Origin of the sequence: Rhizobium sp. TBD182 (assembly GCF_001950375.1) — a bacterium.
Taxonomy (GTDB): Bacteria; Pseudomonadota; Alphaproteobacteria; order Rhizobiales; family Rhizobiaceae; genus Agrobacterium; species Agrobacterium tumefaciens.
Window position 1 is genome coordinate 114,553 of the sequence record NZ_BDLN01000010.1, and the last position, 45,538, is coordinate 160,090.

36 protein-coding genes and 5 pseudogenes are annotated in these 45,538 nt (G+C 58.6%); 26 read left to right on the forward strand and 15 right to left on the reverse strand.

Annotation, left to right across the window (positions count from 1 at the left end):
* Positions 1–390 precede the first annotated feature (390 nt).
* Positions 391–621 (reverse strand): hypothetical protein, encoded by a 231-nt coding sequence (locus tag T18_RS27280; protein WP_205756768.1) that lies wholly within the window; start codon positions 619–621, stop codon positions 391–393.
* Between the two features lie 65 nt (positions 622–686).
* Here T18_RS27280 and T18_RS22980 point away from each other — a divergent pair.
* A pseudogene (locus tag T18_RS22980) lies at positions 687–824 on the forward strand (IS66 family transposase); the annotation flags it as partial.
* Between the two features lie 211 nt (positions 825–1,035).
* Here the strand turns inward: T18_RS22980 and T18_RS22985 are convergent.
* Entirely contained in the window at positions 1,036–1,686 is a 651-nt protein-coding gene (locus T18_RS22985) for a hypothetical protein (protein ID WP_139322522.1), read from the reverse strand.
* 183 nt (positions 1,687–1,869) lie between these two features.
* On the opposite strand from T18_RS22985, the gene T18_RS22990 reads away from it, so the two are divergent.
* The 5 genes and pseudogenes from T18_RS22990 to T18_RS23010 all read left to right on the forward strand — a co-directional run bounded on the left by T18_RS22990 (position 1,870) and on the right by T18_RS23010 (position 8,094).
* Positions 1,870–2,463 carry a TetR family transcriptional regulator gene (locus T18_RS22990; protein ID WP_038497045.1) on the forward strand — a complete coding sequence of 198 codons (594 nt, stop codon included), beginning with the start codon at positions 1,870–1,872 and terminating at the stop codon, positions 2,461–2,463.
* A gap of 446 nt (positions 2,464–2,909) precedes the next feature.
* Positions 2,910–4,058 (forward strand): efflux RND transporter periplasmic adaptor subunit, encoded by a 1,149-nt coding sequence (locus tag T18_RS22995; RefSeq protein WP_075807846.1) that lies wholly within the window; start codon positions 2,910–2,912, stop codon positions 4,056–4,058.
* Between the two features lie 2 nt (positions 4,059–4,060).
* Entirely contained in the window at positions 4,061–7,189 is a 3,129-nt protein-coding gene (locus tag T18_RS23000) for an efflux RND transporter permease subunit (protein WP_038497049.1), read from the forward strand.
* 252 nt (positions 7,190–7,441) lie between these two features.
* A pseudogene (locus T18_RS23005) lies at positions 7,442–7,647 on the forward strand (NADP oxidoreductase coenzyme); the annotation flags it as partial.
* A gap of 32 nt (positions 7,648–7,679) precedes the next feature.
* Positions 7,680–8,094 (forward strand): annotated as a pseudogene (locus tag T18_RS23010) (nuclear transport factor 2 family protein).
* Between the two features lie 652 nt (positions 8,095–8,746).
* Here the strand turns inward: T18_RS23010 and T18_RS23015 are convergent.
* On the reverse strand, positions 8,747–9,670 hold the full coding sequence (locus T18_RS23015; RefSeq protein ID WP_038497052.1) for a LysR family transcriptional regulator: 924 nt from the start codon (positions 9,668–9,670) through the stop codon (positions 8,747–8,749).
* A gap of 141 nt (positions 9,671–9,811) precedes the next feature.
* Here T18_RS23015 and T18_RS23020 point away from each other — a divergent pair, with 141 nt between their 5' ends.
* From T18_RS23020 to T18_RS27885, 3 genes and pseudogenes are all read left to right on the forward strand, one after another.
* A complete protein-coding gene (locus tag T18_RS23020) occupies positions 9,812–11,359 on the forward strand; it encodes an MFS transporter (RefSeq protein ID WP_038497055.1) in 1,548 nt (515 codons plus the stop codon).
* A gap of 1 nt (position 11,360) precedes the next feature.
* Positions 11,361–11,912 carry a LysR family transcriptional regulator gene (locus T18_RS23025; protein ID WP_051489764.1) on the forward strand — a complete coding sequence of 184 codons (552 nt, stop codon included), beginning with the start codon at positions 11,361–11,363 and terminating at the stop codon, positions 11,910–11,912.
* A pseudogene (locus T18_RS27885) lies at positions 11,879–12,179 on the forward strand (IS110 family transposase); the annotation flags it as partial. The gene T18_RS23025 and the pseudogene T18_RS27885, both read left to right, overlap by 34 nt.
* Positions 12,180–12,402: 223 nt before the next feature.
* Here the strand turns inward: T18_RS27885 and T18_RS23035 are convergent.
* From T18_RS23035 to T18_RS23045, 3 genes are read right to left on the reverse strand one after another with little or no spacing between them, the layout of a single operon-like run.
* Positions 12,403–13,293 carry an MBL fold metallo-hydrolase gene (locus tag T18_RS23035; RefSeq protein ID WP_046205666.1) on the reverse strand — a complete coding sequence of 297 codons (891 nt, stop codon included), beginning with the start codon at positions 13,291–13,293 and terminating at the stop codon, positions 12,403–12,405.
* A gap of 21 nt (positions 13,294–13,314) precedes the next feature.
* The gene (locus T18_RS23040; RefSeq protein ID WP_236760447.1) at positions 13,315–13,605 is read right to left on the reverse strand and encodes a hypothetical protein; all 291 of its coding nucleotides are present in this window, start codon (positions 13,603–13,605) and stop codon (positions 13,315–13,317) included.
* Between the two features lie 42 nt (positions 13,606–13,647).
* A complete protein-coding gene (locus T18_RS23045) occupies positions 13,648–14,193 on the reverse strand; it encodes a hypothetical protein (RefSeq protein ID WP_038497061.1) in 546 nt (181 codons plus the stop codon).
* A 168-nt stretch (positions 14,194–14,361) separates the two neighbouring features.
* Here T18_RS23045 and T18_RS23050 point away from each other — a divergent pair, with 168 nt between their 5' ends.
* Both T18_RS23050 and T18_RS23055 read left to right on the forward strand, forming a co-directional pair.
* A complete protein-coding gene (locus T18_RS23050) occupies positions 14,362–15,261 on the forward strand; it encodes a LysR substrate-binding domain-containing protein (protein WP_038497064.1) in 900 nt (299 codons plus the stop codon).
* A 178-nt stretch (positions 15,262–15,439) separates the two neighbouring features.
* Positions 15,440–15,925, forward strand: coding sequence for a transposase (locus T18_RS23055; protein ID WP_139322523.1), 486 nt, complete (start codon positions 15,440–15,442; stop codon positions 15,923–15,925).
* Positions 15,926–16,003: 78 nt separating this feature from the next.
* Here T18_RS23055 and T18_RS23060 read toward each other — a convergent pair whose 3' ends face one another.
* On the reverse strand, positions 16,004–16,612 hold the full coding sequence (locus T18_RS23060; protein ID WP_046205667.1) for a TetR/AcrR family transcriptional regulator: 609 nt from the start codon (positions 16,610–16,612) through the stop codon (positions 16,004–16,006).
* 198 nt (positions 16,613–16,810) lie between these two features.
* Here T18_RS23060 and T18_RS23065 point away from each other — a divergent pair, with 198 nt between their 5' ends.
* The 6 genes and pseudogenes from T18_RS23065 (at position 16,811) to T18_RS23090 (ending at position 28,410) form a co-directional block, all read left to right on the forward strand.
* Positions 16,811–17,881: an HlyD family secretion protein gene (locus tag T18_RS23065; protein ID WP_038497066.1), complete on the forward strand. Its 1,071-nt coding sequence runs from the start codon at positions 16,811–16,813 to the stop codon at positions 17,879–17,881.
* Entirely contained in the window at positions 17,878–20,655 is a 2,778-nt protein-coding gene (gene rbbA, locus T18_RS23070; RefSeq protein WP_038497069.1) for a ribosome-associated ATPase/putative transporter RbbA, read from the forward strand. Before T18_RS23065 ends, rbbA begins: the two co-directional genes overlap by 4 nt.
* A gap of 3 nt (positions 20,656–20,658) precedes the next feature.
* A complete protein-coding gene (locus tag T18_RS23075; protein WP_038497072.1) occupies positions 20,659–21,771 on the forward strand; it encodes an ABC transporter permease in 1,113 nt (370 codons plus the stop codon).
* 80 nt (positions 21,772–21,851) lie between these two features.
* Positions 21,852–23,042, forward strand: a complete 1,191-nt coding sequence (locus tag T18_RS23080; RefSeq protein ID WP_038497075.1) for an acetate/propionate family kinase — start codon at positions 21,852–21,854, stop codon at positions 23,040–23,042.
* A gap of 153 nt (positions 23,043–23,195) precedes the next feature.
* Positions 23,196–25,565 carry a phosphoketolase gene (locus tag T18_RS23085; RefSeq protein WP_038497079.1) on the forward strand — a complete coding sequence of 790 codons (2,370 nt, stop codon included), beginning with the start codon at positions 23,196–23,198 and terminating at the stop codon, positions 25,563–25,565.
* Positions 25,566–26,019: 454 nt separating this feature from the next.
* Positions 26,020–28,410, forward strand: a pseudogene (locus T18_RS23090) (heavy metal translocating P-type ATPase).
* Positions 28,411–28,594: 184 nt separating this feature from the next.
* Here T18_RS23090 and T18_RS26810 read toward each other — a convergent pair.
* The 6 genes from T18_RS26810 to T18_RS23115 form a co-directional block, all read right to left on the reverse strand.
* Positions 28,595–28,816, reverse strand: coding sequence for a hypothetical protein (locus T18_RS26810; protein ID WP_139322524.1), 222 nt, complete (start codon positions 28,814–28,816; stop codon positions 28,595–28,597).
* An 81-nt stretch (positions 28,817–28,897) separates the two neighbouring features.
* On the reverse strand, positions 28,898–30,112 hold the full coding sequence (locus T18_RS23095) for a low temperature requirement protein A (RefSeq protein ID WP_038497082.1): 1,215 nt from the start codon (positions 30,110–30,112) through the stop codon (positions 28,898–28,900).
* A gap of 14 nt (positions 30,113–30,126) precedes the next feature.
* Positions 30,127–30,396: a hypothetical protein gene (locus T18_RS23100; protein ID WP_038497085.1), complete on the reverse strand. Its 270-nt coding sequence runs from the start codon at positions 30,394–30,396 to the stop codon at positions 30,127–30,129.
* Between the two features lie 52 nt (positions 30,397–30,448).
* Positions 30,449–32,593, reverse strand: coding sequence for a mechanosensitive ion channel family protein (locus tag T18_RS23105; RefSeq protein WP_051489767.1), 2,145 nt, complete (start codon positions 32,591–32,593; stop codon positions 30,449–30,451).
* A gap of 119 nt (positions 32,594–32,712) precedes the next feature.
* The gene (locus T18_RS23110; protein WP_038497088.1) at positions 32,713–34,089 is read right to left on the reverse strand and encodes an aldehyde dehydrogenase family protein; all 1,377 of its coding nucleotides are present in this window, start codon (positions 34,087–34,089) and stop codon (positions 32,713–32,715) included.
* A 63-nt stretch (positions 34,090–34,152) separates the two neighbouring features.
* A complete protein-coding gene (locus T18_RS23115; RefSeq protein ID WP_038497091.1) occupies positions 34,153–34,926 on the reverse strand; it encodes an SDR family oxidoreductase in 774 nt (257 codons plus the stop codon).
* 143 nt (positions 34,927–35,069) lie between these two features.
* On the opposite strand from T18_RS23115, the gene T18_RS23120 reads away from it, so the two are divergent.
* Positions 35,070–35,969 carry a LysR family transcriptional regulator gene (locus T18_RS23120; protein ID WP_038497094.1) on the forward strand — a complete coding sequence of 300 codons (900 nt, stop codon included), beginning with the start codon at positions 35,070–35,072 and terminating at the stop codon, positions 35,967–35,969.
* A 448-nt stretch (positions 35,970–36,417) separates the two neighbouring features.
* Here T18_RS23120 and T18_RS23125 read toward each other — a convergent pair whose 3' ends face one another.
* Complete coding sequence (locus T18_RS23125; RefSeq protein ID WP_051489768.1) at positions 36,418–37,146, reverse strand: GntR family transcriptional regulator; 729 nt, start codon at positions 37,144–37,146, stop codon at positions 36,418–36,420.
* A 134-nt stretch (positions 37,147–37,280) separates the two neighbouring features.
* On the opposite strand from T18_RS23125, the gene T18_RS23130 reads away from it, so the two are divergent.
* The 8 genes from T18_RS23130 (at position 37,281) to T18_RS23165 (ending at position 44,584) form a co-directional block, all read left to right on the forward strand.
* Positions 37,281–38,315, forward strand: a complete 1,035-nt coding sequence (locus tag T18_RS23130) for an ABC transporter substrate-binding protein (RefSeq protein WP_051489770.1) — start codon at positions 37,281–37,283, stop codon at positions 38,313–38,315.
* Entirely contained in the window at positions 38,312–39,751 is a 1,440-nt protein-coding gene (hydA, locus tag T18_RS23135; protein ID WP_046205669.1) for a dihydropyrimidinase, read from the forward strand. Before T18_RS23130 ends, hydA begins: the two co-directional genes overlap by 4 nt.
* Positions 39,742–40,503: an SDR family oxidoreductase gene (locus tag T18_RS23140; protein WP_038497097.1), complete on the forward strand. Its 762-nt coding sequence runs from the start codon at positions 39,742–39,744 to the stop codon at positions 40,501–40,503. The genes hydA and T18_RS23140 overlap by 10 nt, the downstream gene beginning before the upstream one ends.
* Positions 40,487–41,275 carry a D-glutamate cyclase family protein gene (locus tag T18_RS23145; protein ID WP_210187542.1) on the forward strand — a complete coding sequence of 263 codons (789 nt, stop codon included), beginning with the start codon at positions 40,487–40,489 and terminating at the stop codon, positions 41,273–41,275. Before T18_RS23140 ends, T18_RS23145 begins: the two co-directional genes overlap by 17 nt.
* Complete coding sequence (locus T18_RS23150) at positions 41,272–41,706, forward strand: GlcG/HbpS family heme-binding protein (RefSeq protein WP_038497103.1); 435 nt, start codon at positions 41,272–41,274, stop codon at positions 41,704–41,706. The genes T18_RS23145 and T18_RS23150 overlap by 4 nt, the downstream gene beginning before the upstream one ends.
* On the forward strand, positions 41,703–42,539 hold the full coding sequence (locus T18_RS23155; RefSeq protein WP_080863780.1) for an ABC transporter ATP-binding protein: 837 nt from the start codon (positions 41,703–41,705) through the stop codon (positions 42,537–42,539). The genes T18_RS23150 and T18_RS23155 overlap by 4 nt, the downstream gene beginning before the upstream one ends.
* Positions 42,536–43,315, forward strand: a complete 780-nt coding sequence (locus T18_RS23160) for an ABC transporter permease (RefSeq protein WP_038497106.1) — start codon at positions 42,536–42,538, stop codon at positions 43,313–43,315. The genes T18_RS23155 and T18_RS23160 overlap by 4 nt, the downstream gene beginning before the upstream one ends.
* Positions 43,316–43,597: 282 nt before the next feature.
* Positions 43,598–44,584, forward strand: coding sequence for a hypothetical protein (locus T18_RS23165; RefSeq protein ID WP_038497109.1), 987 nt, complete (start codon positions 43,598–43,600; stop codon positions 44,582–44,584).
* Positions 44,585–44,911: 327 nt separating this feature from the next.
* On the opposite strand, the gene T18_RS27890 is transcribed toward T18_RS23165, so the two are convergent.
* Positions 44,912–45,538: aromatic amino acid lyase (locus tag T18_RS27890; RefSeq protein ID WP_323455255.1), on the reverse strand; the 627-nt coding region annotated here is incomplete at its 5' end.

Sequence of the window (45,538 nt, forward strand, 5' to 3'; positions counted from 1 at the left end):
GCCAGGTCGATAAGGACGCGATTGTAGACGATGCCGTCCGGCTGGCCTTCACCGATAACGGCGGTCGTCCTCCGGTCGTAGAGCACTTCTCTTGGAGTGCCGCCAAGAACCTCGAAAGCTGCGATATGGCACCACAGGACTGTTGGCATGTTCTGATGCATAACGAAATGCGCTCAGATAATTCGACTGTGCCCCAGCACCATCGAGAACAGCCAGACGATCCTCGGCGTTGTTGGCTCCTCGGTGAAAACAACGTGGAACTGGGCAAAATCGACCTGAGCTTGCTCGCTAGGCGGCGTCTAGAAACGAACTTCGAAACCCTGGTTGGCCGGAGGCCGCACATCTCGGAGAAAATCCGTAACGGCAGTGTGGCCCGCCGGCATAACCTCGTTACCTGAGCTCCCGGAGCAACCGACTGCCAGTGAGGCCAGGATAGCTCTTCACCCGCTCGCGCAGGTACGAGGCGAATGGATCGATAACAATTGCCCGTGGCTTTCTTGGACCATCGGCGGGAACCGCCAGGCCCCGCTCGATATATTTGCGCTCCGTCTTGCGATCGATACCCGTTTCTCTGGAAATGGCTGAAACCGTCAGCCCCTGCTGATGCGGATCCAGGATCATGATCGTCTCCCTCAGCTGGATCACCAAAATCCCCCTTCCGACCATCGGAAGGAGTATCGGTGATGATACTGCTGGCGATGATCCTGTTCGAGAAGTTTGCCTAGCACCAGCCGCTCAATCGTTAGAGCGAACGCTACGCCCGCGAGGGCGTCGACCTCAGCTTGTCGACGATGGCCGATCAGGTCGTAGCATGTGCCATTGCCAGTATCGAATGCTGGACGTCCGCGCTATCGGTTCTAGCAAACAGCGGGTGAAACCAATGCGGCCATGTCCAAACCGTTGACCACATCGCCCACCCAACCGCCAGGGCTGCCTTGTCAGTCATGATACCTTGCGGATGGCGAGCGAAGCGCGCTCGCATGGACGAAAAGGATTACTTTTCCGCAGAATGGCGATGCAGAACATTCTGTGATCTTACGAGGTTTTCTTTCTTAGAGATACTCCCATCCCCACCACAGACAGACCGGCGATCATCAATGTGATAAGAAGAGTGTTATCAGGTCCCAAGTGCCCGCTAGTGGCGGCCTCTGCGATACTCGCAACCGAAATAATCATTGAACAAATTCCCCCAGCCAAAAGCCACGCCCTACCCTCTGGAAAATGGGTTTGAATGCCGATCACAATCAGTAGCACCGCAGATGCAACGAGACCGAGATAGAACAATGCCGTTCCGACAGGCACGTCGCTGGATAAACCCGTCTGTACCTGTATGCCTAGAAGAACCTGGACGATGCCGAAGAAGGTCCAGTCCAAGAATATGGCCGGCCGGCTCAATCTCAGCATAATGATGCAAATGATAAGCCCGCCAAACATCGAAGCCGTTCCCGGCATGTAGCCAGACAGTTTTGATGCCGACGAGAAAAAACCAAGAATCGCGAAGTCGACCGTGACAACTCCGAGCGCCATGATTCTCCTCCAGTCCCCATTGCCGTCAAAACGGTTCTGCCGCGCTCGGCGCACTCTTAATAGAAGTCGCCCCATTGGTCCAAAGCCCGGCGCCGTCGAGCGCGATGAAGAAGTTTTCGGGGAGGAACTCTTGGGCTCGTGGTCCTTGGATTTTGCCATTTTTATTCTTCCCGTTTTTTTCCAAAAAATAAAAATTCCATAAACTAACTTTTACATACCAACCGTCCGTATGTCAAAGGTAATGCTCCTTCGGAGAGTGGAGACTATTGTCAGGTGTTCTTGGCGATTTGACACCGGGCCTGATATTCTAATAGGTAAGAGAACGCACCAGAAGGGAATGGCATGAAGCGGACAAAAGAAGAGGCGGCTGAAACAAAACGGCAAATACTTCATGCAGCCGAAACGCTTTTTCTTGAGCGCGGATTTGAAAACGTCACTCTGGATGAAATCGCAACCGCCGTTGGCACGAGCCGGGGTGCAGTTCATTGGCATTTTTGCAACAAGCAGGGCCTGCTTTTCGCCCTTCGGGCAGAGTCACAACTTCCGTTGCGGGATCTTGCCGACGCCCTCGAAAACGAGGTTGAGGGCCAGCCGCTCGACATGCTCGGTGACGTGATCTCGGCGATCCTGCTCGACATGCACTCTGATGAGCGGCGACGCGGATTAACACGTTTGATGCTACATCTGGACATTTCTGTCGACTGTCCGGTAGCGAAAGAAGATCGAGATTCCTACAAGGCCATCGAAAGAATCTTCATCAAAGCCAATAAGATAAAGCGACTGACCCCGCCTTGGACTCCAAAAACTGCGGCGTCTGCGGTTACAGCTGTCGTCCTGGGGGTAGTCGAAGAATGGGCCCTGGAGCGAAGTGAATTTCCCCTAGTTCCTTATGGCCAGGATCTCGTCAAAATCGCTATAAAAGGCTTCCAGGCCTAGCCAGACGTGGTCCATTTTTATCGTGATACACAAGCTGCGATCGAGGACCCGGTTGTAGGAGCGCTCCAGGTTTTCGCGCACGCGACGTCCTGAAACGGCCAGTTTCATATCCAACCCGGCACTCAAGCTGAGTGTCCATTCCAAGGTGTTGGACGATCAGCCGCGTCGGACCAACCCAACCTCATGGCGCTCCAGCGTCAGTGGAAGCCGGACGAGGCGTTCTAAACGTCCCCCATGTTGCCTCGAGAAAAAACACTTGCAACAGACTCAAATCCGCTGTTTACATTTATACGGTATGTTTATTTAATTCGAGTTTTCATGCAAAATTGGTGAGTGAGTTGGGCCTTTACGCGTTCAACATCCGACCAAAATCATTGCGGAGCTTTGCCAGCTACCATACTGGCTCTGCGCTTGAATGCGTGTAACTCGAGCGAAAAAGGTTCCAAATGAAGTTCAGACACGCGAAAAACTTTGGACAGCGGCTGGTTTTTGCCGCTCCTCTTGCCCTGGTTCCCTTGCTTGCGATGGCACAGCAATCTCCGCTCCCGGCGGTGACAGTGACCGTTGTCAAAGCAACCGATTATACGCTCACAACCCGTCTTCCCGGCCGGATCAAGGCTTCGACCGAAGCTGAAGTGCGCCCGCAGGTATCCGGCATCATTCGCGAACGCCTTTTTGAGGAAGGCATTTCGGTGAAAAAGGGCCAGGCCCTCTACAAGATCGATGACGATAACTATGTCAGCGCGACAGAATCGGCCAGAGCGGCGCTGGCCGAAGCGCAAGCAAACTTCGATCTGGCCGTCATCGACGCGAGGCGCGCTGCCGAACTTTTGGCAAACCGGAGTGGCACGGCTTCCAATCGAGACAGCACCGCAGCTCAGCAAAGTAGAGCAGACGCTGCGCTTCAGCGTGCCCGCGCGCAACTAACGACCGCTGAACTGGATCTGAGCAGAACGACGATCAGGGCGCCGATCGACGGGATCATCGGCTTTTCGGAGACTACCCCTGGCGCATTGGTCGCGGCACAACAAGCAACGGCTCTGGCAACGATCAGGACCATTGACCCCGTCAACGTCGACGTCACGCAATCTGCAACGGATTTGCTCAGGTGGAAATCGAAAGGTGGAGCCAACGGACTTGAGAAGTCCGCCACGGCCTCTTTGATCCTGCCCGACGGCTCACGCTATCCGCTGAAGGGAAATCTCACTGCAGCCGAACCGAGGGTGGAGCCCACCACAGGCATGGTAACGCTCCGTATCAGTTTCGAAAACCCGGAGCGCCTTTTGCTGCCAGGTCTTTATGTCGAGGTCGAGCTGCCTCAGGCGAAAGCTGACGCTGCGATCCTCGTCCCGCAAAGCTCGGTTATGAGAAACACCAAGGGAGAACCTTATGCGTGGGTGGTGAAAGACTCGAAAGTCGAACAGAGAGTGCTTTCAATCTTCACTGCTGACGGCAATCAGCTCGTCATAACGGATGGTCTGGCAGCAGGTGACGCAGTGGTTACGTCTGGCTTCCAGAAGGCAACCCCGGGCGCAGAAGTCACAGTTGTTGACGACAGCGCCAAAACAGCCGCGCAAGCCAACGAAAGCAAGTAGTCATGGCACATTTCTTCATCGACCGCCCGGTCTTTGCGTGGGTGATCGCTATCATCATCATGGGTCTTGGTACGCTTTCCGTTCTGGGCCTGCCTGTCTCGCAATACCCGACCATTGCCGGACCATCGATTGTCATCGGCGCCACCTATCCAGGCGCCTCTGCTGAGACAGTAGCTGATACGGTCGTCCAGATCATTGAAAAGGAAATGACAGGACTCGACGGGCTGCGATACATCGATTCTTCGACAACTTCGACAGGCCGTGCCGAAATCACTTTAACATTCCATCTCGGCACAGATCCGGACATTGCCCAGGTGCAGGTCCAGAACAAACTCAGCCAGGCAGAGGCAAACTTGCCGGATGATGTCACGCGACAAGGCGTGACCGTAGAGAAATCTGCTACAGGCTTTCTGTTGGTGGTGGGACTGGTATCCAGTGACAACACGCGCAGTGCAATTGATCTGGCAGACTATCTGAACTCCTACATGGTCGAGCCGATATCGCGGCTGACAGGTGTGGGGCGCGTACAGGTGTTTGGCTCCGAATATGCGATGCGTATTTGGCTGGATCCTCAAAAGCTCAAATATTACGACCTTTCACCATCGACCGTCGTCTCGGCGATAACGGCGCAAAATGCGCAGATCTCTGCCGGATCCTTCGGTGCTATGCCGTCGCCTGCAGGACAGCAACTCAATGCGACTGTGACCGCACAGTCGCTGCTGAAAACACCCGAGGATTTTGAAAGGGTTGTGTTACGCGCCGACACCGATGGTGGGCTTGTCCTTCTGCGTGACGTCGCACGGGCAGAGCTGGGTTCAGAAAACTACGAGATTGCCAGCACCTACAACGGCAAGCCTGCGTCCGGGATGGCGGTCCAGCTGGCATCTGGTGCGAACGCGCTGGAGACGGCAGAACTGGTCAAGGCGCGTGTTGAGCAACTGGCTCAATCGATGCCTGAGGGTGTGGAGTATGTCATTCCTTATGACACGACACCCTTTGTGAAATTGTCGATCGAGGCGGTCATTGATACCTTGCTCGAGGCTATCGTGCTCGTCGTGCTTGTGATCTTGCTCTTCCTGCATAACTTTCGTGCCACCTTGATACCTGCTCTAGCCGTTCCGGTGGTGCTGCTGGGCACATTTGGAATCATGGCTGCATTCGGCTTTTCCATCAACACATTGACGATGCTGGCGATGGTTCTGGCAATCGGCCTTTTGGTTGATGATGCGATCGTCGTTGTCGAGAATGTCGAGCGCCTCATGCAGGAAGAGCATCTCAGTCCAAAAGAGGCGACGAAAAAGTCGATGAGCGAAATCACGGGCGCGCTCGTTGGTATTGCGTTGGTTGTGTCTGCGGTCTTCGTCCCGATGGCCTTCTTCGGCGGATCGACGGGAGAAATGTACAAGCAGTTTTCCGTGACAATCGTTTCCGCGATGACCCTGTCGGTGATCGTGGCTCTTGTCTTCACGCCCGCCCTTTGTGCTACCCTCCTGAAGCCGCATAGCACCAAGAAGAGCACGGGAATCCCTGCTCGGTTTACGGATGGTTTCGAACGCAACTTCACGCGGCTGACAAATGGCTATGGCGGTATTGTGAAAATCGCAACCAAGCGCCCCATCAGAATGCTGCTCATCTACGGGCTTATTGTCACAGGTATGGTCGTCCTGTATCAGCGGACCCCCACGTCCTTCTTGCCAAGCGAAGACCAAGGCACGCTCTTTACTATCGTTCAGACTCCACCCGGCACCACAAGCGAAAATACTGAAAAAGTTCTGGCCAAAGTGTCGGACTACTACAGGACCGTCGAGGGCAAGAATGTCGAGTCTGTCTTCTCGGTTCAGGGCTTTTCATTTGCTGGTCAAGGTCAGAACATGGGCATGATGTTTGTCAGCCTGAAGGACTGGAAAGAGCGCGCTGGGGTTGAGAACTCCGCCCAGGCCATTGCCGCACGCGCTTTTGGCCCTCTGATGGGCGGCATAAACGAGGCGATCGTGGTTCCGATCGTGCCGCCGCCCGTGATGGAGCTTGGTAACTCCAACGGTTTCACCGCGTTCCTTCAGGCCGAATCGGGCCAGTCACACGAAGATCTCTTGACCGCTCGTAACCAGTTGCTTGGGCTGGCCGCTCAAAGCAGCAAACTCACAGCCGTCCGTCCAAACGGCGTTGAAGACGCGTCCCAGTTTGAACTGAACATCGACTGGAGCAAAGCCGGGGCTGTCGGCGTCACGGCAGCCGACGTGGGTTCATTTCTGGCGACCGTGTGGTCCGGCACCTATGTGAACGATTTCCTTTACGCCGGGCGCGTGAAGCGCGTCTACGTCCAGGGAGAACCCCATGCCAGAACCGGGCCGGACGATCTCGCACTTTGGCGCGTGCAGAATGCGAACGGCAATTTTGTCGATTTCTCAACTTTCGCGTCTCAGAACTGGGTGTTTGGACCTCAGCAGGTCAGTCGCTACAATGCTTTGCCGGCAATGGAAATCGAAGGCTCGGCGGCTGACGGTTTTTCATCGGGCGACGCAATGGCTGAGATGGAACGGCTGGCGGCCGAACTTCCGCCAGGCTTCACCTTGCAATGGACAGGGCAATCACTGGAAGAAAAAGAGGCTGGCGCGGGGGCCTTACCCTTATATGGGTTGGCGCTTGCGACGATGTTCTTGTGCCTTGCCGCTCTTTACGAAAGCTGGACAATCCCTATTGCGGTCTTGCTTGCGATGCCCGTTGGCGTTCTTGGAGCACTCCTGGGCGCTGTGATTGGCGATCAGACAAACGGCGTTTACTTCCAGGTCGGACTTTTGACCGTCGTCGGCCTGACAGGCAAGAACGGCATCATGATTGTAGAATTTGCGCGGGAGCGAATGGCGCACACCGGGGGAAATGCTGTCGACGCCGTTCTTGAAGCCGCAAAGCTTCGTTTCCGCCCAATTCTGATGACGTCTCTGGCGTTCGGTCTTGGGGTTGTACCGCTTATCATCTCAAGTGGAGCGGGGGCTGGTGCCAGGCATGCGATCGGCTATGCAACATTCTTTGGAACAGTGACAGGTACAATACTAGCCGTAATTTTTGTTCCGGTGTTTTTCGTGGTCGTGAACAAGATTTTCAACCGCGCAAGCAAGACGGCCACTGCATAGCCAGCCCTGTGGAACCTGTCTGTGGATCGCCCAGAAAGCGCAACTTCCGCTTTCTGGGCGATCGCTTTAGCTAGTCAATTTTTCTAGTAAGTCACCGATACTGATGCTGACTACTGATGTCTCCGTTGATTGCCGAATCCGAGCCTCGTCCAGAAACAACTGGGCGCAAGTGATATTATCTCGACACCACCCGGAACGTCATCGTCGCTTGGAGCAAACGGCTTCCGCAAGCAAGCTATCAAGCCGGATGCCCAAGATCCAGCCGTGCAGGGTGGCAGGAGAGTCGTGTTCCTGGTGAGCGACGACGAGGCCGCCTCGGACGAGATCGGCGCGTTCGCGGAAAATCTCGGTTTCGCGCCGATCAAGCTTGGCGGGCTGTCGGAAGGAGGAACGCTGGTCCAGGCGCGCGGAAACAGCTGTGACACCTGATCTTCAAGGACCTGGTGAAGTTCGATTGACGGATACCACAGCCGAGAAATGGAGACATTCAATGAGTATCGAGAGGAACATTCAAACCGTGAAGGACTTTTTTTGCCGCCATCAGCCGCTGCGACAGGGAAGCTCTGCTGGCGCTGGTCACTGAGGACATCGAGAGGATCATTCCGGGCGAGGACTGGCCGCTGGCTGGCACCCACCGCGGGCATGCAGGACTGTCGGCTTTACTGGAGACGGCATCCGGGTCGATAGAAACCTCCACGGAACTCCGGGAGTTTGTCGCACAGGGAGACAGGGTTCTTGTCGTCGGCTTCGCCAGCGGAAAGGTCAAAGCCACGAACAAGCCGTTTGAGGACGACTGGATCTTTGCCATCACGGTCCGGGATGGCAACCTAACCAGCATCCGCGAATATGTCGATACTCAAGCGTTAGCGAAGGCCGCACAGATGAACGGCTCTGGGCCGGCGTAGCGTTGGCCAGGGGGTCGGCACCGGCTCAGGTTGGCCGGTGGATCATTCAATAAGTCACCCCCTCGTACGCCGTGCTCATCGAATACTTACATAAAGGAGACATCTATGTACGACCAGTCCAAACTATCCGAGTTGATCCTCTTCGCCCGCGTCGATGTGGGCTCCACAGTCATCGACGTCTAGATGCGGCGCTTCGTCGGGAATTTGATCCCGGAGACTTCCGCATAGTCCTCGATGATATGCGCGCCAGGCGTGTTGCCGGCAATCTCGACATCGTAGTCGTGGCGCTTCACTAGTCCCTCAGCGCCCGGGGGCCTGCCGTCGCTCGCGCCGGTAGGAGCCGCAATCACCGTGGTCGCAGTTATCGCGCTTCTCTGGCAGATCGCCTTGCCTTCGATGAAAGCGACCGGGCGCGGTGCTACGCCGGCCGAAGCTCAAGGAGAGCATTGACATGGCCCTCCATCTGCAGACCGCTACGTTCTTGGGCGCCTACCTCGACAAGCGTGAGCGTATCACAACCGCGGTGAGGTTAAGCCGGCGACAAGCGAGGCTTAACCCGATGCCTTGCTGCCGGGCTCCCGCTCAGATTGATAAGGAAAGGCCTCGATGCGACGCGGCGTGTCATTCAGCGCGGTTCGCGACCGCAACCGCGTCACTGCGCCGAAAACGGAAGCCTCTTGATGCTGGGCGGCATGATCTCGCTCAGCCAATCGACAAAGGCACGGGTTTTGGCGGGGACCAGGTGCGCGGACGGGTGAACGACATAGATCGCCTCGGGCGCAGCCACCGGATAGCCCGGAAGAACCGGCGTCAGCCCGCCGCTCTCCAGTTCCGGTCCCGCCAGCCAGTCGGACACCATCGCGATGCCGATTCCGGCGACGGCGGACTCGACCAGACTCGACGCATCGTCTGTGACGAGTGGCCCGGATATACGGACGGCAACCGGGCCATCGCCTCCTTGCAGATGCCAGACAGGGTGCGAGGCCAAGCGCGAGAAGCCGATGCAGGAATGCGCGGTGAGGTCGGTAGGGTGTATGGGCATACCACGCGCCTTCAGATAGTCCGGAGAGGCGCAGAGCAGGCGACGCGCAGGCGCGAGTTTGCGAGCGATCAGACGGCTGTCGGCAAGTTCGCCGATCCGTACCGCAACGTCGAAACCTTCAGCGACGAGATCGACATAGCGGTCTTCATATCTCGCCTCGATCGTGAGGCCGGGATGCTCGGACAAGAACCGGTCGAGCACGGGCGCGATCCACATTCGCCCGAAGGTCGCAGGAAGCGACAATCGCAGCGTGCCGCGCACTGTGCCCGACGCCTCGGCCGATTCCGCGTCGATCTCAGACATAACCTGCACCGCCGCGCGCATTCGCTGATAGTAAATCTCGCCAGCTTCGGTTAGCGCGATACGGCGCGTTGTGCGCTCCAGAAGCCGAACGCCCAAGCGCTTTTCCAGCGCCGTCACGCGACGCGATACCAGAGACCCGTCGCGGTTCAGCACCGCACCGGCCGCCGTGAAGCCGGCATGCTCGACCGTGGCGAGAAAAGCCGCGACCTGATCGAAGTGGGAACCATCCATTGCTGCACCATATACAGAAGTAATCTGCAAACACGCCATATTATCGTATTCAGTAGCAGAAATTATGGTGGCGGAAAACAGTCCGCGTTTCTGGAACCGCCGTTTTGCCGGGCGCTCCCGCGCGGCGCAACGGAGTTCCCGATGGACGCTACACAAGGGCCGGCCACCACCGACGGCCGAAACAAGATCCTCGCCGCCATCTGCTTATCGGCGGTCATCATCCCGTTGGTCTTCGCCGGGCCGGCGATCTCCACACCTGCTGTCGGTCGCGATCTCGGTGGCGATCAGGCAAGCTTGAGCTGGATCGTCAACGCGTACGCAATGGCCTTCGGCGGCTGCGTCATGGCAGCCGGGGCGCTCGGAGACCAGATCGGCCGCAAGCGGTGTTTCGTCTCCGGTCTGCTGATCTTCACCATTACCTCCATCCTGATCGGCCTCAGCCCAAGCCTCCTGCTGCTCAACCTGCTGCGTGCCGTGGAGGGCATCGGTGGCGCTCTGGTTCTCACCTCGGCCACGTCTTTGCTGGCGCAGGAGTTCGAGGAAACGGAACGGCCCCGCGCCTTCAGCTTCCTTGGCACGGCCTTTGGAGTCGGTCTCGCCTTTGGACCGATGGCAGCGGGCTTCGTCATCGAGCATTGGGGCTGGCGCGCGCTCTACTTCGGCATTGCCGCCTTCTCTCTGCTCATACTGCTCCTCGGAACGCCGAGGATCAGGGAGTCGCGTGACCCGGAGGCGAAGGGCATCGACTGGCCGGGAACGATCCTGTTCACGGCGGCGCTGGTTAACTTCACCTTTACGGTTGTGCAGGGACCACAGCATGGTTGGGCGAGCTTGCGCGTGATCGGCCTGTTCACAGGGTCGGTAGCTTTGCTCGCCGCATTCGTGGCGGTCGAACTTCGACAGGCGCGGCCCATGCTGGAACTTTCGCTTTTCAGATACCCGCGCTTCATCGGCGTGCAACTCCTGCCGGTGGCGACAGGGTTCAGCTTCGTAGCGCTGATCGTCCATTTGCCGATCTGGTTCATCACCATTCAAGGCCGAGACGAGTTTGCCGCCGGCCTCGCAATTCTTCCGCTGACGGCACCGATGCTTATTGTGCCACTTTTGGCAGGTACGCTCGCGAAGCGGATCGCGCCGGGTATTCTCTCAGGCATCGGCTTCCTGATTTCCGCCATCGGCGCGTTACTCCTCATGCGGCTTTCGCCCGACGGAGGTGTTTGGCCGATGATCCTGCCGATGTTGCTGATCGGCATCGGCAATGGCCTACCTTGGGGATTGATGGACGCGCTTTCGGTCAGCGTGGTCCCAAAGGAACGCGCAGGCATGGCCTCCGGCATCTTCACGACCAGTCGCGTCGCCGGTGAGGCCATTGCCATCGCCGCCATCGGGGCTGCGCTGATGGGACAGACAGCTCATAACCTAGGAGCGGCCGCATCCGAAAAAGGCGTCACGCTGCCACTCGGAGCCGCAGAGATCGCGGCGGGCATCGGCTCAGGCGCACACGGCGCTGCGACCCCGGCCAGTCCCACGAGCGATTTGTCGCTCACCGCCGTGATCCATAGCGCCTACACGGACGCCTTTGTGACCATCCTTATCATTCTCGCATTTCTTACCACGATGACGGCTGCGGTATGCCTGCTTACGCTTCGCCGTGAAGCCGCGCCTTCAGAAGCGGAAGAGACGACGTAAATTGTGGCGAAGCGCACGGACCTGGAACAAGTCAAACGGATTTGCCCAAGCTCAGCTTGGGCAAATCCCACTCGTTGCGCTTCGTCATACGGTTGTCGTCGGCGACGTCCTAAACTTCCGTCATGCTGCGAGTGTATTAGAGGTTACGCAGTCGAGCGTCAGCGCCCGGATCAAGGCGCGGGAAGAGGCGCTTGGTATCATTCTGTTCGAGCGACGGCATCGCGGCGTGCGGCTGACCGAGGCCGAACGACGTTTCATCGCCGAGGTGTCGGTGGGTATCGAACATCTCGACTGTGCGGCGCGGACCGCGGGCGCTATTTCCCATGGTGGAGAGGGGCGGCTTGCCATCGGGCTGCACGCCTCCATCGCCTTCGGCTTTCTTGCCGATCTGCCTTGCCGGTTCCGTGCAGCCTATCCCGGGTCAGAACAAGAGGAGTGCGAAATCGATGGGATGGAAGGCTCCCGCTCCCCCGGTGCTAGAATGGCATCGGTTAGGATGGACAAAGCGGGAGCGTTCGAATGGAAGAGATCTCTACTGTTGGCATCGATATAGCGAAATCGGTGTTTCAAGTTCATGCAATTGATGTCGGTGGCAACATGGTTGTGCCGCGACAGCTGCGTCGTCAGGAGATGCTTCGCACAGGTGCCGCCTTGCCTCATCGGTATCGAGGCTTGCGGAGCGGCTCGTTATTGGGCTCGCGAGCTTTCGGCTCTCGGGCATGACGTGCGACTGATGCCCCCAGTTTATTTGAAGCCCTATGTGAAAAGGCAGGAAAATGATGCTGCGGACGCTCAGGCGATCTGTGAAGCAGTGACGCGGGCGTCGGGAGCGGAGAAGGAATCCTTGGGAAGAAATTTAGACGGGTTATCCTATGTCAGCAGCAAGATCGAGGCAGCCTTCCGACGCATCGTCACCATTGGGTAGCCAATCCCAGGACAAGAGTTTGGCCAACCGTCGAGTATCCCCAGCGCTCTGACCCATCCCGACTCGTGACGCAACGCCATACGCTGCGTGCTTGGCAGGCGGTGTTTTAAAGTGCACCTCAAATCCGGACCGGCAAGCAACGCCTACCGCCCGTAGTATGACCGCTGGTGTCACTCTCATATGCGACAGCATAGATATTGCCCGCTCGTTTGATGCGCGCGAATCCGGATTCCCCGAGGTGCATGCCCGCGATCAGCAGTTGCTCGGCGGCCACACAGTCCAGAAGCCTCGTTCGTGTGGCGGAGGCGAGTTGCGCATCCTGATCGAACGCGATCGACACGTCGGGGCGCGGGACCTGAATTTGTGGGAAATGAACGATGTCGCCCCAGACTAGCAGGCTCTTGCTACCGGAATCGAGCCGATAGCCGGTGTGTCCGGCGGTGTGACCCGGAAGCGGAACTGTCGTGATGCCGGGCAGCACCTCGCCGCCCTCAAAAGTGCGCAGCCTGTCGCGATAGCCGTCAAAGGCCTGACGCGCCACGAGGAAGTTGCCCCGCGCGCGCTCGGGCGCGCGGCTCAGATTGCCGTCATCCTGCCAGAACGCGACTTCCCGATGGTGGGCGACAAGCTCGGCGTTCGGGAAGACGGCTTCGCCTGAAGCGTCCATCAGCCCCCCGACATGATCGGGATGGGCATGCGTCAACAGGATCGCATCGATCTCGGAAGGCTGGGTCCCCGCGAGCAGCAGATTGGTTTTTAATCGACCGCCCCACTGCTTGAAACCGCCTGCGCCTGCGTCGATCAGGACCGTGCGACCGCCGCTACGCACCAGGTAGCAGTTGATATGAATCGAGGTATGATCCGTTATCCCCGCATTTTCCTGTATTCGGGAAGCATCAGCCGGGTCGATATTCGCGAGGAAATCGAAACTGGCGTGGAGATAGCCATCGCTGACGGCGGTGATTGTTAGATCACCGATCTGCTGGCTGGGTAATGCGAAACTAGACATTGGTTTTCTCCTGGCATCCGTTCAATTTCGTGCGTGAATGCTCGACGCTTCATAGGCAAAGCAACGAATGCGCGCGGTGAGGCCCGTGTTGCCCTTTATGGCCTCGTCGAGCCCTTCCATGAACTCCGCCATGACAGGTGGCGTCCGAAATGGCTCAAGGCGATATTGAATTTCTGCAAAAGCGGGGTGCCCACGGCCATGCCGGACAGCGACATAGACGATATGCACGTTCGCCAATGCGGCCCGGAGAATGCCGGTGCAAAGTTCCGTGCATTGCTCCGTGAGGTCTGCGAGGGCTTCGTCCGGCGGCATCCTGTCTGCGGGAACATAGATCGTAACATTCGGCATCGGGATCTACCGGGCCTTCCCAGCAGCAGCGTCACCGTCGCTCGTCAACTGCACCGTCATCGGCACATAGACATGGACGCCTTCGGATAGATGCCCGATGTCAGGCGTCTTGCAGCGCTCCACCTTGGCGAGCCAACGATGTTCCGGGACCTTCTCCATAGCGACCGCCTGCATCGCACAGGGGGTGAGGCCAAGCCGGATCAGAGGTTCGGGGCCTGTGGCACTCAACGCCAGATATTCGCCCTCACCAATGGCCGGCGCGCGGTCGATGCCGCCATAGAGGTTCCGGTGCCAGTCGGTGATATGCTGTTGCCAGCGTGCGAAATTGCCGCCGCCCTCCTGGCGGTATTCCTCGCCGGTCAGAATGTCGAGGCCGTCGATCGAGTGTAGGGCGAGATAGACGGGGCAGCCACGCCTCAATGCCTTGAAACGCTGCGAGGTGTGGAAGCCGCTCACCGAAATGAGGGCTGGCAGCTTGTCCAGGCTGTAAAAGTTGTTCCATTCCGCTTCGCTGCCGGGATCGGCAAAGCTGCATTCCACCGTGTAGATCATTATTCCACCTTCGACGGGAAGATTGTCCTTCCGGCCTTGTCTATCATTGATATTTTCTCATGATAGACTGCCAATCCATGCCTAGATATCGACAATGGATCATGCTTCAGTGATCTAATATCAAGGTGACGGCGGACCGAATGCCGAACGATCCTGTCAGGAGCCATCATGCGCCGCAAGATTCCCAGCAATTCCGCACTCATGGCGTTCGAGGCGTCGGCTCGTCATGGGAGCTTCGCTCGCGCGGCCGACGAACTGGCTCTGACCGAGGGGGCGATCAGCCGCCAGATCGGCCGGCTGGAAGCCTTCCTCGGCGTCACGCTGTTCGAGCGGGTCGGCAATCGCGTCAGGCTTTTGCCGAATGGAGAGCGTTATGCGGCTCAGGTTCGCGAGACACTCGACCGGCTGGAGCGTGACAGTCAATATCTGATGGGGCAGCCCAGCGACGGTGCGAGCCTCGACATCGCAATCCTGCCGACGTTCGCCACGCGTTGGCTCATCCCGCGTCTGAAGCCGTTCCAGGAGCGGCATCCGAATATCACCCTGCATCTTGCGGAACGGATGGAGCCATTCGTTCTCACCGGCAGCGGTTTCGACGCCGCCATCCATTTCGAGCATCCAGCCTGGACGGGAATGCGCACGCACCGCTTGCTGCATGAGGTGCTGGTTCCGGTTTGCCATCCGGCGCTGATCAGGGGCCGAGACCCTGCGACAGCCCTCGATGCGCTGCCGCGGCTCCATCGCCGCCAGAACCCGGAGGCCTGGCAACGCTATGCGCAGGAAACGGGGATCGCACTGACCAATCCCGCAGTCGGCGCTCGTTACGATCTTCACTCCATGCAGATCGAAGCCGCGTTGGCCGGCCTCGGCGTTGCACTGGTGCCGCACCTCTATGTCGAAACCGAACTGGCGGAGGGGCGACTAATTACACCTTGGCCCGTCGGTCAGTCGATCTCCAAGACCTTTTGCCTCGTTCTGCCGGAGCCGATCCGGTTGAGTGACGGTCCGATACAGGTGTTCGCAAACTGGCTTCTCAAGGAGGTGCAACCGTCAAATCCTATCCCCTGATATCAATCTTCGTGCCCTTGGCCTGCAACTCAGCCCTGACAAACTGAGGCTTGGTATCAGCCCATTTCGTGCGGCATTAGAGATGGGATAGTTGCCGCCCTCCCCAAACGGCACCGCAATGTGCCAGAAAGAGCGGCGTAGAGCCACGACACGAAGAGAGCGGCTGATGAAGGATACAATGATCGGCGTAGACTTGGCAAAGAATGTCATCGTGCTTCATGGAACGTCGATGATGAGTGAACTGAAGTTTCGCAAGAAGCTGTCGCGCAGCCAATTCATTCATTTCATGCAACGTCAGCCAGCCGCCGTTGTTGTTTTGGAAGCGTGCGGCAGCGCTCACTACCAGGCGCACGAGTTCAAGGCATATGACGCCGCCGATGCGGAGGCGATCGCCATTGCGGCGCGTCAGCCGGAAATGCGGTTCGTAGAGTCCAGGACGCCGGATCAGCAAGCGAGAGCCGTTCTCTTACGGGCGCGCATCGTTCGTCAGGGCACTGATCTGGTGAATGCTCTGCGAGCCGTGCTTTACGAATTTGGGCAGACTGTTCCGCAGGATATCGCCCATATCAAGCGGCTCGCAGCGATCGTTTCGGACATCATCGGAGACGACGCCAAAGAGTTCAATATCTCTGGCGAGGCTCGGTTTCAAGGCGCGCTCAGGTGATTGAAATCAATCTACGCAACTCTTGGTGAAACTGACCTCCCGCCGCTGTCACAGCCTAAAGACTATCTTCTGATGTCGCTACGCAGGTTCAACGATCCCGCCGTTACCGCACGCGCGCTCGGCCAGAATAGTGGCAATGACAGATCTTGAAGACGCTTCCAGCCAACCGCCGGCTTCGTCCCGCAAGGGTTCGATGTCGATCACATTCCGGAGCATTCCCAAACCCGCGAGATAAGCAACTATCAGCGAGGCTGCCCGGATGGGACAGCTAACGTGAATCCTTTCGGCAAAGAGCGGAATGACTTCGACTGTGATGAACTCTCTCAAAATGTCCCTCGCGTCAGCGCTCGAAAGCGAATGATTCATGATGTCAAAGGGGCCGATTTCGCCGCGATCTCTGGCGCCGTCATGCGCAAAAACCAGGGCCGTAAGGCTGGCGGCGATGTCCTCCCCGGTCGATGATTGTAATAATTCCTCAGGTTTGATCTGGGCACGCACGGCTTCGGCGAACAGTTGCTTCTTGGAGCCGAAACAACGATGCACATAAGCCACATCGACTTCCGCAAGCGCGGCAATGTCACGCAAACCTGTCGCTTCGTAGGAATGACTGGAAAACCAGGAAATAGCTGCATCGAGAATACGTTCTCTTGTCGAGGTACTCGATTTGACGGCGGCGCGGCGGGGCATGAACGAACCTTGAATCCTTGTTGATAATTGCAGTGAGTACCCTGTCATTGCCTCTAGTCAACAACGGTTGATTTTTGCTATCACCTTGGCAACATACTCACCTGCGCACTCTACCAGCGAGCGATTTTCAATGCTTAAATTATTTTTCGAAATGCCACTCTTTTACGAAAAGATACCATCTTCGCGAGGCGCGTCTAGATGAACACGCGCTGGCAAAGAGGAGGTGTTGCAGCACTGCTGGTCGTAATGGTTGCTGGCGGATATTATCTCTGGACGGTCCGCGCAGGCAGCGGGCTGCTCGCGGGAATCGTCAGTGGAAACGGACGCGTCGAAGCGGTTGAGATCGACGTTTCGGCAAAGACATCGGGGCGGATCAAGGAAATCCTTGTCAACGAAGGTGATTTCATCGACGCCGGTCAAATACTGGCAGTGATGGACACACAGCAATTGCAAGCGCAACGGCGTCAGGCCGATGCCACGATGCGGCGATCGAAGGTGTCCGTCGAAACAGCTCATAGTCTGGTCATCCAGCGCGAGGCGGAAAAGACCGCTGCCGAAGCTGTCGTCATGCAACGGGAAGCCGAGCAGGATGCTGCCGATCGCAGGTTTGCAAGATCCGAGCAACTGGGACGTGCAAACACAGTAACACTGCAGACCCTCGACGACGACAGAGCCAGTGCCCAGGGCGCAAAAGCTGCCGTCGGAGCTGCGAGAGCGCAACTCGCGGCGACGGAAGCAGCGATCGGCGCGGCAAAAGCCCAGATCATCGACGCGGAGGCATCCGTAGACGCAGCCAGTGCGGCAATCGAAAGCATTGATGCCGATATCGATGACAGCACTCTTCGCTCGCCCCGTTCCGGTCGCGTCCAGTATCGAGTGGCCCAGCCGGGCGAAGTCCTGTCAGCCGGCGGAAACGTCCTCAACCTGGTGGATCTCGGCGACGTGCACATGATGTTCTTCCTGCCGACCGCCGAGGCCGGCCGCGTCGCAATCGGCACGGAAGTTCGCCTGGTCCTCGATGCGGCTCCCCAGTACGTGATTCCGGCAAAAGTGTCCTTCGTTGCGGATGTCGCGCAGTTCACGCCCAAAACCGTCGAGACTGAGGAAGAGCGGCAGAAACTGATGTTCCGGGTGAAGGCGCAGATTTCCCCCGAACTGCTGAAGAAATATATTCAGCAGGTCAAGACCGGTCTTCCTGGCGTGGCCTATGTCCGGCTCGACCCCGGTGTCGAATGGCCGGCCAATCTTCAGGGAACGCTTGCGCAATGAGCGTGCAAGCGGGAGAGGATGCTACGGGCAAACCTGAAGGGCCGGTTGTCACTCTCGACAAGGTTAGCCTGTCCTATGGCAAGACCCTGGCATTGAACGAGGTCGGGCTTGAGATTCCTGCCGGTTGCATGGTGGGATTGATTGGACCTGACGGCGTTGGCAAATCGAGCCTGCTGTCTCTCGTCGCCGGTGCCCGTGTTGTTCAAAAGGGTCGCGTGGAGGTCCTGGGTGGCGACATCGCCGATCGCAGGCATCGTCAATCGACCTATCCTCGAATTGCCTATATGCCGCAAGGCCTTGGCAAAAACCTTTATCCAACCCTGTCTGTGTTCGAGAATATCGATTTCTTCGGGCGTCTGTTCGGTCATGGCAGCCAGGAACGCAAGCGGCGTATCGACGATCTGCTGGCGCGAACCGGCATGTCCGCCTTTTCCGATCGACCGGCCGGTAAATTGTCAGGGGGAATGAAGCAGAAAACCAGCCTGTGCTGCTCGCTAATCCACGACCCGGATCTGCTGATCCTCGATGAACCGACGACCGGTGTCGATCCGCTGTCGCGGCGGCAGTTCTGGGAACTGATCGACGACATCAGGCAGGACCGGCCAGGCATGAGCGTCATCGTCGCCACCGCCTATATGGAAGAGGCGGCCCGTTTTGACTGGCTGGTGGCCATGGATGCTGGCAAGGTATTGGCAACCGGTTCGCCGAAGGCCCTGATGGAGAAAACCGCCAGCAAAAATCTCGATGCCGCTTTCATTGCGCTGCTGCCGGAAGAGCGGCGCAGCGGCCATCATATGGTCGTCATTCCGCCGCGCGCCGCAGATGCTGTCGACGATATCGCCATCGAGGCGGAAAACGTCACCGTTCAGTTTGGTGATTTCACAGCCGTCGATAATGTCAGCTTCAGGATCCCGCGCGGGGAGATTTTCGGTTTCCTCGGCTCGAACGGCTGCGGCAAGACCACTACGATGAAGGTGCTGACCGGGCTGTTGCCGGCAAGCGAGGGCAAGGCAAGCCTGTTCGGAAACGAAGTCGATCCAGACGATATCGGGGTCCGCCAGCGCGTTGGCTATATGAGCCAGGCGTTCTCACTGTATACCGAGCTTTCCGTGCACCAGAACCTGGTGCTTCACGCCCGATTGTTTGCGATGGAAGCGGCGAAAATAGCTCCCCGCATAGAACAGATGGTCGACCGTTTCGACCTTGCGGACGTCATCGACAGCCTCCCGGACGCGTTACCGCTCGGGATACGCCAACGCTTGTCACTTGCGGTGGCGATGATCCACGCGCCCGACATCCTCATTCTCGACGAGCCGACTTCCGGCGTTGATCCCGTCGCCCGCGACGGTTTCTGGCAGATCCTGTCCGATCTGTCGCGCAACGATGGCGTCACCATATTCGTTTCGACGCATTTCATGAACGAGGCAGAACTCTGCGACCGCATTTCCCTGATGCACGCAGGCAAGGTGCTGGTCAGCGACACGCCTGCCGCGATTGTGCAGAAGCGGTCGGCAGCCACTCTCGAAGAAGCGTTTGTCGCCTACCTCGAAGATGCAATCGGCGACCCGAAAGGCTTACCCTCGCCCGCCCCAGCTGGGGGTAAGGCGGCGGATGAAGTCAATCCCACGACTTCATCCGCCAGACGTCTATTCGATATCAGGCGTATGTTCGCATACACGAGGCGCGAGACGCTTGAGCTCCAGCGCGATCCGATCAGAGCCACGCTGGCGATCCTCGGAACGCTTCTGTTGATGTTCGTCATTGGTTACGGCATCAACATGGATGTCGAGAATCTGACATTCGCCGTCCTTGACCGCGACGACACGACGGTCAGCCGGGACTATGTCCAGCAGATCTCCGGATCGAGGTATTTTAGCGAAAAGGCGCCAATCGCCGATTATGCCGATCTCGACCGCCGAATGGGAAATGGCGAGATCAGCATGGCGCTCGAAATTCCCCCTGGTTTCGGTCGCGACGTTGCGCATGGCCGCAGTGTCGAGATAGGGGCGTGGATTGACGGCGCCATGCCGGTCCGTGCTGAAACCGTCCAGGGATATGTACAGGGCATGCACCAGGCCTGGCTGACCCAAAAGGCCCGCGAGCGTTACGGTGACGCCGCCACCCTCGGCAGTTTCCAGATCGCACTCCGGTACCGCTACAATCCCGACGTCCAAAGCCTTGTCGCGATCGCGCCGGCAGTCATTCCAATCCTTCTGTTGATGATCCCGGCCATGCTGGCGGTGCTGAGTGTCGTCCGCGAGAAGGAACTCGGCTCGATCATCAATTTCTACGTGACCCCCGTGACGCGAATGGAATTTCTTCTGGGCAAGCAAATTCCCTATATCGCACTGGCCATGCTGAATTTCTTCATGTTGTCGGCGCTGGCGGTGTTCGGCTTCGATGTTCCGTTCACCGGCAGTTTCCTGACCTTCACAGCCGCCGCGTTTCTCTACGTGATCTTCACGACAGGCATGGGGCTATTGATTTCCTCCTTCATCAACAGCCAGATTGCCGCCATCTTCGCGACCGCCCTCATTACGCTTATTCCGGCCGTGCAGTATTCCGGCCTGATCGACCCGGTGTCTTCCCTGGAAGGGTTTGGCGCGTTCATCGGCCGCATCTATCCCACCACCTATTTCGTCAATATCTCACGCGGAACGTTCTCCAAGGCTCTCGATTTTGGTGACCTTGCCGGTTCCTTTATTCCCCTTGCTATCGCTGTGCCTGTGTTGTTCGGCCTTGGTGCCGCTTTTCTCAAAAAACAGGCGAGTTGAACCATGCGTCTTGCCAATGTGACCAATCTCGGGATCAAGGAGCTGCGCGGGCTCTGGCGCGATCCCATGCTTCTTGTTCTGATCGCCTACGCCTTTACGCTCGCGATCTATACGGCTGCGACGGCAATGCCCGACACATTGAACCGCGCCGCCATTGCCATTGTCGACGAGGATCAGTCTCCGGTATCCTCGCGCATCCTGACGGCATTTTATCCCCCCTATTTCAGCCCGCCAAAAATCATCGATCAATCCGAAATGGACACGAGGATGGACTCGGGCCTCGATACATTCGCGCTCGATATTCCTCCGAACTTCCAGCGCGACCTTCTCGGCGGCAAATCGCCAACCATCCAGTTGAATGTCGACGCGACCCGTATGTCGCAAGCATTCAGCGGTGGCGGCTACATACAGTCGATCGTTTCAAGCGAGGTCGGCGAGTACCTCAACCGGTATCGCGGAAATGCCAGCGTGCCAGTCGACCTCGCGCTACGCGCCCGGTTCAATCCCGAACTGAACAAGGGATGGTTCGGCGCGATCACCAACGTCATTTCCTCGATCACGATGCTGTCGATCATTTTAACGGGAGCGGCTCTTATCCGGGAGCGGGAACACGGCACGATCGAACACCTGCTCGTCATGCCGATCACGCCGACCGAGATCATGCTCGGCAAAATCTGGTCTATGGGACTGATCGTTCTGGTTGCATCGATATTCTCTTTGGTCGTCGTCGTTCAGGGCGTACTGGGTGTCTCCATCAACGGCTCTCTTGCCCTGTTTATCGCAGGCGCAGCATTGCACCTGTTTGCAACGACATGCCTTGGTATATTCCTGGCAACGATTGCCGGTTCCATGGCCCAGTTCGGCCTGTTGCTGATGATGGTGCTTTTGCCGCTCCAGGTTTTGTCCGGCGGATTGACGCCGCGCGAAAGCATGCCGGATATCATCCAGATATTGATGCTGGCAGCGCCCAACACCCATTTCGTTATTCTGGCCCAGGCGATCCTGTTTCGGGGGGTCGGACTCGATGTCGTCTGGCCGCAATTCGTCGCACTTTTTGCAATTGGCGCCGCCCTTTTTACACTCGCGTTGCAACGTTTCCGGGCATCGCTGAAATAGTCCGATGTGAACCCATCCGACACCCGACGAACGGGCAAGGATCATCGATCCTCAACGATATGTGAAGGTGAATTCAATCGATGAGCGAACAGACTCTTTTGACTTTCAACGCCGGTTCCTCAACGGTGAAGTTCGGTGTGTTCAGCCTTGAACCGTCAGGTCCAGCCCGTATAGGCAAAGGCGTCATCGATTTCCACCAGCATCCTCTGACGTTTCATCTCACGGAAGGGCTTGGCGTATTCGATGTTACTCTTGATGCACATCCCACCGAAGACCTGCGTGAGGTGATGGATGAGATCTTCGGGTGGCTCTCCAACCATTTCGATTTGTCTGTTGTAGCGGCCATCGGACATCGTGTCGTCCATGGAGGGGATGTCTTTGACGGGCCGGTGCTGATCGATGAAACCGTGACGACCGCGATCGAGAAACTCATTCCACTGGCACCGCTCCATCAGCCCCAAAGCCTCCGCCTTATCCGTGCAGTTGAGCACCTTCGGCCCAATCTCGTCCAGACGGCGTCCTTCGATACGTCCTTCCATGCTACGAACAGCAATATCGTCAGACGTTTCGCCCTCCCCCGCACGCTCCATGATCAAGGCATCAAGCGCTATGGGTTTCATGGACTGTCCTATTCTTTCATAGCCCGCGAACTGAAACGGCTTGCTCCGGACATCGCTGGCAAAAAAATTATTGTGGCCCACCTGGGGAGCGGTTGCAGTCTCTGCGGCCTGGACAAGGGGCTAAGCCGCGATATTAGCATGGGGTTTTCGACGCTCGACGGCATTCCGATGGCAACGCGCTGCGGCGCGCTGGACCCGGGCGTTGTGCTGCACCTGCTCGCAGAACGGGACCGAACGTCGAAGGATCTCGAAGACCTGCTGTACCACCGAAGCGGTCTGCTCGGCGTATCGGACATCAGCGGCGATAGCCGCGAGCTTCTGGTCAGTGACCAGCCGGAAGCAAGGGAGGCGCTTGATCTGTTCGCGTTTCGCATTGCTGGCGAGACGGCACGCATCGCCAATACGCTCGGCGGTCTGGACGCGTTCGTCTTCACCGCCGGGATCGGCGAGCATCAGCCGGAGCTTCGTGCAGCGATAGCTGCGCATCTGGGCTGGCTCGGCCTGACGATCGATCCCGCTGCCAATGTTGCCGGCAACCAGATTATCAGTGCGCCTTCCAGCCGGGTGTCGGCGCTTGTGATCCCCACGGATGAGGAGCAGGTGATTGCCGACGATACATTCTCGCTGCTTCACGCGGCCCGCAGCGCCTGATTGTACCAGATCAGCCATGGTTTACGCACCGCGACCATGCAAGAGACAGAAATGATCGAAATCAAGGCGCCGGACTAAACGACAGCCTAAATTCCTGCACAAGCCTGGCGAGAACCACACTTTTTTGATTTCTAACGCCGCAAAGGAGCGACCATGAACGAGATCGCAAGAGCATCAAATCCTCTCACTGGTGAGGAACTGCGTAAGATCGATGCCTGGTGGCGCGCTGCGAACTATCTGAATGTCGGGCAGATCTATCTCTCGGCAAATCCGCTGTTGCGCGACAAGCTAACAGTCGAACACATCAAGCCACGTCTGCTCGGGCACTGGGGCACATCGCCCGGCCTGAACCTCATCTACGCTCACATGAACCGGCTGATCAGGAAATACGACCTCGATACGATCTATATGGCCGGTCCCGGCCATGGCGGCCCGGCCCTAGTAGCCAATGTCTACCTCGAAGGCAGTTATACCGAATTCTACCCCGAGGTGACACAGGACGAGGCCGGCCTTCTCAGGCTCTTCCGTCAATTCTCCACCCCCGGCGGCATTCCGAGCCATGTGAGCGTGCCAACACCCGGCTCGATCCATGAGGGTGGCGAACTTGGCTACGTGCTGGTGCACGCCTTCGGCGCCGTCATGGACAATCCCGACCTGATCGTCACGGCGGTTGTCGGCGACGGAGAAGCAGAGACAGGACCACTGGCTGGAAGCTGGAAAAGCATCGATTTCATCAATCCCGCCCGCGACGGGGCGGTGCTGCCGATCCTTCACCTCAACGGTTACAAGATTGCCGGTCCGACGGTGCTTGCGCGACATAGCGATGCGGATCTCGCGAAGTTTTTCGAAGGGCAAGGTTACGAACCTCACTTTGTCGAAGGCGATGTGCCCGAGATCGTTCATCAGCAATTCGCGGCCGTCCTGGAAAGCGCGATTATCAAGATCCGTGCTATTCAGTCGGATGCGCGCGAGAATGGCATGAGCAAGAGGCCGCTGTGGCCGATGATCGTGCTGCGCACGCCGAAAGGTTGGACCGGGCCAAAAATTGTCGATGGTTTGCCGGTCGAAGGGACATTCCGCGCGCACCAGGTGCCCGTGTCAGAAGTGCTGACCAGGCCCGGACATCTCCAGATCCTGGAAGACTGGATGCGCAGTTACAAGCCTGAAGAGCTGTTTGATGAGCACGGGGCCTTCCAGCCGGAATATGCCGCGCTGGCCCCGGCCGGCGACCGGCGTATGGGGTCGAACCCGCATGCCAACGGCGGCAAGCTGATCGTGCCGTTGAACCTGCCCGACTTCAATACATATGCCGTGACGCTTGAGCAGCGGGCGCGAGAGCGGATGGGCTCGACCGCTGTGCTCGGAGAATATCTCCGCGACATCTACACACGCAATCCCGACAACTTCCGGCTGTTCTGCCCCGACGAAACCAACTCCAACCGTCTCGGCGCGATTTTTGAAGTTTCCGATCGCTGCCTGGTCAGCCATATTCTGCCCGGTGACGACCATATCTCGCATGAAGGCCGGGTCATGGAGGTTCTGAGCGAGCATTGCTGCCACGGGTGGCTGGAAGGCTATACGCTGACCGGACGCCACGGTCTTTTTGCCACCTACGAGGCGTTCGCCATGATCGTCGATTCCATGTCGATGCAGCATGGCAAGTGGATGGAACATGCCAGACATGTTCCCTGGCGGGCCGATATTCCATCGCTCAACTATCTGCTCACGTCGACATGCTGGAGGAACGATCACAATGGTTTCAGTCACCAGGGGCCGGGCTTCATCGACACGATCATCCACCGCAAGCCGGCCGTCGCGCGTGTCTACCTTCCGCCGGACGCGAACTGCCTTCTCTCCGTTGCAGACCATTGCTTCCAAAGCCGGAATTACCTCAATCTGATTGTCATCGACAAACAGCCCCAGTTGCAGTGGCTGACGATGGAAGAGGCCAAAGCCCATTGCGCCAAGGGCGCCGGAATATGGGATATGTACAGCAACGAACCAGGTGAACCGGATGTCGTTCTGGCCTGCGCTGGCGACATACCAACGCAAGAGACCATTGCCGCAGCGTGGTTGCTGCGCCAGCATGCTCCCGATCTGAAAGTCCGCGTCGTGAACGTCGTCGACCTGATGCGGCTATGCCCGGCTGACCGCCATCCGCACGGCATGAGCGATACCGATTTCACCGCGATCTTTACCACGACCGCTCCGGTGATATTCACGTTTCACGGATATCCGGGCGTGATCCATGACCTGTTGCATGGGCGCGAAGCGCATGATCGTTTCCACGTCCGCGGCTATCTCGAGGAGGGCACGACGACGACGCCCTTCGACATGGTTGTGCTTAACAGGATCAGTCGTCTTCATCTGTGCCTGGATGTGCTGCGTTATGTTCCCGGCCTGCTGGTCAGCAATGCTGGCCTGGTTACCTTCTGCACGGACATGCTTTCGGAACATGAGCGTTATATCCGGGAGCATTTTGACGATCTGCCGGTGATCAAGGAATGGGTATGGTCGGAATAATCCAGGGTATCCCGACGCCCGCGAGTACTCACCCGGTGATCGGACTGCGGGCTGACATCACATCGTTCATGAAGGCAAGCGGTGTCAAAATGGAATAAAGTGACCTGATTGACCGGTTATATCTTCATACCTCTCAATCTGAGTGCATTGCCGATGACACTGACGGATGACAGCGCCATGGCGGCGGCCGGGGACTCTTCGGCATTCCGGTCTCTATCATAGCCCCAAGCCAGGCTTCGAACGGCTTGGCCGCTCTTGTGAAGCGGACCGTTACGGCAACTGCTGAACGATGATCGAGCTGGACCCAGCCGCCAACGACAGCAACGCTTTGAACATAAGCACGCCTGCAAGCCGGATCGCCGAAGAATGCCTTGCTGTCCTTGAAGGCACTTGACCTTACCCCCGCTGGAGGCCCTACCTGAATGATGACATATGATCATCGAGGGATTGCAGAATGAACGACGATGCAAAATCCAGCCATCATGGCCATTCCGGACACGTTCATCGGGCGCATGACGGCCACGACCCGCAGCATGGTGAGCGTGTGACTGACCCCGTCTGCGGCATGTCGATCGATCCGAATACTGCGAAGCACAGCCTCATCGAGGACGGTCGCACGTATTATTTCTGCTCTGCAGGATGTATGGCCAAGTTCGAAGGCGACCCGGCGCCTTATTTGGCCAAGAACGCGACGGCTGCTCCACCGGAGGTCGCAGAAGGCACGATCTGGACGTGCCCGATGCATCCCGAGATCCGGAGTGACAAACCGGGAAGCTGCCCGATCTGCGGCATGGCGCTGGAGCCGCTCGTGGTCACGGCGGACAGCGGCCCGAGTCGTGAACTGGTCGACATGATGCGCCGCTTCTGGATCGGGCTGGTCCTGGCTTTGCCGGTGTTCGTGCTGGAAATGGGAAGCCATCTTTTTTCGGCACTGCATGAACTGGTGCCAACGCGGACATCGATCTGGATACAGCTGGTACTGGCAACCCCTGTTGTGCTGTGGTGCGGCTGGCCGTTCTTCGAGCGTGCCTGGGCCTCGCTGGTAAACCACAGCCTCAATATGTTCACCCTGATCGCCATGGGCACTGGTGTCGCCTGGGTCTACAGCATGGTGGCGGCGCTGGCTCCGGGCATCTTTCCCGCCGCGTTTCAGGGGATGGACGGAGCCGTCGATGTCTATTTCGAGGCGGCCGCCGTGATCACCGTACTGGTGCTTCTCGGCCAGGTTCTGGAACTACGCGCGCGCGAGCAGACCTCTGGAGCGATCAAAGCCCTGCTTAATCTGGCTCCAAAGGTGGCGCGTCGCATAGGAAAGGACGGGGCCGAAGAGGATGTTCCGGTTGAGGCTGTCGTGCTCGGTGACCGGTTGCGCGTTCGTCCGGGCGAGATCGTCCCGGTAGACGGCGTCGTGGAAGACGGTCGATCCTCGATAGATGAAGCGATGGTCACGGGCGAATCCATGCCCGTCACTCGGGAATCCGGCGATCACGTCATTGGCGGCACCCTCAACCAGACCGGAGCGCTGGTGATCCGCGCCGAGAAGGTCGGCCGGGATACCATGCTGTCGCGCATCGTGCAGATGGTCGCCGACGCGCAGCGTTCTCGCGCACCTATACAACGCATGGCCGACCAGGTTTCCGGGTGGTTCGTGCCTCTGGTGATCGGCGTGGCGGGTCTGGCCTTTGTCGCCTGGGGCCTGTGGGGGCCGGATCCACGCTTTGCCCATGGACTGATCGCCGCCGTTTCCGTTCTGATCATCGCTTGCCCGTGCGCCCTTGGGCTCGCCACACCGATGTCGATCATGGTCGGGGTGGGCAAAGGCGCCGGCGCCGGCGTGCTGATCAAGAACGCCGAGGCGCTGGAACGCATGGAGAAGGTCGACACGCTTGTCGTTGACAAGACCGGCACGCTGACCGAAGGCAAGCCATCGGTGATCGAGGTGGTCGCGGTGAGGGGCTTCGACGAGGTTGGGATCCTGCGCCTCGCGGCCGGTGTCGAAACGGCGTCCGAGCATCCGCTGGCGCGCGCCATCGTTGCGGCGGCAGAGAAGAAGGGAATTCTCGTTCCGCCTGTGACTGGCTTCGACTCGCCAACGGGCAAGGGTGCGCTCGGCGTCGTCGAGGGAAAGCGGATTGTGCTCGGCAATGCGCTCTTCCTGAAGGAGAACGGCGTCGATGCGTCCTCTCTTTCCGAGACGGCAGACGCGCTGCGTCATGACGGAGCGACGGCGATCTACATTGCTATTGACGGCTAGGTCGGCGGTATCTTCGCGATCGCCGATCCGGCCAAGGCGACCACGACCGAGGCGCTGAAGGCGCTGCATGAAGACGGCATCCGCATCGTCATGCTGACCGGCGACAACAGGACGACGGCCGAGGCGGTCGCACGAAAGCTTGGTATCGACGAGATCGAGGCGGACGTGTTGCCGGACCAGAAGAGCGCCGTGGTCAATCGTCTTAAAGCGGAGGGCCGCGTGGTGGCAATGGCAGGCGACGGCGTCAACGACGCCCCGGCGCTTGCCGCCGCCGATGTCGGGATCGCTATGGGGTCGGGTACGGACGTTGCGATCGAAAGCGCAGGTATCACCCTGCTCAAGGGCGATCTGATGGGGATCGTGAAGGCGCGACGACTTTCGGAAGCGACAATGGCCAATATTCGCCAGAACCTCGTCTTCGCCTTCATCTACAATGCGGCCGGCATTCCGATCGCCGCCGGTGTACTGTATCCGACGTTCGGGTTGCTGCTGTCGCCGATCATCGCGGCCGCAGCCATGGCTCTATCATCGGTGAGCGTCATCGCTAACGCATTGCGGTTACGGCGATTGAAGCTCGATCACCCGCGCTGAACAGGCCTTGTACTATGCGCTTCGTAAGCTGGTCGTACTGGCATATCCTCCGCTCTCCTCCGCCGATCCCGATGAAAAACGGAGCACGATCTGCAGCTCGACGGACGAAGGACTGGAAAGGTTGCGGGCGTCGAATAGGTTCAAATCAGACGCTTTTTACGGGCGCGGATGGAGCGATGCCGATCTAGTGCAATTCACGAGCTTGCTCAGAAAGTTTAATCGCGGGTAAGGATAAACCGCTTCGTCGCTCGAGCGCTGGCTTCGATCGGGTTTCAATCGTCTGTAGAGCGCCCAGCATAGAGCCGGTGAGCGGATCGGTGGCGAACATGTTTGCCGTTCCGCGAAAGACGCCGAAGGCGGCATCCTTCTCGAACCAGCGGTCCCAGGACACGCGCCAGAATGCCACGACATTGTCGAATACGCTGTGTCGACCTGCAGTGGGCTGTTTTGAGCAAAACTCACTAAAACGCAGGCACCGTCCCGGTCCTCACTGCGTTACCCGCGGCTTGCCAGCCTCGCGCCGCTTGCGGATCAGCCGGCCCTCCCAGAATCCTGCTGCGAGCATCACGATCGTCGTCAGCCAGCCCATGGTCAGCAGATCGACGAACGGCGCGACGGGAAGAAGCGCCAGAAGTGCGACGACGCCTGCAATGTGCGAGGCCGGCAGCACGCCATAGACCACCTTCTTGTAGACGGCGCTGCCAAGGAGATAGATCGCCGGCCCGCAGGACAAGATCAGCGCATAAGCCGTATTGAGCCCGCCGTGAGGATGAGCGAGCACGAGATCGTTGCCGACGGCGGTCGCGATGATACCCGCGACCAGGATGGCGTGGATGTAGTGGAAATATGCCCCGATCCGGCCGGGATCGTCGGAATGGGTGATGGCGTCGGTTGCGTCCTTGCTCGACGTGCCGAAGTAAAGCCACCACATGGCGAGCGTGCCGAGGAAGGTGGCGAGCAGCGCCGAGAGGATCGTCATATCCCAACTCTCGGCGCGCGCCATGGTGGCGCCGGTCGCCAGCAGCGTCTCGCCGAGTGCCACGATGCAGAAAAGCTGGCAGCGTTCGGCGAGATGTGCGCCCTCGATCGTCCAGTCGCTCGTCTTCGAGCGTCCAAGGCCCGGTATGGGGAAGCCGAACATCGGCGAACCATATTCGCAAAGCACGGCGACCGCCCAGAGCGCCATACGTGCCTCATGCGAGACGAAGGCGCCGGCGATCCAGAAGACGGCGGCGACCGACACCCAGCCCAGCATGCGCCGGTAGTTGGCCGCAAGCGGATGATCCGGACCGAGCTCCCAGACGATATAGGCCGTGCGCCCGACCTGGATCGCGACGTAGGCAAGTGCAAAAATCAGCCCGCGCTCGCCGAAGGCGCCGGGAATCACCGAGGCCATGAGGAGGCCAGCCAGCATGACGGCGAAAATCAGGCCGCGGATGCGTGGCGTTTCCGGGTCGAACCAGTTGGTGACCCAGCAGGTATATTGCCAGCCGAGCCAGACCGCGAACCAGAGGATCAGAGTCTCGATGACGCCCGTGGGGTTCAGATTGGTCAGCAGCTCGTGACTGAGCTGCGTCACCGCAAAGACATAGACGAGGTCGAAGAACAGCTCCTCGAACGTCACCCTCGCATGGTGGCCGTCGCGGCGCCTCAGAAGCGGATGACTGTGCGGAGCATTGCTGTTGCCGGACGTGTTGATCATGCGTCTATCCATCCTCAGGAGCGTGCAATCTGCCAGATCACCAGGACCGCCAGAATCGCGGGCACAGTGAACACGGCAAGGAGGATCGGCAACTCGTCCCGCACCGAGTAGCCCGCATAACTGACCCCAACCCAGAGATTGGCGCTCGATACAACAAGCCAGGCGGGAATGAAGAGCTTGGCCGCCGTTGCGAGGCCGGTGGCATCACTACCCCACAGTTTTCCAAACAGCAGGAACACGCCGAGCTGAACGACACCTCCCGCAATAACCGTCAGCATGTGCATTTCGTTTCCCCTATCCGTTGGTCTTCATCAGATGCGCACTGTATCTTCGTCGTCAGGCAGTTGCATTTGCCGCCGTTGTCTCCGGTGGACGTAACGGCATCGCGGCCGCTGCAGCGTCGGCCGCTGTGCCAACTCCGGAACGAACGGTGACGGCGTTGGAAGCAAGCGAAAGACCCGCAGCCCTGAAGGCCGAAAGCAGCCGCTTCATGCCCTCGCGCTTCAGGATACTCGGATTGCCGGGACGCGACGTGAACTTGAAACGAACGACCATCGATGTTTCCGTGACAGTCTGGATTCCCTGCATTTTGAGAGGCACCAGGAACTCAGATCCAAACTCCGGATCTTCCAGCATGGCAAGCCCGACCTTCTTGGCAGTCTTGCGGATCAGCTCGGCGTCCGCGTCCCGCTCGAAGCGCAGTTCGAATTTGATCGTGCCCCAGTCACGGCTGTAGTTCGTCACGGAGTCAATCTGGCCGAACGGGATGGTGTGGATTGGACCGTTGTGATGGCGCAGTCGAATGGAGCGGAGCGAAATGTGCTCCACGGTGCCCATGAGCCCTCCAGTATCGATGTACTCGCCAATTCGAAACGCATCGTCGGCAATGAAAAAGATGCCGGACACCACGTCCTTGACCAGCGTCTGCGAACCGAAGGAGAGGGCCAGGCCGAGAACACCGAAACCGGCAAGCAACGGGGCGACGTTGATGCCGGTTGACGACAGCACCAGAAGGGCGGCTATGGCAAGGACCGCCCCCAAAGTCAGATTACGGATAACGGGCATGACCGTGGACATGCGGCTGGCCGGTTGCTTGTGCGCTTCGTCTTCGTCCTGTCCCGGAAGGGCGATGGCAGATGTCGGCGCGATCGTATCAAAATACCGCCAGAGACCGCTGCACAGCGTCCAGCTTGCAACGACTGCGAAACCGAGGTGTTCAAGCCAGACAAACCAGCCGGTTACAACCGCCGTTTCGCCGGACATGAGCGGCTGCCAGAGGGTGACGATCAGATGCAACCCGATCAGCCAGACTGCGCCCGAGACAGCGGTGCGAAGTGCCCACAGAAGAGTGGAATGTAATCCGGACTCACGGTTACGGGCAAGGTGCCCGAGAAGCGACCATGAACCCAGTGCGATGATCGGAACCGCGATCAGTACAATTTGCGTTGTTCCCGCCGCGAAGCTCCACGCGGCGCTGTTGGGAGTGCCGGCAACCAGAAAGCCCGCTAGCCAGATTGTCAGCGCTGAAATCGCGTAGAAATCGGGCAGGATATATCCGGCCATCCGCCGGACAGCACCCGCATCGGCCCCAATAAACGCATTTTTGATATCGCCCCGCCCGGCGATAAACCACCAGAGTTTTAGCAGGGTCAGAACGGTCGTCCCGATCAGAAACCAGCCTTCGATGGCACCCTTGTCCAGGGCGCGTGCATCGGCAAGCCTGACAGTTTCGCCAACGAACGAGCCGATGGCGCCATAGGCGATCAGCATGGCAAGATGCCACCGCGGACGTGCAATTCCAATAAGCGGCTCCCCATCCGGAAGTGGTGCAAGAAAAATTCTTCCAAACGCGGCGTACAGCGCCGTCACGATGGCGATTGTCACCAGACCCGCCGCGATCTGAAAGGACAATGTTCCCCCTTCCAACAAAAGGCGGAGACCAACATTGGCAACTGCGACCAGGATCCCTACAGACACCAGGTCCAATGCAAAACGGCTGATGGTGACCTTCATTCGGCCGGGAAGCGCCAGCCGGTCATCGCGCGGATGGAATTTGCCCGGAAAGATGCGCCGGAACGAAAAGGCACCGAGTGCGCCTGCCGCTATGGCGAGAATAGCAATCCCCACGACGGTAAAGCCACCTCGGCCTTCGCCGGAGAGCGCCTTTTCCGTATCTGAAAAAACACCTGCGATCCCTGACACCCCATTGAGAGCCAGCTTCGCTCCCCGTACAAAAGCGCGCGAAACCCCGCCCAGCGGCCCGGACTCCTGTCCTTCATCGACCGTCGCAAACGGGACGGCAGCCTCGGAAGCTAGAGCTTCCTTTGCATCTTGCCATTCGACAGCGACGGGTCGCCCGGTCTGCGTGGCAGCGCCGAGCAAACGACCGATCTCTGCATCGCTCTGGCCCTGCCGGAGAATAACCGTGATCGGCTGTTCCTGCGCGGACGCGCCCACAACAGCAAAAAGAAGCGCGATCATGCCGGCGCAGGCTGCAGATACAACCTTCCAGCGCGGATCTCGCCGTTGCGGGTGAAACATCCGTTGACGTTCACCGGATAGATATCCGCCTGGTGCAACAGTACGTACGCTTCCTTCCTTCATGAAAACACACTCAGATTTTTGGCGATGTCCTTGCCGGCATAAGGCGGAAAGACATCGAGTTCGAGATCGGGATTGCCGATCAGCATGGCCTTTGTGTTGCTGAGCGCGTCGAAGCCCGCCTTGCCGTAATATTTGCCCATGCCGCTGTTACCGACGCCGCCGAACGGCAGGCTGTCGATCCAGCAATGCAAATTCGTCTGGTTGATACAGCCGCCGCCGAAGGAGAGCGATCCGAGCACGAAATCTATGGTCGACTTGTCCTTGCTGAAGATGTAGGCGGCAAGCGGCTTCGGCTTGCGCTTCATGACCGCGACGATCTGCTTGAGATCGCTGTAGGGCATGACCGGCAGCACCGGCCCGAACACCTCCTGCTGCAGCGCCGGGTCGTCCCAGGTCGACGGATAAAGGATGGTCGGTTCGACATAGCGCGCCTTGACATCGAAGCGCCCGCCATGAACAACTTTCTCGGGCTGGATGTAGGAGGCGACGCGCTCGGCATCGTGTTCGCTGATCATGCGGGCAAAATCCGGGCTTTGGATCGGATCCTCACCGTACATCTTGACGATCGACGCCTTGAGCTTGGCGATGAAGGCGTCAGCAATGCTCTCATGGACATAGACATAGCCGGGCGCAATGCACCATTGCCCGGAGATCGCATTGTGACCCCAGGCGATGCGGTCTGCGGCGATGTCGAGATTGGCGGTGGCGTCGACGATGGTCGGGTTCTGTCCGCCGAGTTCAAGGATCACCGGCGTCAGGTTTTCCGCTGCTGCGCGCATCACCACCTTTCCGACCGCCGAAGAGCCGGTAAAGAAGATGAAGTCAAAGGGTAGTTGTAGCAACTCGCCGATCTCCTCGCGCCCGCCGGTGACGACAGTGACGTTCTCAGGCGCGAAGTATTGCGGGATCAGCCTTGCGAACAGCGCCGCCGTCGCCGGCGTCGTATTGGCGGGCTTGAGGATCACCGGGTTGCCGGCAGCAAGCGCCGCGAGCGCGGGATCGAGCAGCAGCAGGATCGGCGCATTGAACGGGCCGATCACCAATGTCACGCCATAAGGCTCCTTGTAGATGACGCCGCTGTTACCAGTTGCTTCCAGCCCTGCCGGGATCGGCTGCGGCTGCGGCGCCATCAACTCGCGCAGGTTCTCGCGATAATACTTGATCACCCCGCTTGGCACGGTGATCTCGAACAGTTGCTCGAACGGCGGCTTGCCGAAATCCTGATAAAGAGCGGCGCACCAGGCATCCTTGTTGTCGGTCAGCATGCGCTCCATGCGATCGAGCTGGTCGATGCGCCAGGCATGGCTCCTGGTCGCGTCACTGAGGAAATGCTCACGCTGGGCGTCGAACAGTGGCTGGAATCGGTTGGTCATGGCAAGGCTCCCGGAGCGACGAGATAGCCAGGCGGCCCGGGCTGACCCCGGACGCCCTGCAGATTACTTGGTGGTGTAGCCGCCGTTGACCAGGATGGTCTGGCCGGTCATCCACCAGCCGTCCGAGACGAGGAAGCGGATGAATGGCACGATGTCCTCAATGTCGGTCAAGCCGGTCTTCGAGAAATTCGACAGCGCCGCCGCCGTCTTGTGATAGGCGACCGCATCGGCGCCCTCGGCCGGATAGAAGAACGGCGTATCCATCGGGCCGGGGCCGATCGCAGTTACAGAGATGCCACGCTCTCCGAACTCCTTCGACGCCGCCCGCGTAAAATGCTCCACCGGCGCCTTGGTGCCGGCATAGGCCGCGTAGAATGGAGTAAAGGCACCAAGCAGCGACGTCACGACGTTGCAGACCTTGCCGTTGTCGTTGAGGTGCTTACCGGCTTCCTTGATGAAGAAAAAAGCGGTCTTCGAGTTCACTGCAGTCATCTCGTCATATTCGGCTTCCGAGATCTCGACCATCGGCTTCTTCAGCACCTTGCCGACCGTATTGATCGCGATATCGATACCGCCCATCGCCGCCTTGGCGTCTGCGAACAGCTTCTCGTTCGCGCCGGCTGTGGTGAGGTCGGCCTGGAAGGCGAAGGCTTCCGCGCCGGCAGCCTTGATCGAGGCTACCGTCTCGTCGGCCGCCGGCTTGGTGGCGCTGGTGTTGTAGTGGACAGCGATCGCTTTCGCGCCCGCTCCGGCGAGATCGCGCGCGATCAATCCGCCGAGGTTCTTCGCGCCGCCGGCAATGAGAACCGTTTTTCCCTTGATGCTGTGATCACTCATTTGTGTTGTCTCCTTGGGGCTTACCTGCGGTCACCTGCGCGACCGCTTCCTGAGACGCACAATATCGTCTACAGATTCGTCATAAAGACCGTCATTCTAACATCACCTGTCAGAGATGACGGACAATCAACAGAGTTAGCGCCTTGGACCGTATCGATCTTTTCCGTACCTTCACCCGCGTCGTCGAATGCGCGAGCTTCACCCGCGCTGCTGATACGCTCGGGTTGCCACGCTCGTCCGTCTCGGCAGCTGTGATCGAGCTAGAAGCGCGGGTCGGCGCCCGCTTGCTTCATCGCACCACCCGGAAGGTCTCTCCGACACAGGACGGCGCCGCCTTCTATGAACGCTGCCTGCGGTTGATCACCGATGTCGATGAGACGGAGGGGCTGTTCCGGCAGACCTCTGTCGGTCCCACTGGCAAACTCCGTATCGACGTGCCGGGCCGGATCGGCCGGTTGATCATTGCGCCTGCCTTGCCGGAATTCCTTGACCGTCATCCCCAACTCGACATCGAACTGCGGGTCACCGACCGGGCCGTTAATCTCGTTGAGGACAGCATCGACTGCGTGCTGCGCGTCGGACCGCTTGGCGACTCCGGCCTTATCGCACGCAAGATCGGCGACCTCCCGCTGATCAATGTCGCCAGCCTCGGCTATCTCGCTCGATATGGCACGCCGGCTACCCCGGACGATCTCGCTGTGCATCTTGCCGTCAACTACGCCTCGCCCTCGACAGGGCGTGTAGAGGATTGGGAGTGGATCGAGGACGGGGCAATACAGATGCTGGCGATGCGAGGCCGCGTCACCGTCAACAGCGCCGAGGCTTACATCGCTTGTTGCCTAGCTGGCCTCGGCCTCATCCAGATCCCGGCCTACGACGTGAAACTCCACCTTGATGCCGGTGAACTCATCGAGGTGATGCCCCGTCATCGGGCTGCTGCCATGCCGATGACGCTGCTCTATCCGCATCGTCAGCATCTTTCTCGGAGGCTTCAGGTTTTTGCCGATTGGCTTGAGCAGCTCTTGAAGCGGGAGCTCCTGTAATCAACGCAGGAGCCGAACCGGCAGCACAGCAGGTGAGATTCTCTGTGCGTGGAACGGTTGCGGCTTCGAGGTTTACGAATTCCTCGCCACGGAATGGCTCGACTGTTTTAACCTTCGACGGCTCATGGAGGCCATCGGGAACCGTCCCGACAGCCGAAGCCGCGTAAATCTTGTGCCTGCTGGGCGAACCAGACATGGCTGCGTAACTTAAACCGAGCTGTCTCCGGCAAAACCGGCAGCTCGTCATGCATGTTCGATCGAAAAAAGAACAGAAATGGAAGCTCTGCCGACTCATCCTGAATATTTTGAACATGTGCGCACGATTATTGGCATGGTACTCGGCCTGAGCCTTGCCAGGCTTGTCAACGGTATGACACGCGTCGTCCAGCACCCGGGGCTTCAAAGACTGTGCGAAAATCCCTTTCGGCATATCGCGCTTATGATAGCGTCAGTTTCTTCGAGAACCGAAGACGCCAAACATATCGAACGCCACCGGACGTCGTCGATCAAGTGCCAAACCGTCCTGGATTTCGGCAATGTGTTCGCGCATCAACGAAACCGCTTTCTCGACATTGCCGGAAGCACAATGCCGGACGAGGTCATCGTGATGGTCATGCCATCCCGCCAGCCCCACCTGATTGTCGAACAGGTGCACGATGAGGCTTGTGCGAGCGACCAGCAGGCGAACCTGATCGGCCAGAATGCGATTGCCTGATAGTTCGGCCATGAGCACATGGAAACCACCGGAGAGATGGATTGCCTCGCGTATATAGCCCTGCTGTCTCAGTTTGTGCTCCTGGTCGATATTGTCGCGCAGTCTGGCGATGGCTGCCGGGTCAGCGGCCCGTGCAACGGCTTCGGTAGTCCCAGCCTCTATCGCCACACGGGCGGCGAATACCTCCACCGCCTCGACTGCATCTGGTGCAGCGACGAAGGCTCCGCGTTTGGGAAAGAATACGACAAGCTTCTCCCAGGTCAGCCTCTGTAGAGCAGTCCCGATGGTCCGCCTTCCAACTCCGAACGCCTCCATCAACGCGAGTTCGGTGAGCTTCGTCCCAGGAGGAAGCCTTTGATCGACAATGGCTGCGAACAGGTGCGCATACGCTTCATCAGCGTCATCAACTTTCGGCCTATTGCGGTCGTTCATAACGCCCACCAAGCGTTTGTTCTGCTTCATTGTTATTCTCTTTGACGATCTTTCTTGCGCCGGATTGTGCGCAATTGTGTGTGCGGCATTGTTTTCGTTCAGGTTCGCAGACTGGCACACGCCTTGCAATACCGTTTACAGGCAATATCAAAAAGGGGAACGCCATGCACAATTTTAACTCCACGCGTCGAACCATCCTCCAGCTTGGCCTCGCAGCGCCCTTTGTACTGAAGGCGGGGCGGAGCTTTGCGGCAACGCCGGTCAAATTCTCGTTCTCTGCACCTTTCGACGGCTCAAACTCTCCATTTCTTCTGGCTGAGAAGAATGGCTGGTACAAAGAAGCCGGTCTGGAATGCCAGTTTGATGCAGGTGGCGGCTCCGGTGAGGCTGCTTCTCGGACAGGATCGGGTGTTTATGACGGGGGCACCGTCGACATCAACAACGTCGCCGAATTCAACTCAAAGAACCCGACTGCAGAAATCAGGGCTGTCTATATGCTCTATTTCAAAAGCCCGCTCTGCGTCGCGACGCTTTCGAAAACCGGCATTACCAAGCCTTCCGACCTGATTGGCAAGACAATCGGCGCTGCGGCTCCGGATGGAGCCTATCGGCTGTTTTCGACCTACGCCAAGACGACGTCAATTGATCCTTCCACTATCAAGTGGAACATGGTGGGCCTCCAGCTGCGTGAGGCGGTGCTTGCCGGTGGCAGCGCGGACGCTATCCTGGGATTCGATTCCACCATGTATTTCGGGTTGGTCAAAGCTGGGATTTCGCCCGCAGACATCAGGTTCCTCTACTACGCCGATGCGGGCCTTGACCTCTATGGCAACGCAATTGTCCTGTCGAAGAAGTTCCGCACCACCAATCCTGAAGCTGCGAAGGCATTCGTTGCCGCCAGCGCGCGCGGATATCAGGCCGCTGCGGCTGATCCGAAGGCCGCCATCGCCGCTCTCAAGGATCACTCACCTCTGATCAATGCGACATTGGAGGAAGAAAAGCTGCGCTGGCTGGTAAAAAACCAGTTCACGACCGAGGAAACCATGAAGAATGGTCTCGGTGGCATTGACGCCTCACGCTTGTCAAAATCGATGATCGCGGTTGCTGAAGGTTTCGGACTGCCCTCCGTGCCCAAGGCTGAAGACCTGTTCGACGGCTCGCTCCTGCCCTCCGCCGACATACGGAAGCTGCCGGCATGAGCTATGACCTGGTGATCCGCGACGGGACGATCGTTACGGCGTCCGACGTGACGAAAGCCGATCTCGGCATCCGGGATGGCCGCATCGTAACGATTGCGGATCATATTTCCGGCGGCCAATCCGTCATCGATGCCAGCGGGCTGCTGGTCATGCCCGGTGGCATCGATGCCCATTGCCATCTCGACCAGCCTCAGGCGCCAGGACTGGCATCCAAAGGCGCGACAATGGCAGACGGGTTCCGATCCGGAAGTATCAGTGCCGCCTTTGGCGGCACGACAACCATCGTGCCCTTTTGCGTGCAACACCGTGGCGAGTCCCTGACCGCAGCCGTCGCGGACTATCACAGCCGGGCCGATGGCCAGTCGGTGATAGATTATGCGTTCCACCTGATCGTCAGTGACCCCTCACCCGCCGTTCTTGGCCAGGAGCTTCCAGCGCTTATCCGCCGCGGCCATACCAGCATCAAGGTCTACATGACCTACGATGCGATGGTTTTGAGCGATCGTCAAATCCTGGATGTCTTCGAAACCGCGCGCCGGGAAAAAGCCGTGATGCTGATTCACGCCGAAAACCATGAGATTATTGGTTGGCTGGCGGAACGGCTTGAACAGGACGGCCGCACCAAGCCGCTCGGTCATGCGCATTCCAGGCCGATGCCTGTGGAGCGCGAGGCGACGCATCGCGCGATGACACTGGCAGAGATTGCGGGCGTGCCGCTGGTCATCGTCCATGTCTCGGGCGGCGATCCGCTGGACGAAATCCGCCGCGCCCGCGCTCGCGGACACGTGGTGATCGCCGAGACCTGCCCGCAATATCTTCTGTTGACAGAAGACGACCTCGACATGCCCGACATGCTGGGTGCCAAGGCGATGTGCAGCCCGCCACCGCGCGATACCCAAGCACAGGCTGCACTCTGGCGGGGGATCGAAGATGGCACCATCGATATATTCAACTCCGATCACGCGCCCTACCGTTTCGACTCGGACGGAAAGTTGAAGGCCGGTCCTACTCCGACGTTTCGTGCCGTAGCGAACGGTATTCCCGGCCTGGAGACGAGACTGCCCATTCTGTTCAGCGAAGGCGTCGTCAAAGGTCGGATCGACTTGCAACGCTTTGTGGCGCTCACATCGACGAACAATGCCAAGCTCTACGGCGTGCATCCACGCAAAGGGACAATTGCTGTCGGTGCCGACGCTGACCTTGCGCTTTGGAACCCTGAGCGGCGCGTAACCATCACCAACAGCATGCTGCATCACAATGTCGACTACACCCCGTTCGAAGGGCTGGAGGTGCAGGGTTGGCCGGAGACAGTGATCAGCCGCGGCGAAATCATCATTGAGAAGAACGAACTCAGGGCAGAGCCGGGGCGTGGCCGTTTCCTGATGCAGGAAACATCATCCGCCTGGAAGACGAGGGAGATCAAATCATGGATCTGAAGATTGCAGGAAAACGCGCGCTGGTTCTGGGCGGCAATCGCGGGATGGGGCTTGCGATCGCCAAAGCGCTTGCCGCTGAGGGAGTTGCCTTAACGATTGCAGCTCGCGACGAAAAGGCGCTTGCCCATGCGGCAAAAGAGATTGGCACTGCCGATACGATCACGGTCGACCTTTCCGATACGGCGTCCCTCGGAGCATTTGCTGCAAAGGTCGGCGATATCGACATCCTCGTCAACAATACCGGCGGCCCGCCTTATGGCAGCGCACTTGGCCGCGACCTTTGTGACTGGGAGGAAAGCTTCCGGAGTATGTCCCTTTCGGTCATAAGGCTGACAGATCTGTTCGTTTCTTCGATGCGCGCTAAAGGTTGGGGACGCGTCGTGACCGTTGTTAGTACCGGCGCGATACAGCCGATCCCTGTGCTCGGCATATCCAATACATTGCGGGCGGGGCTGATTGCCTGGTCGAAATCGCTTGCCCCGGAAGTCGCCAAAGATGGCGTGACGGTCAATATTCTCATGCCGGGCCGGGTCGCTACCGAGCGCGTGGCCTTGACAGACGACGCCACGGCCAAGCGGGAGAACATCTCCGTGGAGACAGTGCGCCAGCGGTCCTTCGGACAGATTCCAGTGGGTCGATACGCCGAACCAGAGGAAATTGGGGCGGCGGCCGCATTCCTGTGTAGTGGTGTCGCATCCTACATTACAGGATCCGTTATCAGGGTCGACGGAGGGTATGTCCGTCATGTCTAAGAGGAGCGCGGTCGAGACCGGATCAGACGTACGTTTGGCGGCCCGCTCTGGCTATGCTGGTTTTACCGTTGGGCGCGCTCCGGGTTACGTGCAGGCTAATGTCTACATCGTGCCCGACCCCTTTGCCCAAGACTTTCTGGCATTCTGTCACGCCAACCCCGTAGCGTGCCCAATTCTCGGCAGAGGCGAGACGGGCTCGTACTCCATGCCTGCTCTCGGCCGAGACATCGATATCAGAACGGATTTGCCGTCCTTTCTCATACATGAGCAAGGCCTTGAAAGATCGGCAGAAGACATCGTCGATCTGTGGCAGGACGATTTCGTCGTTTTTGCCGTTGGATGTTGGCTAGGCGCAGAGGGTGCGCTCGCGAAAGCTGGCATCCGTATGCGCCACCGCGAACTTGGTCGTCAGGGCGGGCTTTACCGTACGCGCCTCGCCGCCACCTCCGCGGGACGATTTCACGGACCGCTGATCGTTTCGATGCGTCCGTTTCACAAAGAGGACGTCGATCGCGTGATTGCCACGACGGCAAGAACACCGCTCAGCCATGGAGCTCCTCTCCACATTGGTGATCCAGCCGAACTTGGGATCGAGGCTCTCGATAAGGCCACTTGGGGAGATGTCGTTCTTCCCGACGAGGATGAGTCTGCTGTGTTCTGGCCCTGCGGTCTGACTGCTCTGCAGGCGCTCAAAAACGCGGAGATACCGATTTTTATCAGCCATGCGCCGGGCGCCATGCTCGTGACCGATCTCAAGGAGGTTTTTGCATGACCATTGTTCGCCCAACACTCAAACTGACGCATCGTGGCGCCATGCTCGTCCTCAATGCAGCTATCGAGGCTGCGCAGGCAATGGGGGTCCCGCAATGCATCGCGATTGTTGATGAGGGCTGCAATCTTTTGTCGTTCATCCGGATGGATGGCTCGCGCGTCCTGTCCATCGAGAGCGCCACCCGCAAGGCGATGACCGCTGCAACAACTGGGCAGCCCACCGGTGGCATTGCCGCCGACAAAGCGCTTCTTCTTGCAGAAGCGACGTCTGGCCGGATGACCAACCTGCTTGGAGGCCTGCCACTGATTGCCAACGGTCATATCGTCGGCGGTATCGGCGTCGGCTCCGGCACGGGCGAACAGGACCTCGAAATCGCCAAAGCTGCCGTCGCGGCCTTCGAGCGTTCTATGCACGGAGGGACATCAGCATGACAGCCACGGATCTTGCAACACACCAGACAAAAAGAATTGCACAGCTTGAAAACGTGCAGGTCCGGTTCGGCAAGGGAGACAATGCGTTCCTCGCACTGGATCGCACCAATCTAGTTGTTCATCCTGGCGACTTCGTAGCGATGGTCGGTCCGTCCGGCTGCGGCAAATCGACGATACTGAAGCTTGTCGCCGGCCTGCTCCGTCCGACCGAAGGACTGGTGTTCGTGGCAGGACGAGAGGTGGGCGCCGAGAAGGTTGGCATTGGCATGGCGTTCCAGAACCCGACCATGCTGCCCTGGCTGACGATCCGGCAGAATATCATGCTGCCACTCAAGATCGTTAAACCTTACGCCGATACGTTCCGGCGCGACAAGCACACGACTTTCCGCGACCGGGCCGACGCACTTCTCGCCAAGGTCGGCCTTACCGGCTTTGGCGACCGGCGACCCTGGGAACTGTCTGGAGGCATGCTGCAGCGTGCTAATCTTTGTCGGGCGCTCATCCACTCTCCTCAGCTGTTGATGCTGGATGAACCGTTCGGTGCACTCGACCAGTTTACCCGTGAGGAACTTTGGTCCGTGCTACAGGATCTCTGGATCGAGACCAAACCCACCGTCTTCCTCGTAACCCATGACCTGCGAGAGGCGGCCTTTCTTGCGAGCCGGATCCTGGTGATGAGCGCGCGCCCGGGTCGGGTCACCGAAGATCGAGAGGTGACATTCGCCCGGCCACGCACACTCGAAACGACGTTCGAAGCTGAATTCACCGACCTCACGAATGATCTGCGGCGCATGATCTTTGCAGCGCGCCAGAGCAAGGAGATAACCGCATGAGCATCTCCAGAAAATCACAGGAAAACCTGAAGGCGGCTGGTTTCATCGTCGCACTGTTTGCGATCTGGGAGATTGCCTGTGTTGTCTTTGAGATTAGTCCTATCGTGCTACCGCGACCAAGCGCGATCTTTTCGACGCTGTTCGTGCAGATGCCCGCCCTGTGGCCCCACATTGTCCAGACGCTCGTCACAACGATGATCGGTTTCCTGCTGGGTACCGTCATCGGCCTGGCGCTCGGTGCCTTCGTCGGTATTTCGCGAACAGCCTACAACGTTGCCTATCCGCTGCTGGTCGGATTTTCATCGATCCCCAAGGTGGCAGTGGTGCCGATCTTTGTTCTCTGGTTTGGGTCAGGGACGGTTCCGGCCGTTCTGACCGCGCTGACGACCTGCATTTTCCCGATCGTCGTTAATGTGGCGACCGGCCTAGCCACCACTGAGCCAGAAATGGAGGACGTCCTGAAAGCCCTCGGGGCAAGCCGCCTCCAGGTGCTGTGGAATGTCGGGCTGCCCCGAGCGATGCCCTACTTCTTCGCGTCTCTGAAGGTTGCCATCACGCTTGCCTTCGTCGGAACGGTCCTTTCGGAAACAGTCGCCGCCAACCGGGGCATCGGGACCGTGATGATGATGGCGACCTCAAGCTTCGACGTGCCACTTGCCTTTGCGGGGCTATTCGCACTCGCGATCCTCGGGATCACGCTTTACGCCGTCTTCGCCGTTATCGAACAGCGTGTCTGTGGCTGGGCCAGCCGGAAGAACGAGTTCGCGATGACCTGACTGAAGTACGGTCTTCGGAAGACGCGACAGCCCTAAAAGCTTTGTTGGCCAGATAAATTTGCCGTAACGCGCAGTCCTTCGGATGCGCGCACGGAGAGACATTACGTTTTTTTGGGGTGGGTCTGTCCGCGCGCCCTGTTCACGAGGCACGGAGCGACCGGATGTCGGCGTTCCAAGGCAGCGTCCTATCCCTCCGGGCTGAGCCGGGGCGGGACGAACGAGTCGAGATGCGACGCCATTTCTCGCGTTTCGTAAGCAACCACGTTCCCAACGGAGAAACCCATGACATTGAACCCTGCAGATGGATACCCATTCACACCCTACCACTACGCTGAATATGCCGGCAATCGAGACCAGCAGGCCGAGCAATATGTTCTCGACATCGACTCGACTATGCGGGCCTGCTATGGGCCCAATATCTACAATATCGGGCGGAACATTTTTCCCATCCTCTATGCGGAATCCACCTTCGACGGCGGGCGCTATACGCTGGTCAAGGACGCCCATTCCTCTTACACCTACCAGAACGTTGACGCGGTCTACGACCAGGTGAAAGCAATCTGCCATATCCCGCTTGGCATCTTTTCGATCGTATCCGCCTATTTCGAGTATCCGGCCAACAGGCAATGGCAATCCGCGCTGCAGGACTATCGCGGCAAGGTTCAACTTGTCCGGGACAATCTGGACCGCCTTCATCTCGTCGGATTCATGCTTGCCGCCTGCCGCGGTATTCTGGATGGATCTTTGACTTACATGCAGGCCATCACCGGGAATGGAACGCTCTCGGCGGAGACCTTCGCCACATATGCCCGTGCGCTGACCGACCACATCGCGTTCTGCCAGGAGCAAGCCGCCAAGGATCAGGTCGCTGTGATGACCCGCGTGTTGGACAGCTGGAAAGCCATGATCGGCCAGGACGAATGGGACAAGATGTATGTCGTTGTCAGCGCTATCTGGACGCTCAGCCAGGAAAGCGCCCATGAACTCATCATCAAGGCGACCATGAAGCAGGAGCTAAGGGAGACTCATGTGATAGTCAGCGAGGCGGTCCCAACCCTGGATGATGCGAAGACACTGCTCGGCCGCATCGTCGGAGACCGCATCATGTCGGAATTGGTCTTCGATCCCAATGGTGGCGTGGTAGGTAAGGAGAACATCTACTCGCTATCAACCCGCAGAGACTTGCTATCCCAGGCGATCGAGAAGATCGTCGGTGATGTCGCGTCCGGGTCAGTGGCTGCCACATCCGGTTGTCCGCATATGGCCTGACCAGAAACTGAAGGCGCGCGTCGGTGGTTTCTGCGGATCTGCGCCTTGCCTGATGGAGTATGGGGAAGAAATTTCCTTTCTCATACTCCTTTTGCCGATGCGCTGGGGAGGGAGCAGCCGCAACTGCGCCTATCTCCGGAGCCGCAGTTGCGCCGGGCACGGTTACCCCGGCAGGCAGAAAAATCCAGATACAGCATCCGCGCACGCCATTCTCGTCAATGCCCAACGGCAATTACCTCTCGCAAGCCTATGGGGGTGACTGCCGTCGGCGACGAATTCTCGCTGTGGCTGCTATTTTGCCGATTATTGATATTGGCACCTACCGACTCAGAAAGGCTCCAAGTCCCGCTGCATGAGATCTTTCATCGCCTCGATATCATCACCAATGGGACGGTCATCTGCATAAAATGGGATCTCGGCCCTGATCATTTGTCTCAGCTTGGATGTTTCGATAGCCGGTTGCTTCCCGTTGCCCTGCAAATCATATGCCTGCGTTGCGGCTAAAAGCTCGATTCCCAAAATTGTTTCCAAGTTCTCCAGGATCGTCAAGCTTTTCAAAGCGGCTGGCGTGGAGTGGGTCAAAATATCTTCCTGCAGGGCGGCTGTGACGCCGCCGTCGAGGCTTGCCGGTGCAGAGAGGCGCCGATTGTCCCCTGCCAGGGCGGCGGCGGTCAGTTGAACAACCTGAAAGCCCGTGCATTTCCCATTGTCGCCCGTCAGGAATGCCGGCAAACCGCTCACCAGTGGGTTGATCAACCGGTCGATCCTTCGCTCGGAAATCGCTCCGAGCATTGCCGCGGCGGTCGAAAGTCCGTCCATGGACAACGCCACGGCAGCGCCAACCGCGTGAGCCTGCGAGTGTACCAAAGGCGCGTCCGGTGTGCCGGTGACCGCCGGATTGTCGGTAATACTCGACAGCTCTCGGTTGATCACGCGGCCGACATCCTCAAGCTG

What these genes read in the sequence shown, in the direction of transcription:
- T18_RS23125 (WP_051489768.1), bottom strand. Translation starts at nt 37,146, where the DNA reads ATGAAGCAGAACAAACGCTTGGTGGGCGTTATGAACGACCGCAATAGG.
- rbbA (WP_038497069.1), top strand. Translation starts at nt 17,878, where the DNA reads ATGAGCGTGCAAGCGGGAGAGGATGCTACGGGCAAACCTGAAGGGCCG.
- T18_RS23140 (WP_038497097.1), top strand. Translation starts at nt 39,742, where the DNA reads ATGGATCTGAAGATTGCAGGAAAACGCGCGCTGGTTCTGGGCGGCAAT.
- T18_RS23160 (WP_038497106.1), top strand. Translation starts at nt 42,536, where the DNA reads ATGAGCATCTCCAGAAAATCACAGGAAAACCTGAAGGCGGCTGGTTTC.
- T18_RS23040 (WP_236760447.1), bottom strand. Translation starts at nt 13,605, where the DNA reads ATGCCGCCGGACGAAGCCCTCGCAGACCTCACGGAGCAATGCACGGAA.
- T18_RS23115 (WP_038497091.1), bottom strand. Translation starts at nt 34,926, where the DNA reads ATGAGTGATCACAGCATCAAGGGAAAAACGGTTCTCATTGCCGGCGGC.
- T18_RS23075 (WP_038497072.1), top strand. Translation starts at nt 20,659, where the DNA reads ATGCGTCTTGCCAATGTGACCAATCTCGGGATCAAGGAGCTGCGCGGG.
- T18_RS23080 (WP_038497075.1), top strand. Translation starts at nt 21,852, where the DNA reads ATGAGCGAACAGACTCTTTTGACTTTCAACGCCGGTTCCTCAACGGTG.
- T18_RS23065 (WP_038497066.1), top strand. Translation starts at nt 16,811, where the DNA reads ATGAACACGCGCTGGCAAAGAGGAGGTGTTGCAGCACTGCTGGTCGTA.
- T18_RS23085 (WP_038497079.1), top strand. Translation starts at nt 23,196, where the DNA reads ATGAACGAGATCGCAAGAGCATCAAATCCTCTCACTGGTGAGGAACTG.
- T18_RS23055 (WP_139322523.1), top strand. Translation starts at nt 15,440, where the DNA reads ATGATCGGCGTAGACTTGGCAAAGAATGTCATCGTGCTTCATGGAACG.
- T18_RS22985 (WP_139322522.1), bottom strand. Translation starts at nt 1,686, where the DNA reads ATGGCAAAATCCAAGGACCACGAGCCCAAGAGTTCCTCCCCGAAAACT.
- T18_RS22990 (WP_038497045.1), top strand. Translation starts at nt 1,870, where the DNA reads ATGAAGCGGACAAAAGAAGAGGCGGCTGAAACAAAACGGCAAATACTT.
- T18_RS23105 (WP_051489767.1), bottom strand. Translation starts at nt 32,593, where the DNA reads ATGATCGCGCTTCTTTTTGCTGTTGTGGGCGCGTCCGCGCAGGAACAG.
- T18_RS23050 (WP_038497064.1), top strand. Translation starts at nt 14,362, where the DNA reads ATGCGCCGCAAGATTCCCAGCAATTCCGCACTCATGGCGTTCGAGGCG.
- T18_RS23020 (WP_038497055.1), top strand. Translation starts at nt 9,812, where the DNA reads ATGGACGCTACACAAGGGCCGGCCACCACCGACGGCCGAAACAAGATC.
- T18_RS23110 (WP_038497088.1), bottom strand. Translation starts at nt 34,089, where the DNA reads ATGACCAACCGATTCCAGCCACTGTTCGACGCCCAGCGTGAGCATTTC.
- T18_RS23130 (WP_051489770.1), top strand. Translation starts at nt 37,281, where the DNA reads ATGCACAATTTTAACTCCACGCGTCGAACCATCCTCCAGCTTGGCCTC.
- T18_RS22995 (WP_075807846.1), top strand. Translation starts at nt 2,910, where the DNA reads ATGAAGTTCAGACACGCGAAAAACTTTGGACAGCGGCTGGTTTTTGCC.
- hydA (WP_046205669.1), top strand. Translation starts at nt 38,312, where the DNA reads ATGAGCTATGACCTGGTGATCCGCGACGGGACGATCGTTACGGCGTCC.
- T18_RS23100 (WP_038497085.1), bottom strand. Translation starts at nt 30,396, where the DNA reads ATGCACATGCTGACGGTTATTGCGGGAGGTGTCGTTCAGCTCGGCGTG.
- T18_RS23150 (WP_038497103.1), top strand. Translation starts at nt 41,272, where the DNA reads ATGACCATTGTTCGCCCAACACTCAAACTGACGCATCGTGGCGCCATG.
- T18_RS23060 (WP_046205667.1), bottom strand. Translation starts at nt 16,612, where the DNA reads ATGCCCCGCCGCGCCGCCGTCAAATCGAGTACCTCGACAAGAGAACGT.
- T18_RS23145 (WP_210187542.1), top strand. Translation starts at nt 40,487, where the DNA reads ATGTCCGTCATGTCTAAGAGGAGCGCGGTCGAGACCGGATCAGACGTA.
- T18_RS23035 (WP_046205666.1), bottom strand. Translation starts at nt 13,293, where the DNA reads ATGTCTAGTTTCGCATTACCCAGCCAGCAGATCGGTGATCTAACAATC.
- T18_RS27280 (WP_205756768.1), bottom strand. Translation starts at nt 621, where the DNA reads ATGATCCTGGATCCGCATCAGCAGGGGCTGACGGTTTCAGCCATTTCC.
- T18_RS23000 (WP_038497049.1), top strand. Translation starts at nt 4,061, where the DNA reads ATGGCACATTTCTTCATCGACCGCCCGGTCTTTGCGTGGGTGATCGCT.
- T18_RS23095 (WP_038497082.1), bottom strand. Translation starts at nt 30,112, where the DNA reads ATGATCAACACGTCCGGCAACAGCAATGCTCCGCACAGTCATCCGCTT.
- T18_RS23045 (WP_038497061.1), bottom strand. Translation starts at nt 14,193, where the DNA reads ATGATCTACACGGTGGAATGCAGCTTTGCCGATCCCGGCAGCGAAGCG.
- T18_RS23165 (WP_038497109.1), top strand. Translation starts at nt 43,598, where the DNA reads ATGACATTGAACCCTGCAGATGGATACCCATTCACACCCTACCACTAC.
- T18_RS23155 (WP_080863780.1), top strand. Translation starts at nt 41,703, where the DNA reads ATGACAGCCACGGATCTTGCAACACACCAGACAAAAAGAATTGCACAG.
- T18_RS23015 (WP_038497052.1), bottom strand. Translation starts at nt 9,670, where the DNA reads ATGGATGGTTCCCACTTCGATCAGGTCGCGGCTTTTCTCGCCACGGTC.